Source organism: Scandinavium sp. NPDC088450 (assembly GCF_044900545.1).
GTDB lineage: Bacteria > Pseudomonadota > Gammaproteobacteria > Enterobacterales > Enterobacteriaceae > Scandinavium.
The window spans coordinates 1-55,471 of record NZ_JBJDNI010000002.1 but is presented as its reverse complement, the minus strand read 5'-3'; the positions used below and the strand labels follow the sequence as shown (position 1 = coordinate 55,471).

The following is a 55,471-nucleotide window of genomic DNA, read 5'->3' as shown; positions in this document are numbered from 1 at the left end:
CACCAATGGGCAGCGAGGCAAACAGCGTGTACAGCTCGCCGTCGGAATAGCAGCCGTTCGCCAGCTTGTCGCTCTGCGCCTGCTCGCTTAGTGTCGGCGTGCGGTTCAGCAGCAAAATCCCTTCGGTGGTTCCCGTCGAGTTGAGCACTTCCCCCGGCTGCATCTGTAAGGCCCTTGCACCAACCATATGGTCATGCCCTGCCAGCGTGACGCTGACGTTTCCGCTCAGCCCCAGTTCAGCGCACATCTCATCCGACACAACGCCAACCAGATTGCCCGGCGGCAGCAATGGCGCGAGAGCAGTAAACGGAATACCGAGGATCTCCGCAGCCCGGCGCGACCACTGGCGGCGGCCAACATCCAGACACTGCGTGCGGCTGGCGAGAGAAATCTCTGTGCGTTTCAGCCCCGTCATGCGCCAGGCCAGTACTTCCGGCGCATGCAGCCAGCAGATGTCCTTTCTTTCCCTCAGGCCGTAGTTGTCCAGCAGCCAACGCATTTTGAACGCCGAGTAGTTGCTGTGCGACGGCAGACCGGTGATGGCGTACAACTCACGCTTATCCTCTTCAGAAAGCTCTCTGAGATACGCTTCGCCCCGGCGATCGTACCAGGCCAGCATCGGCGTCAAAATCGTGCCTGACTCATCGACAAACACACCTGATTCCCCGAAGCTGGCGATACTGACCCGGCTCACCGGCAGGGAGGAGGCCGCCGCCAGCTCAGCCATGACGCGACGCAACGTCTGCCACAGTGCTTCGATATCGAAATCAACATCCCCTTGCGCAGAAACCTGCTTCGGCGTCGCAAATTTGCTCACGGCCAGAAGTGACGCGTCGTGGCAGGCATAACAGCTTACTTTGCAGTTCGTGGTGCCCATATCGAGGACGATTGCCGCGCTGCTCTCAGGCATACACCGTTCCTTTTGTCAGTCTGAACACGCCGTACAGCACCAGCGCCACCACCGGGATCAGGCCAATGGCAATCACGTTGCCGTTAAAGATTTCCAGCAGCCAGAAGCGGAACGGGTTGCCGCCGTCGAGGAAGCTGGAGACCTGGCCGCTGGAGCCTTCGGCAAACTTGAAGTTCACGTCTTTCGCCATGCCGGTGATGAATGGGGCGATTTTGGTGGCAATCCACAGGTCGGCGACAATCACCGGAATGGCGGTGATCACCGAGCGGAAGATATTGCCGCGACAGGCGAGGACAATCATTGAGGCCATTACAGCCAGGTTGGCCAGGTCGCCCAGCGGCAGCACTTTGTTGCCCGGCAGCATGAAGGCGATGAACACCGAGATAGGCGTCAGCAGCAGCGCCGTAGAGATAATCGCCGGGTTGCCGACCGCGACGGCGATATCCAGCCCAATGTAGAGATCGTCCCGGCCAGGGTATTTGGCATTCAGGTATTTTTTGATGGCTTCAGACAGCGGCAGCAGACCTTCCATCAGAATGCGCACCATGCGCGGCAGGATGAACATCACGCCGCCAATACTGATGCCCAGCAGCAGAATGTGTTTGAAATCGTAGCCCGCTATCACCCCCAGCAATACGCCGAGAATGGTGCCGACCATCATGGGCTCGCCGCAAATGCCGAGCTTTTTCTGCACGTTTTCCGGGTCGATATGAATGCGGTTGAGACCTGGGATTTTATCGATGATTTTGTCGAACAGCAGGCCTATCGGGAAGAACACCACCGAGGAGAGCGTCGGCAATGAAATGCCTTCCAGACCAAAGTATTTACTGACCAGCGGCGCGGACCAGTCCGCCAGTTTCAGCACCACGATAGCGGCCACAGCAGCAGCGAGCAGGCCCAGCACGAAGCTGCCAGTACTGTAGTAAACCAGGGTACCGGCCAGCGCAAAGTGCCAGTAGTTCCACATATCGACGTCGACGGTGCGGGTTTTATTCAGTGCCAGCATCGCCACGTTGATCAGAATGGTCAGCGGAATGACGAAGGGTGCAATCGGTGAGCCCCAGGTGATGGCCGACAGCGGCGGCCAGCCAAGATCCACCACCGGCAGGTTGATGCCTGTGCGCTCGACCATTGCCTGCGCCGCCGGACCGACGTTGCTGGTCAGAATGTCGAAAATGGCATAGATGCCAACGAAACCAATGCCTACGGTCAGGGACGAGCGCAGCGCTTTGGCAGGTTTCACCTTGAAAAACAGGGCGAGGATAAACAACACCAGCGGCAATAATACGGTAGGGCCAAAGCCCAGAATATATTGCACCACGGTATACAGAGTATGGGCTAAATCGTTCATATCAGACCTCGTTTTCAGGCATAACCAGACCTCGCGTGAGCGCCTGGATATCTTAGCTGAAAGGTTTATTTAGATTTTATTGCTGGCCTTTGAGGATCGCGACTATTTTCTCAAGGACCTTATCTTCGCCAATGCCGGTTATTATCGGCAGACCGTTGACCACCGGAATATCAAGTTCATAAGGCACTTTCGTAGTAGAAACAACCAGTGTTGCACCATCGGTATTATTGGGCAAAGAAGCTACGTTAGTTTGTGAATAATTCACCTGCAAACCCTGCTCTTTACAATATTCCATGACTTTTTCTGTTACCGCCGTCGAGGTCGCAATCCCGGTGGCGCAGACAAATAAGATAGTTTGACTCATAACTCACTCCTTTCAGCCATTCTGGCCAGAATCGATTGATATATCTCCTCATCTTCCATAATAAGAAGCTTTTGCATGAAGTCCGCGTCCTGGATGAGTTCCATTATCCATCCCAGCACGTTGAGCTGTTTATTACTCTCCCCGAGCGCCAGCATGAAAATCACCCTGACCGGCACGGGTTCGGGTTCGCCACCCATGTCTTCAAACATCACCGGCTCGGATAAGATCCCCACGCTGATCGCGTTGCGATGAACATGTTTGTGGTCAGTATGTGGGATAGCCACGCCAACCGGCTCCACCGCCAGCCCCGTTGGAAAGGTGGCTTCACGAGCGATGACATGGTGGGCGAAATCCTCAACGACCATTCCATCAGCAATGAGAGGAGCCGCTAACAGTGGGATCAACGCTTCCGGCGTCAGTCCTTGTGGTAAATGCTGAACAAAATGTCGACGAAAATAAATATCCTGCATAATGTCCCCGTTGTATTAATTGGCATCCCGACGTTGCAATATAGTGCCGAGATAATATTTATTGCCTTTCAGCCAGACGTTACCGAACTCCACCGGCAAACCGCGACTGAAGAAAACCAGCTGCTCCAGATGCAGTACCGGTGCATCTTCGCTGATATCCAGATAATGACCGCGGTCATTGCCGATTAAGCGCGCGGCGTAGCGGCTTTCGGAATAACGAATTTTATTCCCTGATAACCGTTCGATCGTTGGAAAAAGATTCTGCTGGGTAAAATCAACATCGGTAATGCCTGGGCAAAGTTCGATGTTAATTCGGTTCTCAATCAGCATCACTTTCTCTTCACCAATACAACGTAAACGCTCGAGAAATAAAATATCCTGACCCGGTTTGATATTAAGCTTTTCCGCCACATAGCGATTGGCGGGCTCAATCCTTGAACTGATGACACTGGTGGTAAAATGGATTTTCTGGCTTTCCAGCGCTTCGGCAAAGGACAGCAACCCTTCGCCTAGCGGGTAGGCAATGTTCTCTTTCTTGACGAACGTGCCTTTCCCCTGCACCTGCACCAGCACCCCTTCCCTAACCAGCTGATTAACGGCCTTTTTTACCGTCCCCCGGCTGACTTCCAGCATATCCATAATCTGGAATTCGGAGGGGATGCGGTCGTCCTCCACCAGCTCACCGCTATAAATGCTTTCCCTGATCCACTCTACAACCTGCTGATAAAGCGGGATCTGCGAACTCTTACTCAACGTTTTCATGGCGCGCACCTGAACATTCAGAGTTGTCTATAGACAATCATGTACAACATTGAGCTTATCTTAGGCAATTACATTGCGGAGGGGATCGAGGGGAATCACAGTTTGAGGGACCAAAATCGGATCAAATTTATGTGATTTTCGTCACGTTTACGTGTTTTTCGATGTTGATTATGGAAGGGTAAAGCATAACCCGCAGCGCATTTAAGTTCCCCGCACCTTGTGTCGCTCTTGAATAAATTAACCGATGGAGCGCCGCATGAAAAAATTATTCGTATTACTGTTCCCCCTGCTGCTGGCAGGCTGCGCCACTATTGTGGGCAATAATGAAGAGCGGGTGTTCATCGACAGCGTGCCGGAACACGCCACTTTTGTGATTGCCGACAGCAACGGGCAAATCAAGGCAACAGGCACCACGCCGCAATATGTCACGCTGAAGAAAGCGGACGGCAGCTATTTCGGCAAAATCAATTACACGCTGACGCTGGCGCACGAAGGCTATAACTCGTCGATCATTCCGCTCAGCACACGCTTCAGCCATTGGTACACCTTCGGCAATATCATTTTCTTTGGCGTGCCGGGCTGGCTGATTGTCGACCCGTTCTCTGGCGGGATGTATACGTTTAAGCAAGACCGCATTCAGACTTACCTGCGTCCTTGTCCTCAGGGGCCTTATAACTATATGTGTTCGTGACAAAAAATCGGGCCAGCATCCCGCTGGCCCTTTTCGCTACAGGTGACTCACTCATTCCCAGCCGGGCACGGCCCCGCCGTTAAAGATTTTTTCTGCTGCTTTTGCCACTTCCGGTGACTGATACGACTGGATAAATTCCTTCACGTTCTCCGCGTCTTTGTTGTCTTCGCGGGTCACGATGATATTCACGTAAGGCGAGTTTTTATCTTCGATAAACACGCTGTCATGCACCGGCGACAGGCCCATCTGTTGAATATAGGTGGTACTGATGATGGCGACATCCACTTTCGGATCGTCCAGCACGCGTGGCAGCTGCGCGCCTTCCATTTCCATGATGTTTAGCTTGCGCGGGTTATCGCTGATATCGAGCGATGTCGGCAGCAGGCCTTTGCCTGGTTTCAGGGTTATCAGCTTTTCTTTTTGCAGCAGTAACAGCGCACGGCCGAGGTTGGTCGGGTCGTTCGGGATGGCGACGGTGGCGCCGTCTTTCAGTTCGGAAACGGATTTAATCTTGCGGGAATAACCCGCCATCGGGAAGACAAACGTGTTGCCGACCGCCACAAGATGGTAGTCGTGCGCTTTATTGTCTTGTTCCAGGAACGGGCGATGCTGGAACACGTTCGCGTCCAGTTCTCCGGCATTGGTGGCGTCGTTGGGCAGCAGCGAGCCACTAAAGCCCACCAGTTCTACGTCCAGGCCGAATTTCTCTTTTGCCACCTTTTTGGCGACTTCGGCAACGTCCTGTTCTGCGCCATTAATGACGCCCACTTTGATGTGTTTCGTGCTGTCGCTTTTCTGGTCGCAACCGGTCAGCAGTAAGCCTGCCAGCACGATTGCACTCAGTGAGGAAAAAGATAATTTCACGCTGGCGTTCCTTTTAAAACATTCCGTTAAACAAGGTGTTCCTGATGAAAAATGACTATAACGGCTTTGCGCGAGCGTGGATAAAAACGAAAAGGAATGGATAAGAAGAAAAGATGATAAAGCGGAAATAATGACCAAAAACACAGCGAAGCCGGATGGCGCTGTCGCTTATCCGGCCTACAACGGCAGGTTTGCCAGGCCCGGCAAGCAACGCGCCGCCGGGCGAAAAGGGTTACGGCTTCGAAAGGGTATTCGCAATCGCATTAAACATCAGTGACGCTTCGAGCGGCTGCGCGCTGAATGACGGCTCCGCTTTCGGCCATGTCGACCACTGCACGATAACCAGTTTTTGCTGCGGATTGACCACAATCACCTGGCCGAAAATGCCCAGCGCCCACATCGTTTGCTGGCTGGACAAGCCTTCTTTCGGGCTGACATCTTTGGCATTCACCGGCACGCTGTTGTTCCACCACTGGTAGCCGTACATGCCGTCCGGGTGCGCGGCGGAAACGGATTTATCGGCGGTGTTCCAGGTTCTGGCGTCTTTTACCCAGTTGTCCGGCAGCATTTTCGTGCCATCCGGCAATACGCCGTTGTTCATGATAAACAGGCCGAATTTCCCCCAGTCTTCCAGAGTCGCGTTGAAGCCATGTGCGCCAACGTCATGTTTGCCCGGTTGATAGCTGTGCCACACGCCGTCATGCACCATGCCATACGGCTGCCAGATTTTTTCCTGTAAGTTCTGCGCCAGAGATTTGCCAGTGGCTTTTTCCAGCGTGTCGCCGAGCAGCCATGCGCCGCCGGAAGAGTAAGACCAGGCCGCGCCGGGTTTGGCATACGCGGTGCGTTTAGGGTCTTTCACCAGCGCGTTCACGCAGTCGTAAGTGCCCTTGTTCGCCTCACATTGGGTCAGTTTGGCAAAGTCAGACTGCGGATTGGTGTAGTCTTCATTCCAGGTCACGCCGGAGGTGTGTTGCATCAACTGACGCACGGTAACGTGTTCCCACGCAGTGCCTTTCACATCCGGGTTATATTTGACGATCTCATCGTCCAGCGAGGCGATTTTGCCCTCTTTCACCGCCACGCCCACCAGCGTGGACACCACCGATTTGCCGACAGAGCGCGATGTCCACAGCGTGGTTGGCGTGTTGCCGTGGCTGTAATACTGATACGCCACTTTGCCGTCTTTAATCACCATCATCCCGGTGACGTCATTGCGCTTGAGGTAATCCTGCAAGTGGTAGCTGTGGCCCTGATAGTCGTAGGTAGCGTCTTTTAACGAACGCAGCTCAACCGGGATCGGCTGCGGGTTGGCGGCTTTAAACACATCGCCCGGATAGGAGCGATAGTCATTACGAAAACCCACCACACGCTGCTGCTGATTCCAGGTCAGCATGTCTTTCACATCAGGAAGTTGGGTGTCCGCCGGAGCCGGGCAGGTCGTCAACTGAGGCACGCCACAGTCGTTGGCGGCGCTGGCCTGCAGCGTGAAGCCCAGGCATAAAGCCAGCAGGCAGAGTTGAGTGTTCATCTTGCGCATAAACGTACCTTTCATCGTTTTGATTTATGGGATGTCGGGCACTACTGTAGGCGAGATTTTCCGCCGCGCGCAGTCAGTAAGTGGGGGAAAATCCCCCACTACGGGAGTTATAACCCTAAGGCGCTGAGGCCGGGGTGATCGTCCGGGCGTCGGCCTTGCGGCCAGTGGAACAGGCGTTCGTATTCGGTGATCGGCACGTCGTTGATGCAGGCATAACGCTTGCTCATCAGGCCATTCTCATCAAACTCCCAGTTTTCGTTGCCGTACGAGCGATACCAGTTCCCGCTGTCGTCGTGCCATTCATAGGCGAAGCGCACGGCGATGCGGTTGTCGGTAAACGCCCACAGCTCTTTGATCAGCCGATACTCCAGCTCCTTGTGCCACTTGCGTTGCAGGAAGGCCACAATCTGATCGCGCCCTTCGACAAACTCGCTGCGGTTGCGCCAGCTGCTGTCAGGCGTGTAGGCCAGAGACACTTTCTCGGGATTGCGGCTGTTCCAGCCGTCTTCTGCGGCGCGGACTTTTTGTATCGCTGTTTCAAGGGTAAACGGGGGTAATGGCGGGCGTTGGTCAGTCATGGTGGCTCTCCGGTCAGGTCAGTCCCCTCATCCTGGCACAACGGGATAAAAACGAAACCGGGAAGTTTGTGCTTCCCGGTCTTCGGTTAGTGATGTGATTTTTTCAGCGGTGATTCCCGCAGGAACCACGACAGGACAAACGCCAGCACCATGATGCAGGCGGCCATCATAAAGGCTGCGTGAATCGCGGCCCCAAAGGCGTCGAGATAATCCACACGCAGCGCGTCCGGCAGATGATGTACCGCCACCGGGTTCATGCCGCGTGGCATTTCCGCGCCTTCTGGCAGCAGTTTCGTGAGGTTCGCTTGCAGCACGTGGGTGAACACGGCACCGAACAATGCCACACCAATCGACCCGCCAATCGAACGGAACAACGTGACGCCCGACGTCGCCACACCATACAGATTCGGCGCGACGGAGTTCTGCACCGCCAGCACCAGCACCTGCATCACCAGGCCAAGACCCATGCCCAGCACGCCGGTAAACAGATACAGGTGCCAGGTGGGTGAATCAATGGTGATGCGCGTCAGCAAGAGCATGCCACAAAAGCCCAACAACGTACCGAGGATCGGGAACAGGCGATATTTGCCGGTGCGGCTGATAATGCGTCCGCTGATAATCGACGTCACCAGCAGGCCGCCCATCAGCGGGATCAGCTGCAAACCGGCCTGGGTTGGCGTGGCATCTTTCACCACCTGCAAATACAGCGGCAGGAAGGTCACGGAGCCAAACAACGACATCCCGATAATAAAACCAATCAGGCTGCACAGCAGGAAGCTACGGTCACGGAACAGCGACAGCGGGATAATCGGTTCAAACGCCAGACGTTCTTCATAGATAAACCCGGCGATCCCCACCAGACCAAACGCCAGAATACACCACAGTTGCGGGTCGCTCCATTCGCGCACCGTGCCGCCTTCGGTGGTGAACAGCGTAATACACAGCAGCGCCATGCTGAGATACAGCGCGCCCAGCCAGTCAATCTGGTGCTCGCTGCGTTTGTTCGAGCTGTGGAACACCGCGCCAATCACCAGCAAGGCAAACAGACCCAACGGCAGGTTGATGTAGAAAATCCAGCGCCAGGAAGTGTGTTGCACGATAAACCCGCCGATCAGCGGGCCAATCACGGTCGCCAGACCAAACACACCGCCAAACAATCCCTGATAACGCCCACGGTCAGCCGGTGGGATCACATCCGCCACCGCCGCCATGCTGATAACCATCAGGCCGCCCCCGCCGAGGCCTTGCAGGGCGCGCATGATGACCAGCTGCGTCATGTTCTGCGCCAGGCCGCACAGTGCGGAGCCGACAAGAAACAGAACGATGGCGATTTGCAGCACGCGCTTACGGCCAAACAAATCACCGAATTTCCCGTACAGCGGCACCACGATGGTGGACGTCAGAATATACGCGGTAACCACCCACGACAGCTTATCGAGGCCGCCGAGTTCACCGACAATAGTCGGCAGCGCGGTCGAGACAATCGTCTGATCCAGCGCCGACAGCAGCATCACCAGCAGCAGGGCACTGAACAACAGACGAACAGATTTCACGCCCGTTGCCGGAACATGCTGGGGTTGAGTCATTGTTTTCGACTCCATAACAGGGCTCACTTGAAATTAATTAACTACACAATTAATATTTATGTAGCTTATCATTCAGGTCAAGAGATCGCCATCCAATGCCCGCACAGAAAGACAAAGAACATTCTGAGAAACCTCGCCGCCCTGGCCGCCCGCGCGGCAAGAAAGCCGGGGCTGATAACCGTGAACAGCTGATGGACATCGCGTTGATGCTGTTTGCTCGCCAGGGCATTGCCCGCGTTTCGCTGAATGCAATAGCCAAAGAAGCTGGCGTGACACCCGCAATGCTGCATTACTACTTCACCTCACGCGAAGCGCTTGTGGAACAGCTGCTGGAAGAGCGCTTTATGCCTCTGCGCAACCGCATCAGCCTGGTGTTTAGCGAGCATCCTGGCGACCCGATTACCTCACTCACGCTGATGGTAAAAGTGCTGGCGGAATTAGCGGAACAGAACGCCTGGTTTGCGCCGCTGTGGATGCAGGAGATGATTGGTGAGATGCCCATCCTGCGCCAGCACATGCACGCCCGCTTCGGCGACGATAAGCATCACCAGATGCTGACCACCATTAAGGGCTGGCAGGAAAGCGGCAAACTCAACGCCGGGCTGTCGCCCGAGCTGCTGATCACCACGCTGATAAGCCTGGTGCTGGTGCCGTTTTCCCGGCTGCGCACCGATGAACGAATGAAAAACCTTTCCCCCGACACCATTGTGCGCCATGCGCTGGCGGTTATGGGTCAGGGGATTGGCGGTTAGAGGGATTTGGTCAGGTAGTGGCGCTGCATGCCCTGATACGGGAAATCCTGAATGCTGTTGTGCAGGGTAAAGCCGCATTTCTGGTAGAACGGCAGCGCCTGGAAACTGGCGGTGTCGACCAACATATGGCGGCAGCCCCATTCCAGAATTCGCGCTTCGGCAGTGCGGATAAGCTCGCTGCCAAGGCCTGTGCCGCGCGTTTCTTCGCTTACCCACAGAAAATCAATGCACAGCCAGTCACCTTTGCGTTTGCCAATCAGGCCGCCGAGCATTTTGCCGTTTTCATCTCGAGCGTAAACGCCAAGGCTGTACCAGTCGCTGATATCAATAAACTGGCGATTAAAGGCACGCAGGCCATCGAGTAATTCTTCCTGATCTTCAGGGGTAATCTGCTCTTTCACTTCTATTTTCATCGCCGGTCTCCTTGTCGATATTGCCACAGGTTATATCACTGCCAATGAGAGCCCGGCAATCGGCTGTGTTATTCTCCCTCTCACACAAATCAGGTTGTTGAGGATGAGATGGGAGCCACACGCAAAGGGATGCTGAACGTACTGATCGCCGCCGTTTTGTGGGGGAGTTCGGGCGTTTGCGCGCAGTACATTATGGAGCAGAGCCAGATGTCGTCGCAGTTTTTGACGATGGTCCGTTTGATTTTCGCAGGCCTGATTTTGCTGATGCTCGGCTTCGTGCATGGCGATAACATCTTCCGCATTCTGAAGGACCGTAAAGACGCTCTGAGCCTGTTGCTGTTTTCCGTGGTGGGCGCGCTGACGGTTCAGCTCACCTTCCTGATGACCATCGAAAAATCGAACGCGGCCACGGCGACGGTTTTGCAGTTCTTATCGCCGACCATCATCGTGGCGTGGTTCGCGATCGCGCGAAAATCCCGTCCTGGCGGCCTGGTGTTCGCCGCCATTTTCACTTCGCTGATTGGCACCTTTTTGCTGGTGACGCATGGTAATCCTACCTCGCTGTCTGTCTCGCCTTCAGCGGTGTTCTGGGGCATCGCTTCAGCATTCGCAGCCGCGTTCTACACCACTTATCCCTCGCAGCTGATTGCGCGTTACGGCACGTTGCCGATTGTCGGCTGGAGCATGCTGCTCGGCGGCGCATTTTTGCTGCCGTTTTACGCCGGGGAAGGCATGAGCTTTGTGATCAACGGCAGCCTGCTGCTGGCGTTTTTCTATCTGGTGGTGATCGGCACGTCGCTGACCTTCAGCCTGTACCTGAAAGGCGCGCAGATGATTGGCGGCCCGAAAGCCAGCATTTTGAGTTGTGCGGAACCGTTAAGCAGTGCGTTGCTTTCGGTGCTGTTATTGGGCGTCAGTTTCGCTCTGCCTGACTGGGTTGGCACGCTGCTGATCCTGTCGTCAGTGGTGCTGATTTCGCTCGACTCGCGTCGTCACGCGCGGCTAAGTTGATGGCAAACCCTGTCAATCATGCCTTTGCACGATTATTTTTCTAATGCACTGATTTAGAAATAAATTCTTTCGGCCGCATTTGCGCATCAGGCGGCCTGCATATAGAGTTAATGGATGATGTCGCCACAGAAGAGAATCACCATGAAAACAGCTCCCCTGCTTTGCCTGCTGGCCTGCATGACCGTTCCGGCCGCATTGGCGAGCACACCACTGAAGGGCCTGCAGTTTGAAGCACAGAAACAGCAGGTGATGAAAGACGTGAAGAAAACCTGCACGCCCAGCAAGACCATGAGCGATACCGATTTCGGCAACAAAATTCTCGCCAATGAAGAGAACAAGATGCACGTCCGTGACGCCACGATTGCGCTGGAACGCAACAACCAGAAAAACTACTGGGATGCCATCGGGCAAATCCAGTGCCCGGATATGTAATCCGGGTTGGGTTATTTCATACGGACTTTTGTCGCCACCAGCAGCGCGGTGAGGAGCATCAGCGTGCCGGAAAGCATCAGTGGCGACAGCAAACCAAAGTGGTCCAGCGCGATACCGCCGACAGCGGCACCACAGGTATTGGCTAACTGAATCACTGCCACCTGAATTGACCCGGCTTTTTCCGCCTGATCGGAGAGCGAACGGGTGATCCACGTTGACCAGCCGACCGGCACCAACGCAAAAGCAAAGCCCCAGATAATCGCGACGGTGGCCGCCACTATTTTCTCACTGCCCCACAGCACTAACACCGCCGCACTGACTGCCAGAATAAGCGGCGCACAGGCCAGTGCCAGTTTGACCGAATGTTTGAGAATAGGCGCTGAAAGCGAGGTGCCGACAAAACTGGCAATACCAAAACTCAGCAGCACCAGCGTCAGGCCGTCAACATCGAAGCCCGCCAGCGTCATGAACACCGGGCGAATATAGGTGAAGAAAGCGAATTGCCCGGCGAAGGCCATGAAAATAGCGGTCATCCCCGCCAGCACGCCAGGTCGTTTAAGTAAGCCGAACATGTTGGCTTTCTGCCCGACTTCACCCGGCAAAGACGGCAATGCTTTCCATACCCAAACAATACACAGCAAGCCCATCAACGCTGCGCCATTGAAGACATTACGCCAGCCAATGATTCCGCCGAGGAAACTGCCCAGCGGCGCGGCAATCACCAGCGCTATCGACACCGCACCAAAAATGACGGAGAGTGCCTTCGGCACGACACGAGCAGGCACCAGACGCATGGTCAGCGAAGCCGACATCGCCCAGAATCCCCCGAGCGCAAGGCCAAGACAGGCGCGGCCTAACAGCAAAAGGCTGAAACTCGAAGCAAAGGAAACCAGCAGACAAGAAGCAGTAAGCAGCACGGCAAACAAGATGACGATCAGGCGCCTGTCGGTGCGGCCAATCACGTGCGTCACAAACAGGCTGGCGAACATCGCCACAAACGCCGTGGTGGTGACGGACTGCCCGGCAACCCCTTCAGTAATGCCGAGTTCCTGCGCCATTGGCGTCAGCAAGCTAACCGGCAGAAATTCCACGGTAATCAGACAGGCAACGCAGAACGCGACAGCAAATACCGCAGACCAGTTAGGCCGCGTGAGGGTATCGTCAGGGGATAATTTGGCTGTGCATTCGCTCATGGGAACCTGCGCTCTGTTTGGGGGAAAGTTGCGCAGTGTAACATTTTATTTGTGACGTATTTAACGTTTTGGCAACTATCGCAGAGAGCCCCTCTCCCTAACCCTCTCCCAAGGGGAGAGGGGACTGGACGGTATTCTCCCTCTCCCTTTGGGAGAGGGCCGGGGAGAGGGGAGACTGACACTCAATTCAGTGCAACCAGGTCACACCATCCTGCGGCATAAACAGTTGGTTATAGCGATGCTGGAAGCTGTTGAAATCATGCATATCCGGCTCCAGCTCACGTAAAAAGCTGAGCGCCAGACGGATTTGGGCATCGGTGATGGGCGCGGCAAGCCGGGCTTTTTGCATCTGCCGATGCCAGTACAACAGATTACTTTCGCTGGCATCCACTACCGCGACCTGCCAAATCAGCAGCACCTGCGCAGCATTCTGCAAATGCGCTTCGTTAGGACGCTCCAGATAGTGCAGATACTCTTCGCCCTGCTTTTTGCCCATCTGATCGATCATCGATTCTACCGGCATCGGCGTGACGCCTAGCCGCTCACTCAGGCGCTTTATCGCTCGACGTGAATCCGAGGTCAGCACCCTGAATCCCACCACAAACACCACCACTAACGTGGCTAACATCAACCAGATCATGCGTCCTCTCAGGCAATCATTGCCGTCACATCATAAAGCCCTGCGGACGCATGTCGACCCTTCGTGGCGTGAATTTGTGATGTATTTTTACTCTGCGTGCAGATCACTCAAAAAAGAGCCCTAGCTTGTTAAACACGCCCGGGTCGCTTTGGTGACGAACCACCTGCGTGACGTCTTCCAGCTTGTCGATTTGGCTGATCATCTGCTCCAGACGCTGATCGTTATTCACCAGCAGCCAGATCCGGCTTTTATCGCTGTTCTGAATCGGCAGACAGAGAATGCCTTCCACGTTAAACGCACGGCGAGCAAACAGGCCGCAGACGTGGGTCATTACGCCAGGATGGTTACGCACGGTGAGTTCCAGAATCACGTTGTCATGAATCGCGTTTTGCATGGCTTATTCCCCCACCATTTCAGTATTTGCAGCGCCCGGTGGCACCATTGGCCAGACTTTTTGTTCAGGATCGATACGCACATGAATCAGCGCCGGGCCCGGTCTGGAGATAATCTCCTGCAGCGCCGCTTGCGGATCTTCCGCTGCGTTGAGGTCGCAGGTTTGCAGGCCAAAACCTTGAGCAATCTGCATGAAGTTGATCATTCCCGGGTAGGTCGCCGCGAACACGCCCTGTTTATAGAACAGGCTCTGCTGCTGATGCACCAGACCCAGCGCTTCGTTGTTCATCAGGATGATTTTCACATCGAGCTGATTTTCTGCCGCCGTCGCCATTTCCTGAATGTTCATCATCAGGCTACCGTCGCCGGAGAAACACAGCACTTTGCGGTGAGGATTGGCCAGCGCCGCGCCAATGGCCGCAGGCAGACCAAAGCCCATGGTGCCGAGGCCGCCAGAGGTCAGCCACTGACGAGGGCGGTTTAACGGATAGGCCTGCGCCGTCCACATCTGATGCTGACCAACGTCGGTGGTCACAATCGCTTCGTCGTCAACGCATGCAGCTACGGCGTTAATCAAGCCGTAATGCGTCAGCGGATCGCCCGCTTGCGGAATGGCTGACGGGAATTCCTGCTGCAAATCTGCCACCAGTTGACGCCACTCTGTACGTGACTGCGCTTCAATCAGCGGGATCAGTTGGTCCAGCACTTCGCCAACATCAGCCTGCATCGCCACGTGAGGCTGCTTGATTTTGCCCAGCTCTGCGCGGTCGATATCCACGTGGATAATTTTAGCATTCGGGCAGAACTGCTCGGTTTTGCCAATCGCCCGGTCATCAAAACGTGCGCCTAAAACAATCAGCAAATCAGATTCTTGCAGGATGAAGTTGGTGCTGCGCGCGCCGTGCATTCCCAACATACCCAGCGACAGTGGGTGTGCTTTGGGCAGCATGCCAAGCGCCATCAGCGTCATGGTAGTCGGCAGGTTGGCTTTTTCCGCCAGCTTGCGGATTTGTTCCGGCACGTTAATCACGCCACCGCCCAGATAAAGCACTGGGCGTTTGGCGGCGTTAATCATCGCCGCCGCTTCGCGCACGTCGCTCAGATTAAACACGGGGGCTGGCGCTTTGCAGCCAGGCATCGGCAGGTCGTCGATGTCGATTTCTGCGGTCTGAACATCCTTCGGAATATCCACCCATACCGGGCCTGGGCGGCCAGACTGGGCAATGCGAAACGCATCGCTGATCACCTGCGGAAGCTCGCTGATATCGCGCACTAAGTAGTTGTGTTTGGTGATAGGGATAGAGATGCCGTAGGTGTCCACTTCCTGAAACGCGTCGGTGCCGATCATTGAGGCCGGAACCTGCCCGGTGATGCACACCAGGGGAATGGAGTCGAGGCGCGCGTCTGCGATGGCGGTGATCAGGTTGGTCGCCCCGGGGCCGCTACAGGCCATGCAAACGGCCGGTTTGCCCTGCGTACGCGCCATGCCCTGAGCGATAAACCCCGCGCCCTGTTCGTGGCGAGCCAGCACATGGCGAATTTGTTTGCTTTGGCTCAGCGCGTCGTACAGCGGTAAGACGGTGCCACCCGGAATGCCGGTAACCGTGGTGATGCCCTGACGCTCCAGCAAATGAACGATCAGCTGTGCGCCCGTAAAACGCTTTGCCTGAGATGTTGCTTGTGACGACTGCGTGCCCGAAGTAGCCATGCTCCAGTCCTTCTTATTCTGGGCCGACTTTCCGGGGAGGCTTAAACGAAAAACCCCGCCCGGTTTGCGCCGGCGGGGTTTTGGAATCGTGTGTTCCGGACCCTACGGCGCATTGCCGACGACCACCACCACACGCACGACGACCACTGCGGCTGGTTGCGCAGTTGGTAGTAGGTTGATTGCGTTCAGGGTGATGTTCATTAGGGACCATGACGTTGTGTTATTGACTGGATTTATACAAGCACAGCTTCCGGATGGCGGCAAGGGCTTTATCCGCGCTCGCAGTAATTTGCGCCACTGATCACATTTCCCTGCAAAACCTCAGAAAACAAAAAACCCCGCCGGAGCGAGGTTTTATTCGTGGTTTACGGCTGGTGACCGCAAAGCACACTCTGTTACGTCAACGGCAAAAGTATACGCGATCGCTGCCAATCGCGCAATTTTCACTCCGGTTTATGCTGTTGTGCAGTATGAAACACGCCACGGGTTTTGTCGACAAAATACTGTTCATACATACAGCATTTATCTATACTGAGGGTGTTCGCAGTGAGCCATAAGGGGGCCGCATGTTTGACCGGCGCGCAAAAGTCCTGGCTGAAACGGGTGGTGCCGTCAGCGCCTTAACCCCCAGGAGAGCACACTGTGTTACGTCAACAACACGGCTGATGACAGGCAGCGGAAAGGTAAGTCAGTCGGCAGTTCTCCTTGAACCACAGGAGAAACGTATGGGTGGACTGGAACTGGTTTTGCTTGTCCTGAAACTCATGGTTGCGTTGCTGCAACTGCTTGATGCCGTCCTGAAAACCTTCCGGTAATCAGGTTCAAGCCGTACCGAAGAGGGGCGGGTAACCGCCCCTCTTTCACGCGCCTCGCTGGCAACATTAGTTGCCGATCATCGTTTACTAAATCTGCCTGAATGCTCTGATTCAATCTCTCCCCTATGGTTGTTCTGTCACGCTACTGTGGTAGATTCCTCCCGCATTTGGCGAGTTAGCCAGTCACATATTCTTTAATTCAAACCAATAACAACGAATTCATCGAGATGAAAAGGCATAAGAACGTCAGTCTGTTGTTGATGCTCGTCCTGCTGGTCGCGGTCGGGCAGATGGCGCAAACCATTTATATTCCGGCCATTGCGAACATGGCGCGTGAATTGAACGTGCGCGAAGGTGCCGTTCAGAGCGTGATGGCGGCTTACCTGCTGACTTACGGGGTTTCTCAGCTGTTCTACGGACCACTGTCTGATCGCATTGGTCGCCGTCCGGTCATCCTCGCCGGAATGAGCATTTTTATGGTCGCGACGCTTTTGGCGATCACCACCAGCAGCTTGCCTGTGCTGATTTTCGCCAGTGCGCTTCAGGGCATGGGTACCGGCGTGGGTGGCGTGATGGCCCGTACGCTGCCGCGTGACCTGTATGAAGGCACACAGCTTCGTCATGCCAACAGCTTGTTGAATATGGGTATTCTGGTGAGCCCGCTGCTGGCACCACTGATTGGCGGGATGCTCGATACGCTGTGGAACTGGCGCGCCTGTTATGGCTTCCTGCTGATTTTGTGCGTTATTGTCACCTTCAGCATGGCACGCTGGATGCCGGAAACTCGCCCCCAAAATGCTCCGCCGACTCGCCTGATAACCAGCTACAAAACGCTGTTTGGCAACGGAGCGTTCAATTGCTATCTGCTGATGCTGATTGGCGGTCTGGCCGGTATTGCTGTGTTTGAAGCCAGCTCCGGCGTGTTGCTCGGTGCAGGGCTTGGCCTGAGCAGTATGGTGGTTAGCGTTCTGTTTATTCTGCCTATTCCGGCGGCCTTTTTTGGTGCGTGGTTCGCTGGCCGTCAGAACAAGCGTTTTTCCAGCCTGATGTGGCAATCGGTGATTAGCTGCCTGCTGGCAGGGCTGATGATGTGGATCCCAGGTCTGCTTGGGGTAATGAACGTCTGGACGCTGCTGGTCCCTGCCGCGCTGTTCTTCTTTGGTGCGGGCATGCTGTTTCCGCTTGCGACCAGTGGCGCCATGGAACCCTTCCCCTTCCTCGCGGGCACGGCTGGCGCGCTGGTTGGTGGCCTGCAAAACATCGGCTCCGGCGTGCTGGCATGGCTCTCTGCGATGCTGCCACAACACGGGCAAAGCAGTCTGGGCCTGCTGATGACGCTGATGGGCTTGCTGATTTTACTGTGCTGGCTGCCGCTGGCTTCACGCTTTAATCAGCATCAGCAACCTGTCTGACCGTCCTGGTTTTGCTGGCGCAGCATCATCATCAGTTCCATCGGTGAGCGGCGCTGGCGAATCAGGTCTCGCATCACTTTCATGTAGGGTTCGCTGTACAGGAAAAACGTACGATACCCTTCACACAAGGCGCTTTTGCCGCTGGCATCCCGATGCTTAGGGCAATCGCCATTGCATAATTTCAGGACAGAACACGACTGACACTCTTCCGACAGCGATGACTTTTTGAATTGGCCAAAAGAGCGAGCTTCTTCGCTATCACTCAATTTGCTTAGCGTGGTCTTATGCAGGTTGCCAAGGCGGAAAGACGGATAGACATAGTGATCGCATTGATACAGATCGCCGTTGCTTTCAAGAGCAAAAGCATGTCCGCAGGTTTTACCGAGCGAACACATTTGCGAAGAAAAACCGTTCCAGACACCCAGTGTGGAGTCAAACAACTGCACGAACACCCGGCCCATATCTTCCCGCACCCAAATATCAAAAACCGCACATAAAAAATCGCCCCACGATTTTGCCGGAACAGAGTACTCATCAGGCTGATGATCGTTCATCTCCAGCAGCGGGATAAACTGCAAATAAGGGGTGCCCAGCCCTCGCAAATAGCGATACAAAGCCTGCGGATGCTGGCTATTGTGACTGCTCACAACGACCAGCAGGTTGAACTCCACGCCATGCGCCTTAAGCGCTGTGATGGCCTGCAATACCTTGTGCTGAGTTGGATTCCCACTACGACTAACCCGGTGCACGTCATGCAGCTCTGGCGGCCCATCGAGGGATATGCCCACCAGCCAGCCGTGTTCCTTAAAAAAGCGACACCATTCGTCGGTTATCAAAATCCCGTTAGTCTGGAACGAGTTGTAGATACGCTTCCCTTGCGCATGCTGCTGTTGAAGCGCGACCACCCGACGGAAGAAATCCAGCCCGCAAAGCGTCGGTTCGCCACCCTGCCAGGCAAACTGCACCTCGTCCCCGGGCTGGGCTTCAATGTGCTGGCAAATGAAGGCGGTGAGCGTGTCATCGCTCATCACAGGCTGTTGAGGTTTATCGAGATAAAAGCAGTAGCGGCAGTTGAGGTTACATCGTGAGCTGCCCGGTTTGGCCATGACGTGACATCCTGTCATTTCAATCCCTTAAATTATCGTTACGAGTTGCTGTAAGTGGGTTATAGCAAACAGTAAAGCCAGGGCCAGCACCGCGAGGGCGATCATAAATTTGTCACGCACCGCCTGATTTTGAGAGAAATCTGGGAAGGAGACATCCATCAGATTCCGTCTGCGGGTGTACGTCCAGAGAATAAATCCCACCACCATCAGCACGGCAACAGACAGCCAGAACGGTGTGCCTGCCCGATGCCAGTTATGCTTCAGGGCCAGCGCCATCAACGCACCGTAGCCAAGCAAAGTACGAAACCAGGCCAGCGATGTACGCTCCGGCTGTAGCCCAGGATCGTTTTCGCGACGTGCTTTGCGCTTAGCCGCCATAAAACACCAGCAGCATCACCACGGCGGCGACCACCAGCAGCGCCACGCTGATAATTAGTAATCCGCGAGTGTAGGGTAAATCCTGCTTCAGGCGCATGGCCTTTTCGTTATTCAACCAGCGCAGGTAGCCGTAAATCGCCAGCCCTCCGGCAAACAGACACAGCAAGAGCGCAAGCAGTTCGCGAATAAGCGGCGTGGCGAAATCAGGTGCCAGTTGGTCAAGCCCGACGCCCGCAGCCAGGAATCCCAGCGCGGTGCGGATCCAGGCGAGGAACGTGCGCTCATTGGCCAGCGAGAAGCGGTAGTCCGGCGCTTCACCGAGGCGGGATAATTTCATTGTTGCTCCTTATGGTGTTTTTTCCCCTCACCCCGGCCCTCTCCCCAAAGGGGAGAGGGAGAAAATCAAGAGCGCCTCATTTCAGTCCCCTCTCCCCTTTGGGGAGAGGGTTAGGGTGAGGGGTAACAATTCTCAAAACTTCTGCTTTTTCTCTTCCACCTTAACACCCTGGGTTGGCAGGCCGGTATCGTAGTCTCGCACCACCGGAGAGTAACCATCTTCCGGGCGTGGGCGGAAGGCACCCATCCAGCGGGGCTGCGCCTGCACTCGCCACGGGCGCAGGCTCCATTGATAGGTTCTGAACGGATCGCGGATTTTATCCATGTAATCCAGCAGGCTGTCGTGCAGTTCGTCTCGCACCTTCGCGAAGTCAGCATCATCAATCAGGTTTTGCAGCTCGTCCGGGTCGTTGTGCCTGTCATACAGCTCATCGCTGGTGAACAAATTCAGCACTAGCTTCCAGCGGTCCGTCACCCAGCAGCGCACCGGAATGAAACCGCCGAAGCTGTCGTGCTCAATTTCATAGCGGTTAAATTCCACCATCACGCCGCGCGTGGCCTGCGCTTGCAGGATATTTTCCCCTGGCAAAATGTCGGGCTGATGAATGCCCGCCAGCGCCATCATGGTTGGCAGCAAATCGATATGGCTGACCGGGGTGTCCACCTGCGCCGGTTTGCCTTGTGGTGGGCGCATAATCAATGGGATGCGCGTGATGTCGTCATACATCGCCGCGCCCTTGCTGATAAGCCTGTGCGCGCCCATCATCTCGCCATGATCGGAGGTATAAATCACCCAGGTGTTGGCACGCTGTTCCGGCGTCAGGGCGTTAACCACCCGACCAATCTGATCGTCGACAAAATCATTACAGGCAAAGTACATCGGATGATGATAGCGCGCGTCCTCTCCCACCGGGGACGGCATCGCCTGCGCCCACAGGCGGTGATGTTCAGGTTTGCCTTCCAGCGTGTCTCGCCCTTTTTCGCCGAGCTCGTAGTAAAAATCCTCGTATTTCTCGAGATATTCCACTGGGCAGGTGAACGGGTGATGCGGCTCGTCGTAGGAGACCACCATCAGGAACGGGTCGTCTTTCCGCGCGGGCTTGCCGAGAAAATCTATCGCCCGGTTACTGATGCGGTGCGCCCAGGTGAAGGTCTCATCTATCTGATGCTCCTGCAGATCCTCAACGCTGTTCAGGCCGTTGCGCCACAGGCTGATTTGCTCGTCGGTGAGCTCCGACAGATAGTTCGCACCGTCATACCAAAATTCTTCATCCCACTCTGGCGGGCAAACGCCGGTACCGAAATAGTCATGCCCGTCGAGGTGCCATTTGCCGATGTAGCAGGTGTGATAGCCCGCATCCTGGAAATAGCGCCCCATGGTGGAGATGTTTTTCCCCGGCGCGACGTTGTTGGTCCACGGCCCTGACTGGTTGGCATAAATCCCGGTGAACAGCCCCGCACGGGCGGGCGTACAAACCGGTGAGCAAGTGTAGGCCGAGTTAAAACGGATCCCTTCTTCAGCCAGCTGGTCGATATGGTGGGTATTCAGCGGCTGCCCGCTGTAGCACCCGACCATATTCGTCGCCTGCGTGTCGGTCATGATGAACAGGAAATTCGGACGGCTCATGGTTTTTCCTTAATGTCTGCAACAAAAACGTCAGGCTCAGCGCGCCGCGCCTGCCAGTGGGAGCGGAAGAGATACAGCACCACTGCCGCGGTGATGCCATAGCTCAGGTACGTCAGCCATTTCACCGGGTAGCCGCCGAACTGCGCCAGCCCGGAATAGACGCCAATCATGGCGAACAGAATGCCGACGGAGGCGATTTTGGCGTTCTTCCACGGCTGCATATCCACCGCGAAGGCGTCGTGGAATTTAAACGGCGTTGGCCGCGGTTTGACGAAACCAATCATCAGCATGACGACCACGTTGATGCAGAAGGTGCAGGCCAATACGTAGAGAAAATGGAAATCAAACTTCACCAGATAGTTGATGGTGATGTAGCTGCAAATCCCGAGGAACATCGCCACCTTCGCGGCCAGCGCCGGAATGCGCGGGAAAAAGAAGCCCATGATGATGATGGTCACCAGCGGCACGTTGTAGATACCGTTCAGTTGCTTCATCCAGCTGTAGAGGCCCTGGGGCGCATTCGCAATCCACGGGGCGACCAGCAGGGAAACCACCGCGATCAGCAGGCCAAACCGACGCCCGACCCGGACCAACTGCTCAGGCTGCGCGTTCTGATTAAGGATGCGACGATAAATCCCCATGCTGAACAGCGTGCTGGCGCTGTTGAGAAAGCCGTTGAAGGTGCTGATCACCGCGCCAAACAGCACGGCGCCAAAAAAGCCCACCAGCGGCAGCGGCAGCACTTTGCTGACCAGGGCCGGATAGGCCATATCCGCGCTCGGTAAGTCCTGAAATAGATGAAACGCGATCAGCCCCGGCAGCACCAGAATCAGCGGGTCGAGCATTTTCAGCACCGCCGTCAGCAGCGCACCTTTCTGGCCTTCCGCCAGGCTCTTCGAAGCCAGCGTGCGCTGGACGATGCCCTGATTGGTACACCAGTAAAAGGTGTTCACCAGAATCAGTCCGGTGAACGCCGCCCCAATCGGCAGCGGATCGTGGCTGCCACCAATGGAGTTAAGCTTTTCGGCATGGACCGTCGTGAGCTGCTCGATCCCCTGCAAAAAGCTGCCGTCGCCCATCACTATCAGCCCAAACACCGGCACCATCAGGCCGCCAATCACCAGCCCGATACCGTTAATCGAATCGGCTATCGCCATCGCTCGCATTCCGCCAACTACCGCGTAAAGAATGCCTGCCATGCCTAACAGGATAACCAGCAGCCAAATCGCCGCGCCCTGAGAAATGCCCAACGCGTCGCCCACATGGAACAGGCTGTTTAACGCCAGCGCGCCGGAATAGAGGACGATCGGCAGGAAGCAAATGCCGGTGGCAATCAGAAAGCAAAAATCGATGATGATGCGCGTCGTTTTGTCATAGCGCTCTTCGAGGAAATCCGGAATGGTGGCGATGCCGCGTTGCAGATAACGTGGCAGGAAAATCAGCGCCAGAAAGATGAGTGTGACCGCCGAGGTCACCTCCCAGCCCATCACCGACATGCCGCTGCGGTATGCCTGGCCGGAGAGGCCAACCAGCTGTTCCGTCGACAAATTCGTTAGCATTAGCGAGGCGGCGATCACCGGCGCTTTTAACGAACGCCCGGCAAGAAAATAGCCCTGCTCAGAGCCGGTATCCTGTTTACGAACCCGCCACCAGGTAATCAGTGCAACCAGTAAGGTAAATGCTATAAAGCTCACAATCTGTTGAATGTTCATCTTGCAGCCCTTAACGATTTATTATTCGAGGATTACACTCCCCATTATGTATTGGGCTGAGAATGGGTTGTCGGTGGAATAAAATGAATGGAAAAAACTTTATTTCGAATGTAAAAAACGAAACCACTTACAATATTCCGCTGGTTCTTGATGAAAATGTGATCTCCAGCGGCATTTCATTAATTTCGCTGTGGCATACGCTGGCCGATGAAAGCTATCAGGTCATCTGGCCGCGCGATAAGAGAAAGCCATTGATCCCCAATTCGTGGGTCGCTATCTACACCCTACAAGGCTGCGGCAAGCTGCTGCTGCGGGACTGCAGTGAAATCACCCTCAACGGCAACTCCATTATTTTCCTCAAACCCATGGATATTCAGGCCTACCACTGTGCGGGGCTGCTGTGGGAACAGTACTGGATGGAGTTTATCCCTACCAACGTGATGGAAATTCCGCTATTACAAACGGGTATAATTTATAACGGCGAAATATTTAATCAGGAATTAGCCGAAGTGGCATTATTGATTAGTCACAAAGACCCGCTTAAAAACAATCTGGCGGTCGCGTTCTTGGCCAAAATGATATACCAGTGGATTTGTCTTATTTCAGAAAATGGCAAAAAAGAGACGTGGCTTATTCAGATTGAGAAATTACTGTCATTTTTGCATAGCGATTTACAGAAAAACTGGAGCGTTAAAGACATGGCCCTGAAGATGCAGTGCAGCGAGCAGTATCTGCGCCGCCTTTTTTTACGCTATACCGGGAAAACACCGAAAGAATACTACCTTGATGCCCGGTTAGAACTGGCGCATTCCCTTTTAAAACAGGAAGGGCAAACGGTCGGTAACGTCGCAGAAATGCTGAATTTTTTTGACTCGTTTCACTTCAGTAAAGCGTTTAAACGTAAGTTTAATCTTGCGCCCTCAGCCATTCTGAAGGCGCAAGCCGGACAACATGATCAGTGCAGTTCTGGCCAGTAGTCTTTATTGGCCACAATCAAATCATCCAGGATGGCTTTCGCCACTTTGGCGCTTGGCACGGTTTTCGACAGGGTCATCGCCTGCCAGAGTTTCTGATACGAACGCTGTTCCCAGGCATCCACCACCAGTTTTTCCACCGCAACCTGCTGGCTCATTAAGCCTTTCTGAAAATGAGGGATATCACCGACCGTCAGCGGCTCGGGCCCGTTTTGACCAACCAGACACGGAATTTCAACCATCGCATCCGCATCAAAGTTATGAATCGCCCCGTTGTTCGGCACGATCAGCAGCATGCGCTCCTGAGTGTTGAAGGCGATGGCAGCCGCCAGATCCACGATGTACGACGCATGCTCGTCGATTTCCAGTTCTCCGGCTGAGGAATTCCCCGCCTCGATAATTGCCCGGCAGGCGCTAAAGACCTGTTTCTCACGGTGATCCATAACTTCATTGGCGCGTGTTCTGTCCGGGTTGGAGTGCTCGACGACGTAATCCGGGAACAGGTAATACTTCAGATAGGTATTCGGCATAGTATCCGGATCCAGCGCCTGCACGTCCTTCGCTTTCGCGAACGTGTCGTTCCAGCTCGCTTCCGTATGCGGGTCGTTTGATGGAGGAACATAGCCATGTTTCGCAACGTGTTGGCGTAGTTTCGGCATCAGATCGTTACCGTTCAGATCTTCAATCGATGTCCACCAGCCAAAGTGGTTCAGGCCATAATAGCGCACGCGTATCTGCTTTCTGTCTTTCAGGCCGACTATCTGCGCCATCCGTCCTTCGATGCCGATCGGCATATCGCAAATGTTGAGGATTTTCGCCTTTGGACGCAGGCGCCGCGTGGCTTCGGCAACAATCGCTGCCGGGTTGGAGTAGTTCAGCATCCACGCGTTTGGCGAATACTGCTCCATGTAATCCACCAGTTCCAGCACGCCGCCAATGGAGCGCATACCGTAAGCCATCCCGCCCGGGCCGCAGGTTTCCTGGCCGAGCACGCCGTGGCGCAGCGGGATTTTCTCATCCTTTTCACGCATCGGGTATTTACCCACGCGGATATGCGCCATCACAAAATCCACATCGGTGAAGGCCGCTTTCGGGTCCGTGGTGTAGCTGAATTCAATCTCAGGGGCCTGCTCTTTGAGCAGAATTTTGCAGGCCTCGGCAATCACTTCCTGACGCGCGCCATCGTTGTCATAGAATTTCAGCGCACGCAGCGGAAAGCGATCCTGGTTTTGCAGCAGCATCAGCACGATGCCTGGGGTAAAGGTGCTGCCGCCGCCGGCGATAACTACTGAGAATTTTTTCATGATACTGCCTCCGTCATGGTGGTGGGTTCGTTCGGTAATGGGGTTTTCATCAGACTTTCCATCTGGTCGCGTACCTGAGGCACGTGCAGGCCGACAATCACCTGAATGGCGTTGCCGCGACGCACGACGCCATGGGCGCCAAGCGCTTTAAAGATGTCGTCGCTTTGGGTGCGGGCGATATCGACGAGAGTGATGCGCAGCCGGGTCGCGCAGTTGTTGACGCTCTCAATGTTCTCCGCGCCACCCAGCGCCTGCAGGAAGCCAGCAGCCAGACCGGAAATTGACGTCGGCTGGCTTGCCGTGGTTTTGCCGCGTGAAGCCTGATAGTCGGCTTTGCTGTAGAGCTTGATTTCGCTCTCTTCACGGCCCGGTGTTTTCAGGTTGAACTTCAGGATCAGGGCACGGAAGACGACAAACCAAATGGCAGTGAACGTCAGGCCAATCCCAATCTGGATGAACATCTCCGTGGCGTGGTTATGGAACATGGGTATCCAGTTGAGTGGCAGAAACTCATTGAGCATCCCCCCGCCAAACATGCCGACAACACCCGCCATATACATCACCGCCGTCATGGTGGCCGCGAGCAGAGAGTGAATCACAAACAGGAACGGGGCGATAAACAGAAAGGTGAATTCCAGCGGTTCGGTGATGCCGACCAGAATCGCCGTCAGCGTGGCAGGTATCAGCAGTCCCGCCACTTTGGTGCGGTTTTGCGGGGCGGCCGTGAAGTAAATCGCCAGCGCCACGCCCGGTGCGCCAAATACTTTGGAGTTACCGTGCATCGAGAAACCGCCTGCCGGGAACAACTCCTTCAGCGGCAGCGTGCTGTTGCTGAATTCGTTCAAGTGCTGAACCCAGTAAGGCTGCAACCCGCCTTCCACCACTGCCGGGCCAAACACGAAAGGCCCGTAAACGAAGTGGTGCAGGCCAGTGGGGATCAGAATGCGTTCGAGGAAGGTATATATCCAGACGCCCAGCGCACCCGCCCCGCTCAGGAAAGTTTGCAGCGACTGGATGGACACCTGCACCTTCGGCCAGCACAGCAGGGTCAGCCAGGCACAAGGCAACATCAGGAAGAAGGCCACGATGACCACGAATGAGGTGCCCTGGAAGATGCCCAGGAACACTGGAAGCTGTTTATCGTAGAAGCGGTTATGGATGGCAGTGACAATTCCGGAGATAAAAATAGCGCCAATGATGCTGGTATCGAGCGTTTTGATCCCCGCCACCATCGCCAGCCCGCTGCCTGCTACAGGCTCGTTGGCGAAGTTCACGTTGAAAAAATCACCCCATACGGTGCCCATCGCATTAATGAAATAGTTCCAGGTGAGGAAGCTTATCAACACCGCCAGGCATGCCCGACCGTGCGCGTGTTTCGCCAGTCCTAGCGGCAATCCGACGGCAAAAATCAGCGGCATGTTGCGGAAAACCGCCCAGCCGCCCTCTTCTATAATTTTCACTATCTGGAAAAAATGACTATCCGGGCGGGTGAGTCCTTCCCCCATAAACATCGGGTTTTGCAACATGATGGCAATCCCAACAATCATGCCAGCAAAGGGGAACAGCAGCACCGGGGTGAACATGGCACCACCAAAACGTTGTATCTGACTGAGCATTTTCACATCCTCATCGAAACCTGTAGGGGAGAGGCCTTATTGGTTTGTGTGCTGGCCTGGGATGAGCATATGAAGTTATGAGATAGCCAACAGGACGCGCCGTTGCGATTCGTGACCGCGTTCATGGTTTAAATCTTCGCCATGAGGTCTACTTTTTGGCGAAGAATTAGACATCATCCGCCCCCAACATCCCGTTAACAGGCCACAAGAGGTCCACGAGTGATCTACAAATCCATTGCCGACAAGCTCAGGCTTCGGCTCAATTCGTCAGACTTCAATGTGGGCAGCCCTCTGCCCGGGGAAAAGGCGCTGGCGCTGGAGTTTGGTGTCGCCAGAATGACCATCCGCAAGGCAACAGATTTGCTGGTGACATGGGGGCTTGTGGAGCGCAGGCACGGCAGCGGCACTTATGTGGCGCGCAAAGATGTGCATCACGAAACCACAAACCTCACTGGGTTGGTGGAAGTCCTGCGGGAGCAAGGAAAGTCCGTGGTCAGCAAAGTTCTGACGTTTGAGGTCATGGCCGCGCCGCCCGCTATTGCCAGTCAGTTACGTATTCCGGTGGATACGCAAATCTACTTCTCGCGCCGCATTCGCTACGTCGAGGGCAAGCCTTTGATGCTGGAAGACAGCTATATGCCGGTGAAGCTGTTTCGCACGTTGTCACTGTCGCATCTGGAGGGATCGAAGTTCGATTACATCGAAAAAGAGTGCGGGATAACCATCAGTGGCAACTACGAAAGCCTGGCACCGGTGCTGGCGGATAAGCAGCTTGCGGTGTCGATGAACGTGGCAGAACACACCCCGTTGCTGCGTATCACCTCACTTTCGTACAGCGACAGCGGGGAGTTTCTCAATTATTCGGTGATGTTCAGAAATGCCAGAGAGTACCAGGTGGATTACCATTTAAGGCGCATCCACCCGGATACAGCGCTAACCCATTCCCCAGAATAGAACCACAAGAAGCTGTGGCGTGATGATACGCAGGAACATCACCAGCGGATAAACCGTGGCGTAAGAGAGCGCTGCTGCGCCACTGGTGGCGTGCAGATTATTGGCGAAGGCCAGTGCAGGTGGATCGGTCATCGACCCGGCCAGCATGCCGCACAGGGTCAGATAGTTCATTTTTGCGAACAGCCTCGCGAGGATGCCGACCGTCAGCAATGGAATGGCGGTGATAAAGATCCCATAGCCGACCCAACTTAGCCCGTCGCCCTCAGTTAACGTACTGACAAAATCGCCACCGGACTTCAGCCCGACTACCGCCAGAAACAGCACAATTCCCAGTTCACGCAGCGCCAGGTTCGCACTTGGCGGCATAAACCAGTAAAGCTTACCGATGCTGCCGATTCGCCCAAGGATCAACGCCATAATCAGCGGGCCGCCCGCCAGCCCCAGCTTCAGCGCGACAGGAAAACCAGGAATAAACAGCGGTACCGATCCCAGCAGCACACCAAGCCCGATACCGATAAACACCGGCAGCATCTGCACCTGCTGTAATTTCTGCTGCGCGTTGCCGACTTCTGCCGCCACCGCATCAATAGAAGTTTGTCGCCCCACCAGATTGAGGATGTCGCCAAATTGCAGGCTGGCATTGCTGCTGGCGACCAGTTCAACCCCGGCACGATTGAGGCGCGAGATAACCACGTCATAACGCTGTTTGAAGTGCAAATCGCGGATTTTCTTGCCGAGCACTTTTTCGTTGGTGACGACCACTCGCTCAACACGCAGATCGGTCCCGCGCGTCGAGAGTGAGGTTTCTACCTCTTTGCCCATCACCAGTTGAGCGTTGTGTAAATCTTCCGGCAGACCAACCAGATGCAGCAAATCACCGGCCTGAATGAGCGTTCCTGGCGAGGGCACCATTAGCATGTCGTCACGTTTAAGGCGCGAGCAGATGATTTTATCGCTGTTGAGGATGGGCACATCCTGAATCGCCAGGTTATGCAGATTGGGGTTTTCGATACGAATATTGATGGTGCAAAGCAGAGAATGTCCGCTGCCTGTTTGCGCATCAAACTGCTGCGCCTCTTTTTCAACCTGCACGCGGAAAAACAGCCGAACCAGCCACATGGTCAACAGAATGCCGCAAATGCCGAACGGATAGGCCATCGCGTAGCTCATACCCATTTGATCAACAATGTCCATTGGCACGCCGAGATCGCGCAAAATTTGCTGTCCGGCCCCCAGCGCCGGAGTGTTGGTCACCGCGCCCGAGAAAATACCCAGCATCACCGGTAACGGGATGGCGAAAACCTTGTGCAGCAGCGCTGTCACTACGCCGCCAAGCAGTACGATCAGAATGGCGAAAAGGTTGAGCCGCAAACCTGAGACGCGAAGTGAAGCAAAAAAGCCCGGACCCACCTGAATACCAATGGTGTAAACGAACAGGATCAGGCCAAATTCCTGAATAAAATGCAGCATCGGGCTACTGAGTACAACGCCTGCCTGCTCAACAAAATGGCCCACGAGAATGCCGCCAAACAGCACGCCTCCGATGCCAAACCCCACACCGCGGATTTTGATGTTGCCTATCCACAACCCAACCACCGCCACCAGCGCCAGTACGCTGACGGTTAATGCTATCTCACTCATACCGTTTTCCCTGTGAATAACATTACTGATTAAGTGGATTCTTGCAGAGGCGCTGACAGATGTATGCGCGGTAACGCACAGTTAGGGTTTTGCCCGGCAGCAATCACCGGCTTAGAGGGGTCTCCGTTCTGAACGACGAGATAGCAGGCGTAGCGGGAGAGATGAAAATCCTCCAGCACACGCTGCGAACCCGATCCAATACCGACCATTTTGTTGGCTTCAACGAAATGGTTTTTAACGCTCTGACTACTGATTTCACAGGCTGTGATGGCTTTGGAAATGACCTTTTCGAAATTTCTCCAGTCTTTGTATTCAAGCAGAGGCGCTAAATCTCGTGCTGACCAGAACTCCATCCCATGAGGATGGGTACTTTTTAGTGCTTCAAATGGCTGGTAATCGTTCATTCTGTTCACTCCACGTTCAAATAAAACCTGAGGAAGGAATGGTTTAAACAAAAGCGGATACTGCAACAAGGCGAGTTTGTGACCGAATACGGACAAAAAAAGGCCCCGTCAAAACGGGGCCTGGGATCTGGAGGGTATAAATCGACTACGTTAGCTGTTTAATGCCGGGCGTTCGCTGATGGCGATACGTTGTGGGGCGATGGCTTCTGGCTCGTTACGGGTCAGGTCGATATGCAGCAACCCGTTGGTGAACGTTGCGCCCGTCACTTCCATATGCTCGGCGAGGGTAAAGCTCAGGGTAAAGGGTTGAGTGACCAGGCCCTGATGCAGCCATTTCGTTTCGGTTTCCGGCTTCACCGGCGTGCCTTTCACGCTCAAGCGTGTCCCTTCGAGCTGCACGTCCAAATCTTCCTGGCGGAAGCCTGCCAGCGCCAGCGTGATGCGATAGTGATTATCGTCGCTCTTTTCGATGTTATAAGGCGGGAACCCTTGGGTTTCACCGGTATTGAGCATCGCGTTGGCCAGTTTGTCGAAGCCAATCCACTGACGCAGCATCGGGGTTAAATCGTAATTACGCATGGTATTTCTCCTTCTAAGAAGCGAGTTTGGCCCTGCGAGTTTTCACTCACAACGGCTCCCTGTCGGCAAGCCTGGGCGGTTGAATTCAGGCGGCGCAAACCGCCTGCGAAGAATTAGTTAATTTCGATACGACGCGGTTTGTTCGCTTCCGGAATGAAGCGTTCCAGGTCGATGTAGAGCAGGCCGTTCACCAGGTTTGCGCCTTTAATCTGAATATTTTCGGCTAACTGGAATTTACGCTCGAAGTTACGTTCGGCGATGCCCTGATAGAGGTAAGTGCGCTCTTTCTGTTCGGTAGGGTGAGACCCTTTGACCACCAGCAGATTGTCCTGGGCTGTGATTTCCAGCTCGCTCTCGGCAAACCCTGCTACCGCGATAGCGATGCGGTAGTTATTTTCGTCCACCAGCTCAACGTTATACGGAGGGTAGCCGCCGTTGCTTTGGCTCTGGTTATTTTCGAGCAGGTTGAACAGACGGTCAAAACCAATGGCAGAACGGTACAGCGGGGAAAGATCGAAGTTACGCATACTGAAAAGCTCCTGAAATCAGCGAGAATTTACTGACCTTCCACAATGGACAGGTCGTTATCACCCCGAACACCCATCAGGCGTGTTCGTTATCGGGCCACACTCTTTAAGTGGGTTCAGTGGAACGTTTATCAAGGGCAGGAGTCTTACTTTTTTTGCACTTTTCAGCACAGGGCATAGACTGGAGTACGACACAGGATGTGAAAGTGCGACAAGCGCCACAGAGCGCTGTTTCCGGACTATTCATTTTTTCAGCGGGCCGTTATAACCCGACAAGAGAGGCACTCCGTGTGCCGACAATGATGATAACGCATGATGAAAAATACGCTTTTGATACCTGTTTTTTGTTCAGGGATGATGTTGCTGGTGGGGTGCTCCAGCGTGATGTCGCATACCGGCGGCAAAGAGGGGACTTATCCTGGCACCCGTGCCAGCGCTGAGATGATGGGCGATGACGACACCAACTGGGGCACCAAAACGCTGGTCGCTCTCGATATGCCGTTCACCGCCGTGGCGGACACGTTACTGCTGCCGTGGGATTTATTCCGCAAAGATAACTCAGTGAGATCTCGCGTCGAAAAAAGCGAGAAAGACAATCAGGCCATGAATTCCGTTATCCCACCGGCCGCCATGCCGTCTCACTAATTCATCAAGCAGACTCTGTGACCCATAGCTGACGATAGCCGTGGGTTTCCTGCATCCAGGCAATCCATCGCCCATCCGGTGAAAACACCACGGCATCCCCAGAAGGCGGGTTTTCATGATCGGCCGTCAAAAAGCGACTCTCTCCGCTTTGGACATCACAGACTGCAATGCGATTTTCCAGCACAAATCCCAGCGAGTTGCCAGAAGGATGCCAGTCAAACGCTGACTGAATACCGCTGCATGACGTTAACTGCCTCATCCCGCTTCCGTCGGGTGAAATGAGCCAAAGTTGTACCACTCCTGCCTCATCCCGCATCAGAAACGCAATGCTGTCGCCCTGTGGGTTGCAACGTACCCAATGTCGCGGCACGTTCACCAGCCCTGGAAAGGCGTTGTCATGGGTGAACGTCAGACGACGTTGAACCACGCCCGCTGGCGGTGCTGGCATAGTGCTTTCTGTTCCACACAGTGGCGCCTCCCCAGCCTGCTTCCAGCCTGTTTCATCTTCTGGCAGGGCAACAATAAACAACTCAGGCACTTTCTCGCCGCTTTTCGACAGGGTATCGCCGATAAAAGCCAGATGGGTATTGCCGACCCAACCTTCTTCATAGGCACGAGATATCTCATCACTCCCCGGCAGTGGCGAAGCGGTTGTCTGGCTGACTAACACACTCCAGTGACTCCCTGCATATTCACGTGGATGTTGCCCCGCAGGCGTCACCGGGCCATACGGCACCGCTACGCCGACATTTCGTAAATCCAGTGTGGGGTCGTATTCATGCAGCACATGGTCGTTGTAGGTGAAGCTGACCGCTTCACCATTTGGACTATAAACGTGAACGTGGCTGCCACCACGCAATGCACCTGGTGTGAATGGCGGTGTGATATCCATGGCATCCAGATTGTGGGTTTCCCCGGCGCAGGTCACGACACCACGGCGGTGATGGAAATCATAGTGCCAGCTTGAGTCTGGATGTTCCGGCCCATGAATAAAGACATAGCGTTCTTCATCAGGATGCACCGTGACAACGCCCACGTGAGCGCCGTCAGTTGCGTGATAAATCACTTCAGTTTCGCCAGTTTGAACATTCACGCGCTCGATGGTTTCCCCGGTGAACGAGGCACCGGATGGGCGAACGTCAAACACCAGCCATTGGCTGTCAGGTGTCCAGGTTTGGGTATTGGTCAGTTGGTGATGGCGGGAGGCAAAAGTGATTTGTTTCATGGAGGTACCCTGATGCGCAGTTATCGCATCAGGGTAGCGTAAGGCAGGAAATTAGCCTACACGTTTCACTTCACCTACCAGCAGGATGTAGGAGAGTGCGCCAATCAGGGTGATCGCTGAGATATAGGTCAGTGCAGGAGCAAAGCCATGTGCCTGCGCCAGGTAACCGATAACCAGGGGAACGGTGATACCACCCAGACCGCCAGCGAAGTTAAACACACCGCCAGTCAGGCCAATCAGACGCATCGGTGCCAGTGAAGAAACCAGTGACCAGGTGATGGAGGCAAAACCGTTACCGAAGAATGCCACCGCCATCAGCACCGTGATCCACATTGGGTCGTTGGTGTAGTTTGCGCCCATGATGCAGGTGGAAATCAGCAGACCGAAGATAATGGGCAGCTTACGGGAGAAACCAATCGAGAAGCCTTTGCGTACCAGGAAGTCTGCAATCCAGCCGGACAGAATCACGCCCACGAAGGCTGCCAGGAAGGGCACGGTGGTCATGAAGCCCGCTTTCAACGCGGTGATGCCTTTTTCCTGAGTCAGATAGTTGGGGAACCAGGTCAGGAAGAACCACAAGGTAGACGCAATCGCGAACTGCCCCAGATACACGCCCACCAGTTTGCGATGGAACACCAGTTTCCAGTCCGCTTTGGTCAGTGGAGTACGCACTTTATTTTCAATCTGCGCGTCGCCATCAACCAGACCGCCGCCTTGCTCGATGTAGTCCAGTTCCGCTTTGGTGATGCCCTTGGTTTTACGCGGTGACTGATACACCTTGAACCACACCAGAGACCAGATAATACCGATGCCGCCGGTGATGATGAACACCCAGTGCCAGCTCAGCATCTCCTGGATCCAGATAAGCATTGGCGTCAGGAACGCCAGACCCACAAACTGACCAGAAGTGTAGAAACCAACTGCAGAAGCACGCTCATGCTCAGGGAACCAGCTGGTGACCATGCGGTTGTTGGTCGGGAACGCCGGTGCTTCGAAAATACCGGTGATTGCACGCAGGCCAATCAGCGACAGCAGACCGGTCGCAAAACCCTGGAACAGGGTCGCAACTGACCAGCCGAAAATGGCGATGCAGTAAGTGGTGCGGGAGCCTAAACGGTCCAGAACGCGGCCGCCCGGGATCTGGCAGATGGTGTACATCCAGGCAAACGCCGAGAAGATATACCCCATTTCAGTTTTGGAAATGCCGAACTCTTCCTGAATATGCGCGGAAGCGACGGCAAGGTTTGCGCGGTCAACATAACAGATAACCACGGTAATAAAGATCATCAGCAGCGTCAGGTAACGACGACGTCCAGTTTTTGCAGTAGTCACAGAAATATCCATTAATCTGTCTCCAGATTTTGGGCATAGCGCAGCCAGGCACCATGCCCTGTAATTATACAGAGGGTGTGTTTGAAATATTTAAAATGATTGCCCGGTGGCGCTACGCTTACCGGGCCTACAGGGTGGGAATTACCACTCTGCTACGCTGCCATCAGGATAACGCCACAGCGGATTGCGCCAGTCCGGGGCTTGCTTGCTCATTTCGATGACTTTTTCTTCGTCAATCTCCACGCCAAGACCCGGCTTCATCAGCGGTTTGAAGTAACCGCCTTCCATGTTGAAGTCTTCTTTGTTCTTCACAAAATCAAGCAGTTCCGCGCCTTTGTTGTAGTGAATGCCCATGCTCTGCTCTTGCAGAACGGCATTACGGGAAACAAAGTCGAGGTGCAAACAGGCTGCCAGCGCAATCGGCCCCAGTGGGCAGTGCGGTGCCAGAGACACGTCGTACGCTTCAGCCATTGCCGCAATTTTGTAGCATTCGGTGATACCGCCCGCGTGGGAGAGATCCGGCTGAAGAATGGCCAGACCGCCCGCTTCCAGCACACGCTTGAACTCAAAGCGAGAGAACATGCGCTCACCGGCAGCAATCGGAATATGGGTCTGCTCAGCCAGCTTCGGATAGTATTCCGCCTGCTCAGCCAGAACCGGTTCTTCGATAAACAGTGGACGATACGGTTCGAGCTCTTTGATCAGCACTTTCGCCATTGGCGCGCTGACGCGACCATGGAAGTCGAGACCAAATTCGATATCGTTACCGAAGGCTTCACGGATTTGCGCCACGGTGTTGACCGCAACGTCGACACTGCGCGAGCTGTCAATAATGCCCATCTCTTCGCAGCCGTTCAGTTTGAAGGTGTCGAAGCCGATGCCGCGCAGCGTTTTAATGCCGCTGATCACGTCCGCAGGACGATCGCCGCCGACCCAGCTGTAGGCTTTAATTTTGTCGCGAACCAGGCCGCCCATCAGCTGCCACACCGGCGCGCCAAGGACTTTGCCTTTGATATCCCACAGCGCCTGGTCAATACCGGCGATAGCACTCATCAGGATTGGGCCGCCGCGATAGAAACCACCGCGATACATCACCTGCCACAAGTCGTTGATACGCGCCGGGTCCTGACCAATCAGGTATTCACTCAGCTCATGCACGGCTGCTTCAACCGTACGCGCTTTACCCTCAATGACCGGTTCGCCCCAGCCGACAATACCTTCATCGGTTTCGATTTTCAGGAACATCCAGCGCGGCGGAAGACGGTAAGTCGTGATGTTGGTGATTTTCATTTCACGGCCTCCTGATACGCTTTCACAAACGCAGTCGCCTGTTCAGCAGTACGTTCAACGCTCTGGCCAGCACGGTACAAATCGCTCCCCAGACCCGCGCCTGAACAGCCTGCGTTCAGCCACACATCGAGGTTTTCTGGCGTAACGCCACCCACCGCAAAGACCGGTACGTCTTTTGGCAACACAGCTTTCAGCGCTTTGATGTAATCAGGGCCAAAGGCGGAAGATGGGAAGATTTTCAACGTTTGCGCGCCAGCTTCCAGCGCGGCAAAGGCTTCTGTTGCGGTGGCACAGCCAGCGCACACGGTCATACCGTGAGAAACCGCGCGACGAATAACGTCCGGGTTAGTGTTCGGTGTGACAACCAGTTTGCTGCCCATCGCGGCGAGAGCGTCCACTTGCTCAGTTTTCAGCACAGTGCCTGCGCCGATCAGGGCTTTGTCACCAAATTCACGAACCATCGCCGCAATGCTGATTTCCCATTGTGGGGAATTGAGTGGAATTTCGACCGCGTCGAAACCGGCGTCCAGAATGGCGGCAACGTGGTCACGCGCCTCTTCGGGTTTGATGCCGCGTAAAATAGCGATCAGCGGAAGTTTAGTTTGCCACTGCATGGGCGATGCTCCTTATACCTGCCTGGAATGCCGTGTCGCCGGAAACAATCGTCGAACGACGGCCAACGGCGTGAAGAGCCTGTTGGTAGCGATCGGCGAGGGATTGTCCTGCGACGATAGTGATCTCCTGTTCACCGGGGAAGCGCTCGCACATATTGGCGACTTCCGCGCCGATCAACAGGCCGGATAAAAACTCACTGACGTGTTCGCGCGGTAAGCTCCCCAACACATGGGAGGCGCGAATCTCAAATAACTGCGGCAACAGAGCAGGCTCAGAGAGCCCTTTTTCCAGACCGGTGGCAAACGCAGCAGGTGAAGTTTCCTGCTCTGGCAGACACGCGCCCACCAGTGAGTGGCGCAGCAACAAATGGTGCAGCTCGCCCGTCATCACGGTCCGGAAATCAAAGACTTGTTGGTTATCTGCCAGCACCCATTTGCAGTGGGTACCCGGCATCACATACAAAGGTGCAGGCGCAAGATGACGAGCGCCCAGCAACTGGGTCTCCTCACCGCGCATCACGTTATGGTTATCATCTCGCGAGACAGAAAGCCCTGGAATGATCCACACATTGTCGGCAACGGTCGTCAACTGCTGGCCAATTGCCGAGAAATGCACAGGAACAGGCAGATAAGGCGCGATTTTCCAGCCAACATTACTGCCGACCATGCCTGCCATCACCACCGGCGTATTGTCTTCACGCCAGCCTGCCGTTATGTCCGCTAACACCGCTTCGGGGGAACGTCCGTTGAGCCGCGTCACACCGGCTTCGGATTGCCGATTTTCGAGGCATTCGTCACCCTGGTAATGCCAGGCGCGCAGGTTGGTCGATCCCCAGTCGATTGCGATGTAGCGTGATGTCATGTGCTTTCCTTTAACCTTCTTGTGGAGCTTGCGATCATCGTGAGCGCCGCCTGCTCTGCTGCGTTGCTATCCTGATGCCGGATGGCATCGAATAGCGCTTTGTGCTCCTGAAGGGTGGTCGGCATATTGGCCTCATCGCCCATCCAGGTGCGTTCAAAAACGGCTCGCTGAAGCGAACTTATCGCTACGCTGAGTTGTTGCAGCACCGGGTTGTGCACCGATGCCAGTACCGCTTCGTGATAGCGGATATCCGCTTCATTGAAGGCATCCCGGTCCTGATTGTTGGCAACCATGTCGTTCAGCGCGGCTTCAATGTGGGCCAAATCACTGGAGGTAGCGCGTTCGGCGGCCCAGCGAGCAATCGCAGGCTCCACCAGATTTCGCACTTCACTCATCGCCAGGATCAGCTGTGGGTCGTACTCGTTTTCCAGCACCCACTGCAATACCTCGGTATCGAGGAAATTCCACTGGTTACGCGGGGCGACAAACGCGCCACGGTAGCGTTTCATTTCAATCAGCCGCTTCGCCATCAGGGAGCGGAAGACTTCGCGAATGATGTTGCGTGAGGTTTCAAACTCTTCACAGAGATCGGCTTCTGCTGGCAGCGCCGCACCCGGCACATATTTCCCACCCACAATCTGTTGCCCAAGGGCAATGATGATGCGGTCAGTTTTGGTAATGGTCATAACGCGTCCTTTTGCGATTTCACTGCCATTACTTTACTGCTTGTGGCGGGTTTTTCCTCATCTTTGCAGTACAAACATCAGTGCTCATTGCGTATCAATATGCAAATCGTAGTACAAACATTATGTGTTGTACTACAATTTAGATCACAAAAACGACAATCTATAAATAAACTTTGCTGAGTCAGGGAGCACAGGCAATAAAAAAGCCCGCGCTAAAAGCAACGGGCTTGTTCTCAGAAGAAGGGATTAATTGAGGACAAATTTCTCGATCGCGTAGGCAACACCGTCTTCCAGGTTAGATTTAGTGACGAAGTTGGCGACTTCTTTCACCGACGGGATCGCGTTGTCCATCGCGACGCCCATCCCCGCGAATTCGATCATCGCGATGTCGTTTTCCTGGTCGCCAAGGGTCATGATCTCTTCCGGTTTGATACCGAGCGTGTCCGCCAGAGATTTCACACCCGTCCCTTTATTCACGCGTTTATCGAGGATTTCGAGGAAGTACGGCGCACTTTTCAGCACGGTGTACTTCTCTTTCACTTCTGCCGGAATGCGGGCAATCGCCTTATCGAGAATAGCGGGCTCGTCAATCATCATCACTTTCAGCAGCTGAATATCACGCGCCATGTTTTCCGCTTCACAGAACACCAGCGGGATGGTGGCGACGTAAGACTCATGTACTGTGTAGTAGCTGATGTCACGGTTCGCGGTATACAGCGTGTTGCGATCCAGCGCGTGGAAATGCGAACCCACTTCACGGGAAAGTTGTTCCAGATAGCGATAGTCATCGTAACTCAGCGCCGTTTGCGCCACCGTGCTGCCATCGCTGGCCTTCTGTACCAGCGCACCGTTGTAGGTGATGCAGTAGTCACCTTCCTGCTCCATATGCAGTTCTTTCAGGTAGCTGTGAACACCCGCATACGGACGACCGGTACAAAGCACCACTTTCACGCCGCGTTCACGCGCCGCCGCAATGGCCTGTTTGACCGCAGGAGAGATGGTGTGGTCCGGCAGTAGCAATGTTCCGTCCATGTCGATTGCAATGAGTTTGATAGCCATAAGGTCCCCGGGATAAGTGAGTTCTTACTCATGCTAACGCGATTTAGCCGACAAAAATAGAGCTACCTTTCGCGCTAAAAACGTCCCTTTTACCCTCACCCGGGGGGAAAACTCACTCGCGGGTGAGGACGATTTTGCCGAACGCACCGCGATCCAGATGCTCAAGCGCCTGCGGAAGTTGGTCAAAACGGTAGCTATGCGCAATCACGGGTTTCAGCCCGGTCGCATCGACGGCACGAACAAAGTCTTCCAGCGCGCGACGGTGGCCAACGCCAATCCCCTGAATCACCGGTGATTTCAACAACAGCTCGCCAGCAGGCAGTGATATTTCGCTCCCTTCCAGCACGCCAATGACTGAGATGCGTCCGTGAACGGCGACGGCGCGCAGTGAACGTCTGAGATTCTCGCCGCCTGCCGTTTCAATAATATGATCGATGCCCCGGTCGTGGGTCAGGTCGTAGAGTGTTTCAACCCAGTCACCTTGCAGGCGATGAATGCCGTGATCGGCACCTAACGCTTTAGCACGTGCCAGTTTTTCGTCGCTGCCCGACGTCACAAAGACTTCCGCTCCGTGTGCTTTTGCAATCTGCAAAGCAAACATGGCAACGCCACCGGTGCCCTGAACCAGCACGGTTTGCCCGGCTTTTACACCGCCACGTTCGACTAAAGCAAACCATGCGGTAAGCCCTGCACAAGGTAATGTGCTGGCCTGAATGTCATCCAGCGAGTCTGGTGAAGCCACCAGCCAGTCCTCATTCACCACCACATATTCCGCCAGCATGCCCTGGAAGTAGCCGCCGTGCGTACGGTATGGCAGGTTCCGCGCATCGCCCTTCGGCTTGCCATCCACCCACTCTGGCGAAAAAGTAGAGATCACGCGTGCGCCAGGTGCAAACCGTGTAACGCCTTCGCCAATGCTCTCAACTACGCCAGCCATGTCCGAGGCGGGCGTAAACGGAAAGGCGAGTCCAATCGGCATGCTGCCTTCAATCACCATTTTGTCGCGATAGTTCAGCGAGACCGCGTTCACCCGCACGCGTACTTCCCCAGGGCCAGGCTGTGGAATGGGTTCCTGGACCAGGGTGAGGTTTTCACGTCCGAGGGCGCTCATCGTCCAGCGTTGCATCAAATCGGTCATCATATTTCTCCAGGTCATCACGTGTCTTTGCAGTACACAGAGTCTAGCGTTGACGATGAATCCCCAGTGGCGATAAGTTGTCACTTAATTGAAGCCTGAATGGATACAATCCATGACCGACAACCTGAAGGATATTCCCGTTTTCGTCGCCGCCGTTGAGGCAGGAAGTTTCGCTCAGGCCGCAACCCGACTGCATTTATCACGTTCAGCGGTGGGGAAAAGCATTGCCCGGCTGGAAGCGCGGCTGGGCGTTCGCCTGTTTCAGCGAACGACTCGTAGCCAGAGCCTGACCGATAATGGCGCACTGTTTTATGAGCGCTGTCAGCGTGCTTTGGAGGAAATCCGTAGCGCAGAATCGCTGCTGGAAACGGGTAAACATCAGGTGAGAGGCCGCCTGCGCATCTCTTTGCCGGTGTTATTTGGTCGCCAGTGCGTCGCGCCTTTACTGATTGAACTTGCGCAGGAACATCCCGGTCTTGATCTGGAAATGTCCTTCAGCGACCGCGTGGTGGACATCGTAGAGGAAGGATTTGATATGGCCGTGCGCAACGGCGCACTGCCGGAAAACTCGTTGCTGGTTGCCAGACGATTGGGTGAACACCGCATGGTGCTGTGCGCCTCACCGGAGTATTTACGGAAAAAAGGCACACCCGAAACGGTTGCTGATTTGCGCCAACATACCGCCATCAACTACCAGCGAGCAGGCAAAGTGTTGCCCTGGCAGCTCGCCGATAACGAAGGCCAGCCGCACAGCTTTATTCCGGCTTCCTCTCTCAATATGGATGACCTGCAAGTTATCGCTGATACGGCCTTAGCCGGATTCGGGCTAGCCTGGCTGCCGTGCTGGATGGTGAGAAAAGAGATTCGGGAAGGAAAGCTAACGCCACTTCTCAAGCAGGCACCGGATGTGCGGTTCGACGTGCAGGCAGTGTGGCAACAGACGCCACATTTGCCGCTGAAGGTAAGAGTGGTCGTCGACAGGCTGGTGAGCCATTTGCCCTCTGTCATGTCGGTCGATGTGTAGATCAAAAAAGCCGCGCAGAAGCGCGGCTTTTGAATACAGCACCGTAAAAGACCGTCAGATATCGATGTTCGCCGCTTTCAGGGCGTTCTCTTCGATAAACGCACGACGCGGTTCAACCGCATCACCCATCAGGGTGGTGAACAGCTGATCGGCAGCGATAGCATCTTTCACCGTTACGCGCAGCATACGGCGGCTTTCTGGGTCCATGGTGGTTTCCCACAGCTGATCCGGGTTCATTTCACCCAGACCTTTATAACGCTGGATAGACAGGCCACGACGTGACTCTTTCACCAGCCACTCCAGCGCCTGCTCGAAGCTGGCCACTGGCTGACGGCGTTCGCCACGTTCGATGAAGGCATCGTCTTCAATCAGACCGCGCAGCTTCTCACCAAGCGTGCAGATGCGACGGTATTCGCCACCAGTAATGAATTCCTGATCCAGCGGATAGTCGGTATCCACGCCGTGAGTACGGACACGGATAATCGGCTCAAACAGGCCCAGTTCTTTATTCTCACGAATATCAAACTTCCACATGCTGCCATGCTGCTCGTTTTCGTTTAGCACGGTCACCAGTTGGTTCACCCAGCGGGTGACGGTCTGTTCGTTGTTCAGCTCTGCTTCTGCCAGAGTCGGCTGATAAACCAGCTCTTTGAGCAGCGTGCGCGGGAAGCGACGCTCCATGCGGCCAATCATCTTCTGAGTCGCGTTGAATTCCGCCACCAGTTTTTCCAGGGCTTCGCCTGCCAGTGCCGGAGCAGAAGCATTGGCGTGCAGGGTCGCGCCATCAAGGGCGATAGCGATTTGATACTGATCCATCGCTTCGTCATCTTTGATGTACTGTTCCTGCTTGCCTTTCTTCACTTTGTACAGCGGCGGCTGAGCAATGTAGACGTGGCCACGTTCAACGATCTCTGGCATCTGACGGTAGAAGAAGGTCAACAGCAGCGTACGAATGTGCGAGCCGTCGACGTCCGCATCGGTCATGATGATGATGCTGTGATAACGCAGTTTATCCGGGTTGTACTCGTCGCGACCGATGCCGCAGCCGAGCGCGGTGATCAGCGTCGCCACTTCCTGAGAAGAGAGCATTTTGTCGAAACGCGCTTTCTCAACGTTCAGGATTTTACCCTTCAGCGGAAGGATCGCCTGGTTCTTACGGTTACGGCCCTGCTTCGCAGAACCGCCCGCGGAGTCCCCTTCCACGAGGTACAGTTCGGACAGCGCCGGGTCGCGTTCCTGGCAGTCCGCCAGTTTGCCTGGCAGACCAGCCAAATCCAGCGCGCCTTTACGACGGGTCATTTCACGGGCTTTACGCGCCGCTTCACGGGCACGCGCCGCGTCGATAATTTTGCCAACCACGATTTTCGCGTCGGACGGGTTTTCCAGCAGGTATTCGCCCAGCAGTTCGTTCATCTGCTGTTCTACCGCCGTTTTCACCTCAGAAGAGACCAGTTTGTCTTTGGTCTGAGAGGAGAATTTCGGGTCCGGCACTTTCACGGACACCACAGCAATCAGGCCTTCACGGGCATCGTCACCGGTGGCGCTGACTTTGGCTTTTTTGCTGTAGCCTTCTTTGTCCATGTAGGCGTTCAGAGTACGGGTCATCGCCGCACGGAAGCCTGCCAGGTGAGTACCACCGTCACGCTGTGGAATGTTGTTGGTGAAGCAGTAGATGTTTTCCTGGAAACCGTCGTTCCACTGCAGTGCCACTTCCACGCCGATACCGTCTTTCTCTGTGGAGAAATAGAAGATGTTCGGGTGGATCGGGGTTTTGTTTTTATTCAGGTATTCCACGAACGCTTTGATACCGCCTTCGTAGTGGAAATGGTCTTCTTTGTTGTCACGTTTATCGCGAAGACGAATAGACACGCCGGAGTTCAGGAACGACAGTTCGCGCAGGCGTTTTGCCAGAATGTCGTATTCAAACTCAATGACGTTGGTGAAGGTTTCATAGCTTGGCCAGAAACGGACCTGAGTCCCTGTTGCTTCGGTTTCACCTGTTACGGCCAGCGGAGCCTGTGGCACGCCGTGCATGTAAATCTGCTGGTGAACTTTGCCTTCGCGACGAATCACCAGTTCCAGCTTCTGCGACAGGGCGTTTACAACGGAAACACCTACACCGTGCAGACCACCGGACACTTTATAAGAGTTATCATCGAATTTACCGCCTGCGTGCAGAACGGTCATGATAACTTCCGCGGCAGAGACACCTTCTTCCGGGTGAATACCGGTTGGAATGCCACGGCCATCATCCGTTACGGAGACAGAGTTATCGGAGTGAATCGTCACCACGATGTCTTTACAGTGACCCGCGAGCGCTTCGTCGATAGCGTTATCCACAACCTCGAATACCATGTGGTGCAGACCGGTGCCGTCATCCGTGTCGCCGATATACATACCCGGGCGCTTACGCACCGCATCCAGCCCTTTCAGGACTTTGATACTGGAGGAGTCATAAGAATTCGACATCAACGTTTCTCGCTCATTTAAACTTGGGTTAATCCGTTATTTTACCTTTTTCCACGCTGAACATCTTCGAATTTTTGTCCGACATGTCCATAACGTGTTCAGCGCTGATCGCACTGACGAAAACCTGCGACTCGGTCGCTTTCAGCCTGCTTGCTAACAGACCACGACGCTCGTCATCAAGTTCCGAGGCAAAATCATCTATGAGGTACAGGCAGCGTCGCCCGCTTTCACGGGTCAGAAACTCACCTTGCGCCAAACGTAAGGCGCACATCAGCAGTTTGAGCTGCCCGCGCGATAACGTGTCCTCCACCGGCGCACCGTCCGCACGAATGCGGAAATCCGCTTTGTGTGGGCCGTGGGCGGTGTAGGTCAGCATACGATCGCGCTCAAAGTTCCGTTCGAGCACCTCAGAATAGTCAGTCTCTTTTTCCCAGCCGCGCTGGAAAGAGAAGCTCAGGTTGAACTCAGGCAGGAACTGTTTGCAGGTATCCGCCATATCTTCGGCGATGCCTGCGCTGTACTCTGCGCGCCAGCTACTGAGTTGTTCTGCCAGTGGAATGAGTTCGGTATCCCACGGGCGCAGTTGCGCGTAGCGGGTCACCTGGCGCAGCGCTGCATTTCGCTGTTTCAGCAAACGCTTGAGGTTGCTCCAGGCAGTAAAGAAACCGGCTTCGTTGTGAAAGCATCCCCAATCGAGGAACGCTCTTCTGTATTTGGGGCCGCCGTTGAGTAAAGTAAACCCCTCGGGCGTGATGAGCTGCATCGGCATCAGCAGCGCCAGTTCAGCCACTTTGTGACCGTCGGTGCCGTCGATGCGAACTTTGCTGTCACCCTGTTTATCTTTGGTCAGACCGAGAGAAATTTCGCGTTCTTTTCCCTGCAAGCGCCCATGTAACACAAAGGACTCTTGCTCGTGGCGAATCACACGACCAATCTGCAAACTGCGGAACGCCCGACCGTGTCCCAGGGTATAGATAGCTTCCAGCACGCTGGTTTTACCGCTGCCGTTAGCACCCACCAGGAAGTTAAAGCCAGGGGATAGAGCAAGATCCGCGCTTTCGATATTGCGAAAGTCGCGGATCAACAAGCGGGTTAGCGCCATTACAATCTCATTGGCATAACGACGTAAGCAGCGCTCTGGCTGGCAGCATCTTCAATCTGCACACTGGAAACAGAATCGGTCAGCAAAATACGGACGTTTTCACATTTCAGTGCATTCAGCACGTCCAGTACGTAGCTAACGTTGAAGCCGATTTCCATCTCAGTCCCGGCATAGGTGACATCCAGAATTTCTTCTGCTTCTTCCTGCTCCGGGTTGTTGGCGGTAATTTTCAGCTGATTCTCGCTGACGTAAAGACGCACACCGCGGAATTTCTCGTTCGAGAGAATGGCGGCACGGGCAAACGCCTGCTTGAGAATGTCGCAACCGGCATCCAGATGCTTATCCGGATTTTTCGGCAGCACGCGACGGTAATCCGGGAAGCGGCCATCCACCAGTTTCGAGGTAAAGATGAAGTCACCCACGTGCGCACGGATATTGTTGCTGCCAATCTGCACGCGCAGCGGGTTATCGCCACCGTCGAGCATGCGCATCAACTCAATCACGCCTTTACGCGGCACGATCACCGAATGGTTCGGAAGTGACTGACCAATCGGCATGGAACATACCGCCAGACGGTGACCGTCAGTGGCGACAGTGCGCAGTTCCTCACCTTCGGTTTCAAACAGCATGCCGTTTAAGTAGTAACGCACGTCCTGATGCGCCATCGAAAACTGCGTGGCTTCAATCAGGCGCTTCATGGTCGCCTGCGGCAAGGTGAATTCCACTTCGCTCTGCCAGTCGTCCAGATTTGGGAAATCTGCGGCTGGCAATGTGGACAGCGAGAAACGGCTACGGCCAGAACGGACCAACATGCGGTCGCCTTCAAGCTGTACAGCTATTTCCGCGCCTTCCGGCAGGCCACGGCAAATATCAAAGAACTTGCGCGCAGGGACGGTGGTTGCACCCGGTTCATGTGGCTGAATCAGCGCGACGCGTGCGACCATTTCCATTTCAAGGTCGGTCCCGGTCAGCGACAGGGAGCCGTCTGCGACCTGCAGCAGCAGGTTGCCAAGAATGGGCAACGTTGGGCGGCCACCTAATGGACCACTTACCTGTTGCAGCGGTTTTAATAAATGTTCACGTTCAACGGTAAATTTCATAGCGTCACGAAGATAATGTTCTGATTAAATTGGAGAAATCTTCTTTGATATCATGGCTTTCTTCACGTAACTGTTCGATCTTGCGGCAAGCATGCAGCACGGTCGTATGGTCACGGCCACCAAACGCATCGCCGATTTCCGGCAGGCTGTGGTTGGTGAGTTCTTTGGCCAGCGCCATCGCCATCTGACGCGGACGCGCCACAGAGCGAGAACGACGCTTGGACAGCAGGTCGGCCACTTTGATCTTATAGTACTCCGCCACCGTCTTTTGAATATTGTCGATGGTGACCAGTTTTTCCTGCAGCGCCAGCAGATCGCGCAGCGCTTCACGCACGAAATCGATAGTAATCGCCCGACCGGTAAAGTTGGCATTGGCGATAACGCGGTTCAGTGCCCCTTCAAGCTCACGCACATTGGAGCGCAGACGCTTGGCAATAAAGAAAGCCACTTCACCCGGCAGACGAATGTCGTTTTCATCCGCCTTTTTCATCAGGATCGCCACACGCGTTTCAAGCTCAGGTGGCTCGATGGCCACGGTTAAACCCCAGCCGAAGCGGGATTTCAGACGATCTTCAACGCCGTTGATCTCTTTCGGATAGCGATCCGAGGTCAGAATGATCTGTTGGTTGCCTTCAAGCAGTGCGTTGAAGGTGTGGAAAAACTCTTCCTGAGATCGTTCTTTATTAGCAAAGAATTGAATGTCATCGATCAGCAGCGCATCAACAGAACGGTAGTAACGTTTGAACTCTTCAATGGCGTTGTTCTGCAGGGCTTTCACCATGTCCTGAACAAAACGCTCGGAGTGCATGTACACCACTTTGGCGTTCGGTTTACGGGCAATAATGCCGTTACCGACCGCATGTAAAAGGTGAGTTTTACCGAGACCTGTGCCGCCATAAAGGAACAGCGGGTTATAGGCGCCGCCAGGGTTATCCGCCACCTGACGAGCCGCCGCGCGTGCCAGTTGGTTAGATTTACCTTCGACGAAGTTATCAAACGTATGTTTCACGTTGACGTTAGAACGGTAGGTGGGTTCTGCCGGAGCCGGAACGTTATCCCAGCCCTGACGTGCCGCAGGAATCGCTACGCGCGGCGCTTGTACCTGCTGCGTATGAGCCTGAACGGCGACCTGGGCGGTTTCTTTAACAACCTGAGTGACAGGGCGAGCACCGACTTCAAAGCGCAGCTGTGGCGCATCGGTACCGCAGAAATCATTCAACAGTCCGTTGATATTATTGAGGTATTTATCCCTTACCCAATCGAGCACAAAGCGGTTTGGCGCATACAAAGCCAGCGTATTATCGCTCAATTCCGCCTGCAACGGGCGGATCCACATGCTGAATTCTGTGGCTGGTAACTCATCCTGCAATCGGGCAAGACACTGCTGCCAAAGCGAAAGTGACACGGCGGACTCCACTCGAACAAAAAGGGTGAAACTGAAAAATTAATGATTGTTGGCACACGCCAGAAAAGCCCTCAGACACTGCGTGAGGGGACGTGCGAACCGCTATCTGCGGTTTTTACTCCGTTCAGGATCTGGGATCACGATCGGGACCGCGGATCATAGCCTAAACTGAGCCAGAGATCTTCTGTTTCTCACAGATTCTTCCCGATTTATCCACAGGAAGGATCGAGACCGGCTAAGTGTAAACGATCCTGATTGGGGTGGGGGGCGATTTCTCCCGCATATTGGAAAAATTAATGAGTAGCGACAAATTTTTGCTTAATCGATCTAATAAAGATCCCGAGCGATCCTTGCGCTTTAACGGGCAGGCTTTATAATCCCCCACCCGGTGCGTGCTACTCGCTAACAGGTACCGTTCCCCGCTCAATTTCTACGCGAAATCGTGCGAAAACTGGCGGGAAACAAGGTAAAGAGAATTGACTCCGGAGTGTACAATTATTACAATCCGGCCTCTTTAATCACCCACACTGAAGCGGAAGTCGTTCGAAACTCGTTCGGGTACACGCAAAAGTCAGTGAATTTATTCAAGTTTAGGTAGAAATCGCCATGAAACGCACTTTTCAACCGTCTGTACTGAAGCGCAACCGTTCTCACGGCTTCCGTGCTCGTATGGCTACTAAAAATGGTCGTCAGGTTCTGGCACGTCGTCGTGCTAAAGGCCGTTCTCGTCTGACCGTTTCCAAGTAATAAAAGCTAACCCCTGAGTGGTTAAGCTAGCTTTTCCCAGGGAGTTACGTTTGTTAACTCCCACTCATTTCACATTCGTCTTCCAGCAGCCGCAACGGGCTGGCACGCCGCAAATCACCATCCTCGGCCGCCTGAATTCGCTGGGGCATCCCCGCATCGGTCTCACTGTCGCTAAGAAAAACGTTAAACGCGCTCATGAACGCAATCGGATTAAACGTCTGACGCGTGAGAGTTTCCGTTTACGTCAGCATGAACTCCCTGCAATGGATTTCGTGGTGGTGGCTAAAAAAGGGGTTGCCGACCTCGATAACCGGGCTCTCTCGGAAGCGTTGGAAAAACTATGGCGCCGCCATTGTCGCCTGGCTCAAGGGTCCTGATAGCCTGTATTCGGGTCTATCAGCGCCTGATCAGTCCGCTGCTCGGGCCGCATTGTCGTTTCACGCCAACCTGTTCCAGCTACGGAATTGAGGCATTGCGCAGGTTTGGAATGATAAAAGGCAGTTGGTTGACGGTGAAACGCGTATTAAAATGCCACCCTTTACACCCTGGTGGTGACGACCCCGTCCCACCCGGACCATTTGATACCAGAGAACACTAACGATGGATTCGCAACGCAATCTTTTAGTCATCGCTTTGTTGTTCGTGTCTTTCATGATCTGGCAGGCATGGGAGCAGGATAAAAATCCTCAACCCCAGCAGCAGATCACGCAGACAACGACCACCGCAGCGGGTAGCGCCGCAGACCAGGGCGTACCGGCCAGTGGCCAAGGAAAGCAGATTACGGTGAAAACCGATGTGCTTGAGCTGACTATCAACACCCGTGGTGGCGATATTGAGCAGGCACTGCTGCTGACTTACCCGAAAGAGCTGAAGTCAAACGAGCCGTTCCAGCTGCTGGAAACGACGCCTGAGTTCCTGTATCAGGCTCAGAGCGGTCTGACCGGTCGTGATGGCCCGGACAACCCGGCTAATGGCGCACGTCCGCTGTACAACGTCGAGAGTGATACCTTTGTGCTGGCTGAAGGTCAGAACGAACTCGCGATCCCGATGACTTACACTGACGCCGCGGGCAACACCTTCACCAAAACCTTCACCCTGAAACGCGGTGCGTATGCGGTGAACGTAGGCTATAAAGTGCAGAACGCCGGTGAGAAACCACTGGAAATCTCCACGTTTGGTCAGCTGAAGCAGTCCATCAATCTGCCGTCTCACCGTGACACCGGAAGCAGCAACTTTGCGCTGCACACCTTCCGTGGCGCGGCATACTCCACGCCAGACGCGAAGTATGAGAAATACAAATTCGACAAAATCGCCGACAACGAAAACCTGAACATCAGTGCGAAAGGCGGTTGGGTTGCGATGCTGCAACAGTATTTCGCGACAGCGTGGGTGCCAAATAACGACGGTACCAACAACTTCTATACCGCGAACCTGGGCAATGGCCTTGCGGCCATCGGCTACAAATCTCAGCCGGTTCTGGTTCAGCCAGGTCAGGCCGCAAACCTTGCCAGCACCCTGTGGGTGGGTCCTGAAATTCAGGACAAAATGGCAGCCGTGGCACCGCACCTGGATCTGACCGTAGATTACGGTTGGTTGTGGTTCATTTCTCAGCCGCTGTTCAAACTGCTGAAATTTATCCACAGCTTCCTGGGTAACTGGGGCTTCTCGATCATCGTTATCACCTTTATCGTTCGTGGCATCATGTACCCGCTGACCAAAGCGCAGTACACCTCCATGGCGAAGATGCGTATGCTGCAGCCGAAAATTGCGGCGATGCGTGAGCGTCTGGGCGATGACAAACAGCGTCAGAGCCAGGAAATGATGGCCCTGTATAAAGCAGAGAAAGTGAACCCGCTGGGCGGCTGCTTCCCGCTGATTATCCAGATGCCAATCTTCCTGGCACTGTATTACATGCTGATGGGCTCCGTTGAACTGCGCCATGCGCCGTTTGCTCTGTGGATCCACGACTTGTCTGCACAGGACCCGTACTACATCCTGCCAATCCTGATGGGCGTGACGATGTTCTTCATTCAGAAGATGTCGCCGACCACCGTGACTGACCCGATGCAGCAGAAGATCATGACCTTTATGCCGGTCATCTTCACCGTGTTCTTCCTGTGGTTCCCGTCAGGTCTGGTGCTGTACTATATCGTCAGCAACCTGGTGACCATCCTCCAGCAGCAGTTGATTTACCGTGGTCTGGAAAAACGTGGCCTGCATAGCCGCGAGAAGAAAAAATCCTGATTGGGTGAACATTCGCTAAAATGGAAGGCGGTCTGATGACCGCCTTTTTTATTGCAACGCAAAGAGAGTAACCATGAGCCATAACGACACCATCGTCGCCCAGGCCACCCCGCCAGGACGCGGCGGCGTAGGCATTCTGCGTATCTCCGGCCTGAAAGCCCGTGATGTGGCGCAGGCGGTGCTCGGAAAATTACCGAAGCCTCGCTATGCCGATTATCTGCCGTTTCGTGATGCGCAAGGCGCTACGCTGGATCAGGGCATTGCGTTATGGTTCCCGGGCCCGAACTCCTTTACCGGCGAAGACGTGCTTGAGCTGCAAGGCCACGGCGGCCCGGTCATTCTCGATCTGCTTCTGAAACGCATTCTGACGCTGCCGGGTGTGCGTATTGCCAACCCGGGCGAGTTTTCAGAGCGCGCGTTCCTCAACGATAAGCTCGATCTGGCACAGGCCGAAGCCATTGCTGATTTGATTGACGCCAGCTCCGAGCAAGCCGCTCGTTCAGCGATGAACTCCTTACAGGGCGCGTTTTCCACCCGAGTGAACCATTTAGTGGAAGCACTCACTCACCTGCGCATCTATGTGGAAGCGGCCATCGACTTTCCGGATGAAGAAATCGACTTCCTCTCTGACGGTAAAATCGAAGCGCAGCTCAATAATGTGATCGGCGATCTGGATGCCGTTCGTGCCGAAGCACGCCAGGGCAGCCTGTTGCGTGAAGGGATGAAAGTGGTGATTGCCGGGCGCCCTAACGCGGGTAAATCCAGCCTGCTCAACGCGCTGGCTGGCCGTGAAGCGGCCATTGTCACCGATATCGCTGGCACCACGCGTGACGTGCTGCGCGAGCATATCCACATTGACGGCATGCCGCTGCACATCATCGATACCGCAGGATTGCGCGATGCCAGTGATGAAGTCGAACGCATCGGGATCGAACGTGCCTGGCAGGAAATTGAGCAAGCCGATCGCGTGCTGTTTATGGTCGACAGCACCACCACCAGCGCCGTCGATCCGGCTGAAATCTGGCCGGATTTCATCGCCCGACTGCCACAGAATTTGCCGATTACCGTGGTGCGCAACAAAGCCGATATCACCGGCGAAGAGGTCGGTCTGAGCGATGTAAATGGTTACTCACTTATTCGCCTCTCCGCACGTCAGGGTGAAGGCGTGGACATTCTGCGCAACCATCTGAAGCAGAGCATGGGCTTTGACACCAACATGGAAGGTGGTTTCCTTGCCCGTCGCCGTCACCTGAAAGCGCTGGAAGACGCCGCCAATCATCTACAGCAAGGTAAAGAGCAACTGCTCGGTGCCTGGGCCGGTGAGCTACTGGCAGAAGAACTGCGCCTCGCACAGCAGGCGTTGAGCGAAATCACCGGGGAATTCACCTCCGACGATCTGCTCGGCCGCATCTTCTCGAGCTTCTGTATCGGGAAGTGATTTTAAAACCCACCTCATCGCAGGTGGGTTTTTCCATTATGGAAATCGCTGTTGTCCAAATGGCAACTCGTGCCCCTTAGCAAAGCCTCGTATCCTTAGCCGCTCTTTCCTGCGAGGTTTCTATGGCACGCTTCCTGTTTTGCAGTTTCGCCCTGGTTTTACTTTATCCTTCCGGCATCGACATGTACCTCGTCGGCCTTCCCCGCATCGCCGCCGATCTCCATGCCAGCGAGGCGCAACTGCATATCGCGTTTTCGGTTTATCTCGCAGGAATGGCGACAGCCATGCTGATTGCGGGTCGTCTGGCCGATAAAGCCGGGCGGCAACCTGTCGCCATCTGTGGCGCGATGGTGTTTGCGTTAGCCTCAGCCCTTTGCGCGAATGCCTCCACCAGCTCGCTGTTCCTGGCTGGCCGCTTTATCCAGGGAACGGGAGCTGGCTGTTGTTATGTGGTGGCTTTTGCTATTTTGCGCGATACGCTCGACGACCAGAGGCGAGCCAAAGTCCTGTCATTACTCAATGGCATCACCTGCATTGTGCCGGTGCTGGCTCCGGTGATTGGCCATCTGATCATGCTCAAATTCCCGTGGCAGAGCCTGTTCTGGGTGATGACCGGTATGGGCGTCATTGTCTGTCTGCTCTCAACGCTGGTGCTGAAAGAATCCCATCCAGGTATGCAAGCTTCTCAGTTTTCCGCCGAGCCTTTGGCTTCAGAATCACTGACCAGCCGCTTCTTTCTCAGCCGGGTGATCATGACCACGCTGAGCGTCACGGCCATTCTGACTTACGTGAATATCTCGCCAGTGCTTTTGATGGAAGTGCTGCAGTTTGATCGGGGCGAATACTCCACCATCATGGCGTTGACCGCATTAGTCAGCATGGTCGTGGCCTTCTCAACACCTTTCGCCCTGACGCGCTTTAGCCAGCGCACACTGATGCTGGTCGCACAAGGGCTGTTCCTTGCAGCGGCTTTGGTTCTGGCCTCTGCCTCCTCAACCGCAGTCATGCTGTTTGGCCTGACGCTGATTTGTTCCGGCTTCTCGCTGGGCTTTGGCGTAACCATGAGCCAGGCACTAAGTCCGTTTGCAAGACGTGCCGGTGTGGCGAGTTCGGTTCTGGGTATCGCTCAGGTCTGCGGTTCTTCGCTGTATATCTGGCTGGCTGCCGTTTCCGGGGTCAGTGCACTGAATATGCTGATCGGGAGTCTGATTAGCTGTAGCATGGTCTGCATCTTGTTGATTACCTTTGTGTCCGCGCGAGTGGACGCGCCGGACCATGAAAAAATCCCTGGCTAGTCTCGATCTCAATTTACTGCTGTGCCTGCAATTGTTGTTGCAGGAGCGCAGCGTCAGCAAGACGGCGAAGCGGATGAACGTCACGCCCTCCGCCGTCAGTAAGTCTCTGTCCAGGCTCAGAGACTGGTTTAACGATCCGCTGTTTGTGAAAACGCCTGGTGGCCTGCATCCCACGCCGTTGGCGGCCAGCATGGAACAGGATCTGGCAGACTGGCTGCAAATGAGCCATCAACTGCTGGACAAACCGCATCACGACACCCCGCGTGGGCTCACTTTTGAACTGGCAGCTGAAAACCCGCTGATGCTCATTGCCTTTAACACCCTTTCGCAGAAAATCTATCAACGCTATCCCCAGGCGACCGTGCGGCTGCGTAACTGGGGTTACGACTCTCTGGATGCCATCATCCGCGGGGAGGTTGATATCGGCTTTACCGGGCGTGAAACGCACCCGCGTTCCCGCGAATCGCTCAGCCTGCTGCCGTGGAATATCGATTTTGAAGTGCTGTTCAGCGATTTACCGCGCGTCTATTTGCGCGAAGATCACCCGGCATTACAGGAAGAGTGGAGTCTGGACACCTTTCTGCGCTACCCGCATATCAGCATCAATTGGGAGAACAGCGACACCTGGGCGCTCGATGAGGTGTTGCAGGAATCCGGGCTGAAACGACAGATAGCCCTCAGCCTGCCAGGATTTGAAGCATCAATGTTTATGGCGGCGCAGCCGAACCATACCTTACTGGCTACCGCTCCGCTTTATTGCCAGCACTACAATCAGCAGCACGGCCTCAAACTGGTGACTCGCCCGATTCCGCTGGAAGCTGCACTACTGCAAAAGCTGGCGGTGCCTTTCACCTTGCTCTGGCACAAGCGCAACGGGCATAACCCGAAACTGATCTGGCTGAAATCCGTTTTAAAAGAGCTGTACGGCGAGGCATTTCTGGCAACACTTCAGCAGGAAATCGGCCGCTAGCCGCGTAATTTCGTGAACCCACAGACTATTGCGGCTAAGGAAATGTAAATGTTCTGGCTGAGGCCTTTTCAACAGGGATTTTCCACATTAAAACCTCAACAGTTTAAGCGATAATAACTCCATCGTTTTCACTCAGACCATTAATCACGGAGCGACATAATGGCTATGCATTTTGCAAGAGGGATCCTTAACGATGGGCATTTGCACTCAGTGCGACTCTCATCCTGTTGCCACAACGAAGCCCGCCAGCTTCCCCAACATCGCCGTTCGCGGTTCCTGGCTTCGCGCTCTTTGCTTGCCGAGCTGCTGTTTATGCTTTACGGCATTCGCGAGCTACCCGATATCATCACTCGCCCAGACGGAAAACCGGTTTTTCGCGACAGCAATCATCCTCGTTTTTCCATCGCGTATGCCGGGAATATTGTCGGTGTCGCGCTAAGCACCGAAGGGGAATGCGGTCTGGATATGGAGCTTCAACGCGCCACTCGCGGTTTCCACAGCCCGGCAGCGGTCGAATCCTATCCCTTCAGCAGCAATGAAAATCTGTGGATCAAAAATCAAAACGATCCGAACGAAGCCCGCGCCCAGCTCATGGCCCTGCGCCAAAGCGTGCTAAAACTCACCGGCGAGACCCAATGCAATTCCCAGCAACAGCTTCAGCTATTGCCCGGTTCAGGCCGTCTGAGAGCCGCCCGAGTGATGAAGATAGAAGCCATTTGCGATGCGGAAGATGTGCTGGTGTGGTCGATTGCCGCAACCCCTGCCATCGAGCGCCTGAAAGTCTGGGAATATGACAGCAAAACCGGCTGGCGCGGCTTACCGGATATGCAAGTCCGTGCCAGCGAACCCGCGGCCCGCCTGATGCGATTTACCAGCCTGCCTGCGGAAAAAGCCCTTATACTGAACTGACCCATCATGATGAAAACTAAAGGAGTAATCATGTCTGAAGCGTTGAAAGTTGTTACGTTACTGGGAAGCCTGCGCAAAGGTTCATTTAACGGTATGGTTGCGCGTACCCTGCCAAAAATTGCCCCGGCAGGGATGGGCATCACCGCTCTGCCGTCCATCGGTGACATTCCGCTGTACGATGCCGATATTCAGCAAGAAGAAGGTTTCCCGGCGAGCGTAGAAGCGCTGGCTGCTGCCATCCGCGAGGCAGATGGCGTAGTGATTGTCACGCCTGAGTACAACTACTCGGTGCCGGGTGGTCTGAAGAATGCCATCGACTGGCTCTCTCGCCTGCCTGAACAGCCACTGGCAGGAAAACCTGTGCTTATCCAGACCAGTTCGATGGGCGCAATTGGCGGCGCACGCTGCCAGTATCACCTGCGTCAGATCCTGGTGTTCCTGGATGCGATGGTGATGAACAAGCCGGAGTTTATGGGCGGTGTGATTCAGAACAAAGTCGACCCGCAGACAGCGGAAGTGGTTGATCAGAGCACGCTTGATCATCTGACCGGTCAGTTGACCGCGTTTGGGGAGTATATTCAGCGCGTGAAAGGGTAAATCGGAAGGGGGAGTGCGGTCTGATGCCCTCTCCCCAACCCTCTCCCACGGGGCTGAGGGATCCCCAGTAATATGGTCATTCGCCTGTGACCATATTACTGTACTCTTTCCCTAATAATTTCAGCGCATTAACTATATTCATTCGCCTCAGCACTCCGGGTTGCGTTCTCACCAGTTCACCAGCCAGCGTCAGGTAAGACAGCCATCTTCTGTGCTTTACGCTGTTTGCCTGATAGTGTCTGTGAAGCTGTTTCTTCTCCGCCATATAACCTGCCAG

At 54.7% G+C, this 55,471-nt stretch carries 55 protein-coding genes, 3 pseudogenes and 1 other annotated feature (1 of these 59 cut by a window edge); of the genes and pseudogenes, 19 read left to right on the top strand and 39 right to left on the bottom strand.

The window, feature by feature from the left end:
• The 5 genes from ACI2I2_RS02855 to ACI2I2_RS02835 all read right to left on the bottom strand — a co-directional run.
• On the bottom strand, nt 1-910 hold the 5' portion of the coding sequence (locus tag ACI2I2_RS02855) for an L-fuculokinase (protein ID WP_404656532.1). It extends 575 nt beyond the left edge of the window; only the first 910 of its 1,485 coding nucleotides appear in the window; its start codon is at nt 908-910; its stop codon lies beyond the left edge, outside the window.
• Entirely contained in the window at nt 903-2,261 is a 1,359-nt protein-coding gene (locus ACI2I2_RS02850; protein WP_404656530.1) for a PTS galactitol transporter subunit IIC, read from the bottom strand. Before ACI2I2_RS02850 ends, ACI2I2_RS02855 begins: the two co-directional genes overlap by 8 nt.
• A 76-nt stretch (nt 2,262-2,337) precedes the next feature.
• The gene (locus ACI2I2_RS02845) at nt 2,338-2,625 is read right to left on the bottom strand and encodes a PTS sugar transporter subunit IIB (protein WP_330984658.1); all 288 of its coding nucleotides are present in this window, start codon (nt 2,623-2,625) and stop codon (nt 2,338-2,340) included.
• A complete protein-coding gene (locus ACI2I2_RS02840) occupies nt 2,622-3,095 on the bottom strand; it encodes a PTS sugar transporter subunit IIA (RefSeq protein WP_404656529.1) in 474 nt (157 codons plus the stop codon). Before ACI2I2_RS02840 ends, ACI2I2_RS02845 begins: the two co-directional genes overlap by 4 nt.
• 15 nt (nt 3,096-3,110) lie before the next feature.
• A complete protein-coding gene (locus tag ACI2I2_RS02835; RefSeq protein ID WP_404656528.1) occupies nt 3,111-3,857 on the bottom strand; it encodes a GntR family transcriptional regulator in 747 nt (248 codons plus the stop codon).
• Between the two features lie 256 nt (nt 3,858-4,113).
• Here ACI2I2_RS02835 and ACI2I2_RS02830 point away from each other — a divergent pair, with 256 nt between their 5' ends.
• Nucleotides 4,114-4,548 carry a hypothetical protein gene (locus tag ACI2I2_RS02830; RefSeq protein WP_404656527.1) on the top strand — a complete coding sequence of 145 codons (435 nt, stop codon included), beginning with the start codon at nt 4,114-4,116 and terminating at the stop codon, nt 4,546-4,548.
• 51 nt (nt 4,549-4,599) lie between these two features.
• Here ACI2I2_RS02830 and nlpA read toward each other — a convergent pair whose 3' ends face one another.
• The 4 genes from nlpA to ACI2I2_RS02810 form a co-directional block, all read right to left on the bottom strand.
• Complete coding sequence (gene nlpA, locus ACI2I2_RS02825) at nt 4,600-5,412, bottom strand: lipoprotein NlpA (protein ID WP_404656526.1); 813 nt, start codon at nt 5,410-5,412, stop codon at nt 4,600-4,602.
• Nucleotides 5,413-5,644: 232 nt separating this feature from the next.
• Nucleotides 5,645-6,952: a serine hydrolase domain-containing protein gene (locus ACI2I2_RS02820; protein WP_404656525.1), complete on the bottom strand. Its 1,308-nt coding sequence runs from the start codon at nt 6,950-6,952 to the stop codon at nt 5,645-5,647.
• 107 nt (nt 6,953-7,059) lie between these two features.
• A complete protein-coding gene (locus ACI2I2_RS02815) occupies nt 7,060-7,530 on the bottom strand; it encodes a DUF1348 family protein (protein ID WP_404656524.1) in 471 nt (156 codons plus the stop codon).
• Between the two features lie 86 nt (nt 7,531-7,616).
• Entirely contained in the window at nt 7,617-9,131 is a 1,515-nt protein-coding gene (locus ACI2I2_RS02810) for an MDR family MFS transporter (RefSeq protein ID WP_330984649.1), read from the bottom strand.
• An 80-nt stretch (nt 9,132-9,211) separates the two neighbouring features.
• Here ACI2I2_RS02810 and ACI2I2_RS02805 point away from each other — a divergent pair, with 80 nt between their 5' ends.
• Nucleotides 9,212-9,868: a TetR/AcrR family transcriptional regulator gene (locus ACI2I2_RS02805; protein WP_404656523.1), complete on the top strand. Its 657-nt coding sequence runs from the start codon at nt 9,212-9,214 to the stop codon at nt 9,866-9,868.
• Here the strand turns inward: ACI2I2_RS02805 and ACI2I2_RS02800 are convergent.
• On the bottom strand, nt 9,865-10,281 hold the full coding sequence (locus tag ACI2I2_RS02800) for a GNAT family N-acetyltransferase (protein ID WP_404656522.1): 417 nt from the start codon (nt 10,279-10,281) through the stop codon (nt 9,865-9,867). The genes ACI2I2_RS02805 and ACI2I2_RS02800 overlap by 4 nt on opposite strands.
• A gap of 108 nt (nt 10,282-10,389) precedes the next feature.
• On the opposite strand from ACI2I2_RS02800, the gene ACI2I2_RS02795 reads away from it, so the two are divergent.
• Both ACI2I2_RS02795 and ACI2I2_RS02790 read left to right on the top strand, forming a co-directional pair.
• Nucleotides 10,390-11,292 carry an EamA family transporter gene (locus tag ACI2I2_RS02795; protein WP_404656521.1) on the top strand — a complete coding sequence of 301 codons (903 nt, stop codon included), beginning with the start codon at nt 10,390-10,392 and terminating at the stop codon, nt 11,290-11,292.
• A gap of 141 nt (nt 11,293-11,433) precedes the next feature.
• Complete coding sequence (locus ACI2I2_RS02790) at nt 11,434-11,724, top strand: YicS family protein (RefSeq protein WP_404656520.1); 291 nt, start codon at nt 11,434-11,436, stop codon at nt 11,722-11,724.
• Between the two features lie 11 nt (nt 11,725-11,735).
• Here ACI2I2_RS02790 and nepI read toward each other — a convergent pair whose 3' ends face one another.
• From nepI to ivbL, 5 genes are all read right to left on the bottom strand, one after another.
• Complete coding sequence (gene nepI / locus ACI2I2_RS02785; protein WP_404656519.1) at nt 11,736-12,917, bottom strand: purine ribonucleoside efflux pump NepI; 1,182 nt, start codon at nt 12,915-12,917, stop codon at nt 11,736-11,738.
• A gap of 187 nt (nt 12,918-13,104) precedes the next feature.
• Entirely contained in the window at nt 13,105-13,557 is a 453-nt protein-coding gene (locus ACI2I2_RS02780; RefSeq protein WP_330985994.1) for a DUF1198 family protein, read from the bottom strand.
• A gap of 103 nt (nt 13,558-13,660) precedes the next feature.
• Nucleotides 13,661-13,951 (bottom strand): acetolactate synthase small subunit, encoded by a 291-nt coding sequence (gene ilvN, locus ACI2I2_RS02775; RefSeq protein WP_154161090.1) that lies wholly within the window; start codon nt 13,949-13,951, stop codon nt 13,661-13,663.
• A 3-nt stretch (nt 13,952-13,954) separates the two neighbouring features.
• Nucleotides 13,955-15,658: an acetolactate synthase large subunit gene (ilvB, locus tag ACI2I2_RS02770; protein WP_404656518.1), complete on the bottom strand. Its 1,704-nt coding sequence runs from the start codon at nt 15,656-15,658 to the stop codon at nt 13,955-13,957.
• A gap of 102 nt (nt 15,659-15,760) precedes the next feature.
• Nucleotides 15,761-15,859 carry an ilvB operon leader peptide IvbL gene (gene ivbL / locus ACI2I2_RS02765; protein ID WP_330985996.1) on the bottom strand — a complete coding sequence of 33 codons (99 nt, stop codon included), beginning with the start codon at nt 15,857-15,859 and terminating at the stop codon, nt 15,761-15,763.
• A 524-nt stretch (nt 15,860-16,383) separates the two neighbouring features.
• Between ivbL and tisB the strand changes: the two genes are divergently transcribed.
• Nucleotides 16,384-16,473 carry a type I toxin-antitoxin system toxin TisB gene (gene tisB, locus ACI2I2_RS02760; RefSeq protein WP_154161093.1) on the top strand — a complete coding sequence of 30 codons (90 nt, stop codon included), beginning with the start codon at nt 16,384-16,386 and terminating at the stop codon, nt 16,471-16,473.
• Nucleotides 16,474-16,700: 227 nt separating this feature from the next.
• Nucleotides 16,701-17,885: a multidrug efflux MFS transporter EmrD gene (emrD, locus tag ACI2I2_RS02755; protein WP_404656517.1), complete on the top strand. Its 1,185-nt coding sequence runs from the start codon at nt 16,701-16,703 to the stop codon at nt 17,883-17,885.
• Here the strand turns inward: emrD and ACI2I2_RS02750 are convergent.
• The 5 genes from ACI2I2_RS02750 to ACI2I2_RS02730 form a co-directional block, all read right to left on the bottom strand.
• Entirely contained in the window at nt 17,870-19,009 is a 1,140-nt protein-coding gene (locus tag ACI2I2_RS02750; RefSeq protein WP_404656516.1) for an anaerobic sulfatase maturase, read from the bottom strand. The two genes, emrD and ACI2I2_RS02750, sit on opposite strands and share 16 nt — an antisense overlap.
• A 9-nt stretch (nt 19,010-19,018) precedes the next feature.
• Nucleotides 19,019-19,369 carry a DUF202 domain-containing protein gene (locus ACI2I2_RS02745; RefSeq protein ID WP_404656515.1) on the bottom strand — a complete coding sequence of 117 codons (351 nt, stop codon included), beginning with the start codon at nt 19,367-19,369 and terminating at the stop codon, nt 19,019-19,021.
• On the bottom strand, nt 19,359-19,706 hold the full coding sequence (locus ACI2I2_RS02740) for a YidH family protein (RefSeq protein WP_404656514.1): 348 nt from the start codon (nt 19,704-19,706) through the stop codon (nt 19,359-19,361). The genes ACI2I2_RS02745 and ACI2I2_RS02740 overlap by 11 nt, the downstream gene beginning before the upstream one ends.
• Nucleotides 19,707-19,838: 132 nt before the next feature.
• Complete coding sequence (locus ACI2I2_RS02735) at nt 19,839-21,332, bottom strand: sulfatase-like hydrolase/transferase (RefSeq protein WP_404656513.1); 1,494 nt, start codon at nt 21,330-21,332, stop codon at nt 19,839-19,841.
• The gene (locus ACI2I2_RS02730; RefSeq protein ID WP_404656512.1) at nt 21,329-23,044 is read right to left on the bottom strand and encodes a solute:sodium symporter family transporter; all 1,716 of its coding nucleotides are present in this window, start codon (nt 23,042-23,044) and stop codon (nt 21,329-21,331) included. Before ACI2I2_RS02730 ends, ACI2I2_RS02735 begins: the two co-directional genes overlap by 4 nt.
• 83 nt (nt 23,045-23,127) lie before the next feature.
• Between ACI2I2_RS02730 and ACI2I2_RS02725 the strand changes: the two genes are divergently transcribed.
• Nucleotides 23,128-24,021, top strand: coding sequence for a helix-turn-helix transcriptional regulator (locus tag ACI2I2_RS02725; RefSeq protein ID WP_404656511.1), 894 nt, complete (start codon nt 23,128-23,130; stop codon nt 24,019-24,021).
• Here ACI2I2_RS02725 and ACI2I2_RS02720 read toward each other — a convergent pair.
• Nucleotides 24,000-25,322: a 6-phospho-alpha-glucosidase gene (locus tag ACI2I2_RS02720; protein WP_404656510.1), complete on the bottom strand. Its 1,323-nt coding sequence runs from the start codon at nt 25,320-25,322 to the stop codon at nt 24,000-24,002. The genes ACI2I2_RS02725 and ACI2I2_RS02720 overlap by 22 nt on opposite strands.
• Nucleotides 25,319-26,938 carry an alpha-glucoside-specific PTS transporter subunit IIBC gene (locus ACI2I2_RS02715; protein WP_404656509.1) on the bottom strand — a complete coding sequence of 540 codons (1,620 nt, stop codon included), beginning with the start codon at nt 26,936-26,938 and terminating at the stop codon, nt 25,319-25,321. The genes ACI2I2_RS02720 and ACI2I2_RS02715 overlap by 4 nt, the downstream gene beginning before the upstream one ends.
• A gap of 219 nt (nt 26,939-27,157) precedes the next feature.
• On the opposite strand from ACI2I2_RS02715, the gene ACI2I2_RS02710 reads away from it, so the two are divergent.
• A complete protein-coding gene (locus tag ACI2I2_RS02710; protein ID WP_404656508.1) occupies nt 27,158-27,892 on the top strand; it encodes a GntR family transcriptional regulator in 735 nt (244 codons plus the stop codon).
• On the opposite strand, the gene ACI2I2_RS02705 is transcribed toward ACI2I2_RS02710, so the two are convergent.
• The 4 genes and pseudogenes from ACI2I2_RS02705 to ibpA form a co-directional block, all read right to left on the bottom strand.
• Nucleotides 27,872-29,533: a putative transporter gene (locus ACI2I2_RS02705; protein ID WP_404656507.1), complete on the bottom strand. Its 1,662-nt coding sequence runs from the start codon at nt 29,531-29,533 to the stop codon at nt 27,872-27,874. The two genes, ACI2I2_RS02710 and ACI2I2_RS02705, sit on opposite strands and share 21 nt — an antisense overlap.
• Before the next feature lie 89 nt (nt 29,534-29,622).
• Nucleotides 29,623-29,937, bottom strand: a pseudogene (locus tag ACI2I2_RS02700) (BRO family protein); the annotation flags it as partial.
• 150 nt (nt 29,938-30,087) lie between these two features.
• Nucleotides 30,088-30,516, bottom strand: a complete 429-nt coding sequence (ibpB, locus tag ACI2I2_RS02695; RefSeq protein WP_330986009.1) for a small heat shock chaperone IbpB — start codon at nt 30,514-30,516, stop codon at nt 30,088-30,090.
• Between the two features lie 113 nt (nt 30,517-30,629).
• A complete protein-coding gene (gene ibpA, locus ACI2I2_RS02690; RefSeq protein WP_404656506.1) occupies nt 30,630-31,043 on the bottom strand; it encodes a small heat shock chaperone IbpA in 414 nt (137 codons plus the stop codon).
• Nucleotides 31,037-31,111, bottom strand: a sequence feature (ROSE (Repression Of Heat Shock gene Expression) occurs in the 5'-region of heat shock genes and acts as an RNA thermometer to modulate expression.). (Overlaps the previous gene by 7 nt.)
• Nucleotides 31,112-31,355: 244 nt before the next feature.
• Here ibpA and ACI2I2_RS02685 point away from each other — a divergent pair.
• Complete coding sequence (locus ACI2I2_RS02685) at nt 31,356-31,688, top strand: YceK/YidQ family lipoprotein (RefSeq protein ID WP_404656504.1); 333 nt, start codon at nt 31,356-31,358, stop codon at nt 31,686-31,688.
• 4 nt (nt 31,689-31,692) lie between these two features.
• Here the strand turns inward: ACI2I2_RS02685 and ACI2I2_RS02680 are convergent, their stop codons facing one another.
• The 8 genes and pseudogenes from ACI2I2_RS02680 to ACI2I2_RS02645 form a co-directional block, all read right to left on the bottom strand.
• Complete coding sequence (locus ACI2I2_RS02680) at nt 31,693-32,913, bottom strand: DUF3748 domain-containing protein (RefSeq protein WP_404656503.1); 1,221 nt, start codon at nt 32,911-32,913, stop codon at nt 31,693-31,695.
• 51 nt (nt 32,914-32,964) lie between these two features.
• Nucleotides 32,965-34,300, bottom strand: a pseudogene (locus tag ACI2I2_RS02675) (MFS transporter).
• A gap of 86 nt (nt 34,301-34,386) precedes the next feature.
• Nucleotides 34,387-35,535 carry a galactonate dehydratase gene (gene dgoD, locus ACI2I2_RS02670; RefSeq protein WP_404656502.1) on the bottom strand — a complete coding sequence of 383 codons (1,149 nt, stop codon included), beginning with the start codon at nt 35,533-35,535 and terminating at the stop codon, nt 34,387-34,389.
• On the bottom strand, nt 35,532-36,149 hold the full coding sequence (locus ACI2I2_RS02665; RefSeq protein ID WP_404656501.1) for a 2-dehydro-3-deoxy-6-phosphogalactonate aldolase: 618 nt from the start codon (nt 36,147-36,149) through the stop codon (nt 35,532-35,534). The genes dgoD and ACI2I2_RS02665 overlap by 4 nt, the downstream gene beginning before the upstream one ends.
• Entirely contained in the window at nt 36,133-37,011 is an 879-nt protein-coding gene (locus ACI2I2_RS02660; protein WP_404656500.1) for a 2-dehydro-3-deoxygalactonokinase, read from the bottom strand. The genes ACI2I2_RS02665 and ACI2I2_RS02660 overlap by 17 nt, the downstream gene beginning before the upstream one ends.
• Nucleotides 37,008-37,697, bottom strand: a complete 690-nt coding sequence (gene dgoR, locus ACI2I2_RS02655) for a D-galactonate utilization transcriptional regulator DgoR (RefSeq protein ID WP_404656499.1) — start codon at nt 37,695-37,697, stop codon at nt 37,008-37,010. Before dgoR ends, ACI2I2_RS02660 begins: the two co-directional genes overlap by 4 nt.
• A 246-nt stretch (nt 37,698-37,943) precedes the next feature.
• Nucleotides 37,944-38,756 carry a sugar-phosphatase gene (yidA, locus tag ACI2I2_RS02650; protein ID WP_404656498.1) on the bottom strand — a complete coding sequence of 271 codons (813 nt, stop codon included), beginning with the start codon at nt 38,754-38,756 and terminating at the stop codon, nt 37,944-37,946.
• 112 nt (nt 38,757-38,868) lie between these two features.
• On the bottom strand, nt 38,869-39,894 hold the full coding sequence (locus tag ACI2I2_RS02645) for an NAD(P)-dependent alcohol dehydrogenase (RefSeq protein WP_404656725.1): 1,026 nt from the start codon (nt 39,892-39,894) through the stop codon (nt 38,869-38,871).
• Nucleotides 39,895-40,006: 112 nt separating this feature from the next.
• Here ACI2I2_RS02645 and ACI2I2_RS02640 point away from each other — a divergent pair, with 112 nt between their 5' ends.
• A complete protein-coding gene (locus ACI2I2_RS02640; RefSeq protein ID WP_404656497.1) occupies nt 40,007-40,918 on the top strand; it encodes a LysR family transcriptional regulator in 912 nt (303 codons plus the stop codon).
• Between the two features lie 54 nt (nt 40,919-40,972).
• On the opposite strand, the gene gyrB is transcribed toward ACI2I2_RS02640, so the two are convergent.
• From gyrB to dnaA, 4 genes are read right to left on the bottom strand one after another with little or no spacing between them, the layout of a single operon-like run.
• Nucleotides 40,973-43,387, bottom strand: coding sequence for a DNA topoisomerase (ATP-hydrolyzing) subunit B (gene gyrB / locus ACI2I2_RS02635; protein WP_404656496.1), 2,415 nt, complete (start codon nt 43,385-43,387; stop codon nt 40,973-40,975).
• A gap of 28 nt (nt 43,388-43,415) precedes the next feature.
• Entirely contained in the window at nt 43,416-44,489 is a 1,074-nt protein-coding gene (gene recF / locus ACI2I2_RS02630) for a DNA replication/repair protein RecF (RefSeq protein ID WP_404656495.1), read from the bottom strand.
• Nucleotides 44,489-45,589: a DNA polymerase III subunit beta gene (dnaN, locus tag ACI2I2_RS02625; RefSeq protein WP_404656494.1), complete on the bottom strand. Its 1,101-nt coding sequence runs from the start codon at nt 45,587-45,589 to the stop codon at nt 44,489-44,491. Before dnaN ends, recF begins: the two co-directional genes overlap by 1 nt.
• A 4-nt stretch (nt 45,590-45,593) precedes the next feature.
• Nucleotides 45,594-46,994: a chromosomal replication initiator protein DnaA gene (gene dnaA, locus ACI2I2_RS02620; RefSeq protein ID WP_404656493.1), complete on the bottom strand. Its 1,401-nt coding sequence runs from the start codon at nt 46,992-46,994 to the stop codon at nt 45,594-45,596.
• Between the two features lie 606 nt (nt 46,995-47,600).
• On the opposite strand from dnaA, the gene rpmH reads away from it, so the two are divergent.
• The 9 genes from rpmH to ACI2I2_RS02575 all read left to right on the top strand — a co-directional run bounded on the left by rpmH (nt 47,601) and on the right by ACI2I2_RS02575 (nt 55,194).
• On the top strand, nt 47,601-47,741 hold the full coding sequence (gene rpmH, locus ACI2I2_RS02615; protein ID WP_003849659.1) for a 50S ribosomal protein L34: 141 nt from the start codon (nt 47,601-47,603) through the stop codon (nt 47,739-47,741).
• 17 nt (nt 47,742-47,758) lie between these two features.
• Nucleotides 47,759-48,118 (top strand): ribonuclease P protein component, encoded by a 360-nt coding sequence (gene rnpA, locus ACI2I2_RS02610; protein ID WP_017458071.1) that lies wholly within the window; start codon nt 47,759-47,761, stop codon nt 48,116-48,118.
• The gene (gene yidD, locus ACI2I2_RS02605) at nt 48,082-48,339 is read left to right on the top strand and encodes a membrane protein insertion efficiency factor YidD (RefSeq protein WP_095284126.1); all 258 of its coding nucleotides are present in this window, start codon (nt 48,082-48,084) and stop codon (nt 48,337-48,339) included. The genes rnpA and yidD overlap by 37 nt, the downstream gene beginning before the upstream one ends.
• 2 nt (nt 48,340-48,341) lie before the next feature.
• The gene (gene yidC / locus ACI2I2_RS02600; protein ID WP_404656492.1) at nt 48,342-49,985 is read left to right on the top strand and encodes a membrane protein insertase YidC; all 1,644 of its coding nucleotides are present in this window, start codon (nt 48,342-48,344) and stop codon (nt 49,983-49,985) included.
• A 73-nt stretch (nt 49,986-50,058) separates the two neighbouring features.
• Nucleotides 50,059-51,423 (top strand): tRNA uridine-5-carboxymethylaminomethyl(34) synthesis GTPase MnmE, encoded by a 1,365-nt coding sequence (mnmE, locus tag ACI2I2_RS02595; RefSeq protein WP_404656491.1) that lies wholly within the window; start codon nt 50,059-50,061, stop codon nt 51,421-51,423.
• 122 nt (nt 51,424-51,545) lie between these two features.
• Nucleotides 51,546-52,718, top strand: coding sequence for an MFS transporter (locus ACI2I2_RS02590; RefSeq protein ID WP_404656490.1), 1,173 nt, complete (start codon nt 51,546-51,548; stop codon nt 52,716-52,718).
• The gene (gene yidZ, locus ACI2I2_RS02585) at nt 52,699-53,688 is read left to right on the top strand and encodes an HTH-type transcriptional regulator YidZ (protein WP_404656489.1); all 990 of its coding nucleotides are present in this window, start codon (nt 52,699-52,701) and stop codon (nt 53,686-53,688) included. Before ACI2I2_RS02590 ends, yidZ begins: the two co-directional genes overlap by 20 nt.
• Nucleotides 53,689-53,847: 159 nt before the next feature.
• Complete coding sequence (locus ACI2I2_RS02580; RefSeq protein ID WP_404656488.1) at nt 53,848-54,597, top strand: 4'-phosphopantetheinyl transferase family protein; 750 nt, start codon at nt 53,848-53,850, stop codon at nt 54,595-54,597.
• 30 nt (nt 54,598-54,627) lie between these two features.
• On the top strand, nt 54,628-55,194 hold the full coding sequence (locus ACI2I2_RS02575; RefSeq protein WP_404656487.1) for an NADPH-dependent FMN reductase: 567 nt from the start codon (nt 54,628-54,630) through the stop codon (nt 55,192-55,194).
• A gap of 76 nt (nt 55,195-55,270) precedes the next feature.
• Here ACI2I2_RS02575 and ACI2I2_RS02570 read toward each other — a convergent pair.
• Nucleotides 55,271-55,471: pseudogene (locus ACI2I2_RS02570) on the bottom strand (IS4 family transposase); the annotation flags it as partial.

Excerpts from the sequence above, each read along its gene's own strand:
- ACI2I2_RS02850 (WP_404656530.1), bottom strand. The coding sequence starts at position 2,261 with ATGAACGATTTAGCCCATACTCTGTATACCGTGGTGCAATATATTCTG.
- ACI2I2_RS02845 (WP_330984658.1), bottom strand. The coding sequence starts at position 2,625 with ATGAGTCAAACTATCTTATTTGTCTGCGCCACCGGGATTGCGACCTCG.
- ACI2I2_RS02840 (WP_404656529.1), bottom strand. The coding sequence starts at position 3,095 with ATGCAGGATATTTATTTTCGTCGACATTTTGTTCAGCATTTACCACAA.
- ACI2I2_RS02835 (WP_404656528.1), bottom strand. The coding sequence starts at position 3,857 with ATGAAAACGTTGAGTAAGAGTTCGCAGATCCCGCTTTATCAGCAGGTT.
- ACI2I2_RS02830 (WP_404656527.1), top strand. The coding sequence starts at position 4,114 with ATGAAAAAATTATTCGTATTACTGTTCCCCCTGCTGCTGGCAGGCTGC.
- ACI2I2_RS02820 (WP_404656525.1), bottom strand. The coding sequence starts at position 6,952 with ATGCGCAAGATGAACACTCAACTCTGCCTGCTGGCTTTATGCCTGGGC.
- ACI2I2_RS02815 (WP_404656524.1), bottom strand. The coding sequence starts at position 7,530 with ATGACTGACCAACGCCCGCCATTACCCCCGTTTACCCTTGAAACAGCG.
- ACI2I2_RS02810 (WP_330984649.1), bottom strand. The coding sequence starts at position 9,131 with ATGGAGTCGAAAACAATGACTCAACCCCAGCATGTTCCGGCAACGGGC.
- ACI2I2_RS02805 (WP_404656523.1), top strand. The coding sequence starts at position 9,212 with ATGCCCGCACAGAAAGACAAAGAACATTCTGAGAAACCTCGCCGCCCT.
- ACI2I2_RS02800 (WP_404656522.1), bottom strand. The coding sequence starts at position 10,281 with ATGAAAATAGAAGTGAAAGAGCAGATTACCCCTGAAGATCAGGAAGAA.
- ACI2I2_RS02795 (WP_404656521.1), top strand. The coding sequence starts at position 10,390 with ATGGGAGCCACACGCAAAGGGATGCTGAACGTACTGATCGCCGCCGTT.
- ACI2I2_RS02790 (WP_404656520.1), top strand. The coding sequence starts at position 11,434 with ATGAAAACAGCTCCCCTGCTTTGCCTGCTGGCCTGCATGACCGTTCCG.
- nepI (WP_404656519.1), bottom strand. The coding sequence starts at position 12,917 with ATGAGCGAATGCACAGCCAAATTATCCCCTGACGATACCCTCACGCGG.
- ACI2I2_RS02780 (WP_330985994.1), bottom strand. The coding sequence starts at position 13,557 with ATGATCTGGTTGATGTTAGCCACGTTAGTGGTGGTGTTTGTGGTGGGA.
- ilvN (WP_154161090.1), bottom strand. The coding sequence starts at position 13,951 with ATGCAAAACGCGATTCATGACAACGTGATTCTGGAACTCACCGTGCGT.
- ilvB (WP_404656518.1), bottom strand. The coding sequence starts at position 15,658 with ATGGCTACTTCGGGCACGCAGTCGTCACAAGCAACATCTCAGGCAAAG.
- ivbL (WP_330985996.1), bottom strand. The coding sequence starts at position 15,859 with ATGAACATCACCCTGAACGCAATCAACCTACTACCAACTGCGCAACCA.
- tisB (WP_154161093.1), top strand. The coding sequence starts at position 16,384 with ATGGGTGGACTGGAACTGGTTTTGCTTGTCCTGAAACTCATGGTTGCG.
- emrD (WP_404656517.1), top strand. The coding sequence starts at position 16,701 with ATGAAAAGGCATAAGAACGTCAGTCTGTTGTTGATGCTCGTCCTGCTG.
- ACI2I2_RS02750 (WP_404656516.1), bottom strand. The coding sequence starts at position 19,009 with ATGACAGGATGTCACGTCATGGCCAAACCGGGCAGCTCACGATGTAAC.
- ACI2I2_RS02745 (WP_404656515.1), bottom strand. The coding sequence starts at position 19,369 with ATGGCGGCTAAGCGCAAAGCACGTCGCGAAAACGATCCTGGGCTACAG.
- ACI2I2_RS02740 (WP_404656514.1), bottom strand. The coding sequence starts at position 19,706 with ATGAAATTATCCCGCCTCGGTGAAGCGCCGGACTACCGCTTCTCGCTG.
- ACI2I2_RS02735 (WP_404656513.1), bottom strand. The coding sequence starts at position 21,332 with ATGAGCCGTCCGAATTTCCTGTTCATCATGACCGACACGCAGGCGACG.
- ACI2I2_RS02730 (WP_404656512.1), bottom strand. The coding sequence starts at position 23,044 with ATGAACATTCAACAGATTGTGAGCTTTATAGCATTTACCTTACTGGTT.
- ACI2I2_RS02725 (WP_404656511.1), top strand. The coding sequence starts at position 23,128 with ATGAATGGAAAAAACTTTATTTCGAATGTAAAAAACGAAACCACTTAC.
- ACI2I2_RS02720 (WP_404656510.1), bottom strand. The coding sequence starts at position 25,322 with ATGAAAAAATTCTCAGTAGTTATCGCCGGCGGCGGCAGCACCTTTACC.
- ACI2I2_RS02715 (WP_404656509.1), bottom strand. The coding sequence starts at position 26,938 with ATGCTCAGTCAGATACAACGTTTTGGTGGTGCCATGTTCACCCCGGTG.
- ACI2I2_RS02705 (WP_404656507.1), bottom strand. The coding sequence starts at position 29,533 with ATGAGTGAGATAGCATTAACCGTCAGCGTACTGGCGCTGGTGGCGGTG.
- ibpB (WP_330986009.1), bottom strand. The coding sequence starts at position 30,516 with ATGCGTAATTACGATTTAACCCCGATGCTGCGTCAGTGGATTGGCTTC.
- ibpA (WP_404656506.1), bottom strand. The coding sequence starts at position 31,043 with ATGCGTAACTTCGATCTTTCCCCGCTGTACCGTTCTGCCATTGGTTTT.
- ACI2I2_RS02685 (WP_404656504.1), top strand. The coding sequence starts at position 31,356 with ATGATGAAAAATACGCTTTTGATACCTGTTTTTTGTTCAGGGATGATG.
- ACI2I2_RS02680 (WP_404656503.1), bottom strand. The coding sequence starts at position 32,913 with ATGAAACAAATCACTTTTGCCTCCCGCCATCACCAACTGACCAATACC.
- dgoD (WP_404656502.1), bottom strand. The coding sequence starts at position 35,535 with ATGAAAATCACCAACATCACGACTTACCGTCTTCCGCCGCGCTGGATG.
- ACI2I2_RS02665 (WP_404656501.1), bottom strand. The coding sequence starts at position 36,149 with ATGCAGTGGCAAACTAAACTTCCGCTGATCGCTATTTTACGCGGCATC.
- ACI2I2_RS02660 (WP_404656500.1), bottom strand. The coding sequence starts at position 37,011 with ATGACATCACGCTACATCGCAATCGACTGGGGATCGACCAACCTGCGC.
- dgoR (WP_404656499.1), bottom strand. The coding sequence starts at position 37,697 with ATGACCATTACCAAAACTGACCGCATCATCATTGCCCTTGGGCAACAG.
- yidA (WP_404656498.1), bottom strand. The coding sequence starts at position 38,756 with ATGGCTATCAAACTCATTGCAATCGACATGGACGGAACATTGCTACTG.
- ACI2I2_RS02645 (WP_404656725.1), bottom strand. The coding sequence starts at position 39,894 with ATGACCGATTTGATGCAACGCTGGACGATGAGCGCCCTCGGACGTGAA.
- ACI2I2_RS02640 (WP_404656497.1), top strand. The coding sequence starts at position 40,007 with ATGACCGACAACCTGAAGGATATTCCCGTTTTCGTCGCCGCCGTTGAG.
- gyrB (WP_404656496.1), bottom strand. The coding sequence starts at position 43,387 with ATGTCGAATTCTTATGACTCCTCCAGTATCAAAGTCCTGAAAGGGCTG.
- recF (WP_404656495.1), bottom strand. The coding sequence starts at position 44,489 with ATGGCGCTAACCCGCTTGTTGATCCGCGACTTTCGCAATATCGAAAGC.
- dnaN (WP_404656494.1), bottom strand. The coding sequence starts at position 45,589 with ATGAAATTTACCGTTGAACGTGAACATTTATTAAAACCGCTGCAACAG.
- rpmH (WP_003849659.1), top strand. The coding sequence starts at position 47,601 with ATGAAACGCACTTTTCAACCGTCTGTACTGAAGCGCAACCGTTCTCAC.
- yidD (WP_095284126.1), top strand. The coding sequence starts at position 48,082 with ATGGCGCCGCCATTGTCGCCTGGCTCAAGGGTCCTGATAGCCTGTATT.
- yidC (WP_404656492.1), top strand. The coding sequence starts at position 48,342 with ATGGATTCGCAACGCAATCTTTTAGTCATCGCTTTGTTGTTCGTGTCT.
- mnmE (WP_404656491.1), top strand. The coding sequence starts at position 50,059 with ATGAGCCATAACGACACCATCGTCGCCCAGGCCACCCCGCCAGGACGC.
- ACI2I2_RS02590 (WP_404656490.1), top strand. The coding sequence starts at position 51,546 with ATGGCACGCTTCCTGTTTTGCAGTTTCGCCCTGGTTTTACTTTATCCT.
- yidZ (WP_404656489.1), top strand. The coding sequence starts at position 52,699 with ATGAAAAAATCCCTGGCTAGTCTCGATCTCAATTTACTGCTGTGCCTG.
- ACI2I2_RS02580 (WP_404656488.1), top strand. The coding sequence starts at position 53,848 with ATGGCTATGCATTTTGCAAGAGGGATCCTTAACGATGGGCATTTGCAC.
- ACI2I2_RS02575 (WP_404656487.1), top strand. The coding sequence starts at position 54,628 with ATGTCTGAAGCGTTGAAAGTTGTTACGTTACTGGGAAGCCTGCGCAAA.